The organism is Mesorhizobium sp. B2-3-6 (genome assembly GCF_006442305.1).
In the GTDB taxonomy this organism is placed as follows: Bacteria; Pseudomonadota; Alphaproteobacteria; order Rhizobiales; family Rhizobiaceae; genus Mesorhizobium.
In genome coordinates this window covers 1-55630 of sequence record NZ_VFVW01000014.1, presented here as the reverse complement: position 1 = coordinate 55630, position 55630 = coordinate 1, and the positions used below count along the sequence as shown (strand labels likewise).

Sequence of the window (55630 nt, the reverse complement as noted above, 5' to 3'; positions counted from 1 at the left end):
TCACCGTCAACGACTATCTCGCCACCCGCGACTCCGAATGGATGGGCCGCGTCTATAAGTTCCTCGGCCTCTCGGTCGGCGTCATCGTCCATGGCCTGTCCGACGAGGAGCGCCGCGTCGCCTACGCCGCCGACGTCACCTATGCCACCAACAACGAACTCGGCTTCGACTATCTGCGCGACAACATGAAGTACGAGCGCGCCCAGATGGTACAGCGTGGTCACAACTACGCGATCGTCGACGAAGTCGATTCCATCCTGGTCGATGAAGCGCGCACGCCGCTGATCATTTCCGGTCCGCTCGAGGACCGTTCGGAAATGTACAACACCATCGACACTTTCATCATCCAGCTGCAGCCGCAGGATTATGAGATCGACGAGAAGCAGAAGACCTCCATCTTCACCGAGGAAGGCACCGAGAAGCTCGAGAACCTGCTGCGCGACGCCGGCCTGCTCAAGGGCGAGTCGCTTTATGACGTCGAGAACGTCGCCATCGTCCATCACGTCAACAATGCGCTGAAGGCGCACCGCCTGTTCCAGCGCGACAAGGACTATATCGTGCGCAACGGCGAGATCGTCATCATCGACGAGTTCACCGGCCGCATGATGCCCGGCCGCCGCTACTCGGAAGGCCTGCACCAGGCGCTTGAAGCCAAGGAGCATGTGGCAATCCAGCCGGAGAACCAGACGCTCGCCTCCGTTACCTTCCAGAACTATTTCCGCCTCTACAAGAAGCTTTCCGGCATGACCGGCACCGCGCTGACCGAGGCCGAGGAATTCGGCAACATCTACGGCCTCGAAGTCACCGAGATCCCGACCAACCTGCCGGTCATCCGCAAGGATGAGGACGACGAGGTCTACCGGACGGTCGAGGAGAAATACAAGGCGATCGTCAAGGAGATCCGCGAAGCCAGCGCCAAGGGCCAGCCGACGCTGGTCGGCACCACCTCGATCGAGAAGTCCGAGCAACTGGCCGAGCGGCTGCGCAAGGAAGGTTTTAAGGATTTCGAGGTGCTGAACGCCCGCCATCACGAGCGCGAGGCGGCGATCGTCGCCCAGGCGGGCAAGCCCGGCGCCATCACCATCGCCACCAACATGGCCGGCCGCGGCACCGACATCAAGCTCGGCGGCAATGCCGAGATGCGCATCGCCGAGGAACTGGGCGACATGCCCGAAGGGCCCGAGCGCGAGGCGCGGGAAAAGGAAATCTATGCCGACGTCGAGCGCCTGAAGGAAAAGGCGCTGGCTGCCGGCGGCCTCTACGTGCTCGCCACCGAACGCCACGAGTCACGCCGCATCGACAACCAGCTTCGTGGCCGCTCCGGCCGCCAGGGCGACCCCGGCCGCTCGAAATTCTTCCTGTCGCTGCAGGACGATCTGATGCGCATCTTCGGCTCCGAGCGCATGGACGGCATGTTGCAGAAGCTCGGCCTCAAGGAAGACGAGGCCATCATCCATCCCTGGATCAACAAGGCGCTGGAAAAGGCGCAGAAGAAGGTCGAGGCGCGCAACTTCGACATCCGCAAGAATCTTCTGAAATATGACGACGTTTCCAACGACCAGCGCAAGGTCGTGTTCGAACAGCGCATCGAGCTGATGGACGGCGAAGGCCTGTCGGAGACCATTGCCGAGATGCGCGAAGGCGTTATCGACGAGATCGTCGCCAAGGCCATTCCCGAGAACGCCTATGCCGAGCAGTGGGATGTCGCCGGGTTGAAGGCCGAGGTCGCCGAGTTCCTCAATCTCGACCTGCCGATTGAGGAATGGGTCAAGGAAGAAGGCATCGCCGAGGACGACATTCGCGAGCGCATCACGCAAGCCGCCGACGCCGCCGCCAAGGAGCGCGCCGAGCGCTTCGGGCCCGAGGTGATGACCTATGTCGAGCGCTCCGTGGTGCTGCAGACGCTCGACCATCTGTGGCGCGAGCACATCGTTAATCTCGACCATCTGCGTTCGGTTGTCGGCTTCCGCGGCTACGCCCAGCGCGATCCTTTGCAGGAATACAAGAGCGAGGCGTTCGAGCTGTTCCAGGCGATGCTGGGCAATCTGCGCCAGGCCGTCACCGCGCAGCTGATGCGCGTCGAACTGGTCCGCCAGGCTGCCGAGGCCCCGCCGCCGGAAGCCCCCGACATGTTCGGCACGCATATTGACGGTACCACCGGCGAGAACGATTTCGAAGGCGGCGAAACCGCCCTTCTGGTGCGCCAGGAAAGCAACGCCATCGTCGCCCCCGAAGACCGCGACCCCAACAACCCCGCCACCTGGGGCAAGGTCGGCCGCAACGAAGCGTGCCCCTGCGGCTCCGGCAAGAAATACAAGCACTGCCACGGCGCTTTCGCGTAAGGAAAACCTGCAGGGCTCACATTCCCGGATTTCTGATCCGGGCGAGATTCCTACGTGCTCAGATCAGCCCGGAATCGCGCGCGGCGGCGGTCGCCTCGCCACGCGAAATGGCGTCCAGCTTGCCCAGCACCGCCGAGACATGATGATCGACGGTCTTCGGTGAGATGGTCAGGTGCTCGGCTATTCTCTTGTTGGAAAAACCGCGTTCGATCAGTTGCAGGACCTGCATCTGGCGCAGCGTCAGGCCAGCTTGATTGGCGCGCGTGCTCTGCCGCGGTCCCCTTGCAATGTTATTGACGCCATTCTGCCGCATGACGGCGCGGACGTGCTGGGCGACCGGCCGGGCACCGAGCCCCTCGAATATATCCAGGGCCAGGCGCAGGGCCGGCTCGTCGCCGCGCAGCAGGGCGAGCGCCTGCTCGAACGGAGCACCCAGCCGGGCCCACAGCGTCGCGGCACCGTGCCAATCGCCGGCGAGCAGCAGGCGATAGGGCTCCGCCATGCCGGTCGTATCGCCAGGGTCGCTTTCAGGCGACAAGAGCAGCCGCCAGACGGCCAGTTCGGCGAACATCGCCCTCGTCGGCGACAGGCTTTCTGCCAGCTCGATCAGGCGAAGCGCCTCACTGGCGTCGCCTTGCCCAAGCCATGCCAGTTCGGCCATCGACGCCGTGTAAGGCACCAGCCGCTGCAGCTCCATTCCCCTGTCCAGGAACCGCTTCATTTCCTCCAGCACCGGCCCAGCCGGATCGCCTCGCCTTATGCGCAGTTTCGCCAGCGCGACCAGGGATGGGTAACGCACCAGGGCTGTCGTTGCAGCATCGTCGATGACGTCGAGAGCCATGGCCGCCGCATCGTCCCAAAGGCCGCGTCGCAAAAGCAGCTGCGCCTGCACGCCCCGCATATAGTCGCGCCAGGTCGCGAGGTCGTTCTCAACGCAATAGGCAATGCCGCGGTCGAGAAAGGATTGCGCGCGCACAAGATCGAGCTGGTTCATTTCGGCGCAGGCGCAATTGGTGAAGCCGCGTGCCGCGTGCTCCTGGAAATTCTGCACGAGTGCGATTTCAAGGCTGCGGGCGAGGTGCAGCCGGCCCTTGGCCAGGTCAAGCCACTGCTCGGCCGAACCAAGATTGTTGAGCGCGTGGCAGATTATCTCCGGCTTGTTCAACCGTTCGGCCAGAGCGACTGCCTTGCCGCCAAGCAGCAGCGTCTCATCGAGCTTCTCGGCCAGCATCGCCAGCTGCGAGAGATTGGAATAGGCCATGGCAAGCTCCGGACTGGCAGGCGCCTGTTCCAGCAGTTCCACTGCCTGGGCCCCGAACAGGTCCGCCTGTTCGCGGTCACCCACCAGATAGGCGAAGCGCGACAGGCATCTGAGGCTGTCGCCCTCCCTGAGCGTGTCGCCCAGCGCCTGCTGTAGCCGGCGCGCCTGGCTCTGCGCCTCGATGGCCGCATCGATGCGGCCGATCAGATGGCATTCAAACGCATATCCTTCGTAAAGCCTCGCCCGGTCGCTCATCGGCAGGCTGTCGGCATGCCGCAAGGCGACCTCGTAGTAGCCGGCGGCATCGCGATGCGCGCCGACGCGGGAAGCCTCGCGCGCTGCGAGCGGGGCAAGCTCGCGCACCGCCTCAAGATTCTGGGCCTCCACCGCATGGTGCACAAGCCTTGCGGTAGTCACCTCGGCGTTTTCCTGCAGTGCGGAAAGCGCGCGTTGGTTGAATTCGCGCCGACGGCTCGAGGTCAGCGCCATCTCGATGGCGCGACGGGCGATCTCGTGCCGGAAGGCGTAGCCATCGCCGAGATCGTCGAGCAAGCCATTCGAGACACATTCCGCCAGCTGGCCGGCGCTGGCGACGCCACAGAGGCCGCGCAGCGCCCAGGCATCGGCGCGGCGTGGAAACACAGACACCGCGTCGAGCATCGAGCGCGCTCCCTGCGACAGGCGCTCGGCACGCGCCAGCACGGCGTCGCGGACGCTGGCCGGCGGGATCATCTCGCTTTCGGCAGCCAGCAATTCGGTGACGAAGAAGGCGTTGCCCGCGGTGGCGCGATAGATTGCGCTGCCGTCGCGGTTGGCTGCTTCGGCAAGCGACAACACCGCCGCCTCGCTGAGCAGTGGCACTTCGATGCGCTGGACGTTGCCGGCTGGAATTTCGCCGAGCACCCGGCGCGCACGCATCTGCCCTTCGCTGCGGTCGGTGCGTGCCGTGAACAGCACCAGCATATGCGTGTTGGTGATGCGCCGGCCCAGGAAACGGACGAAATCCAGGGTCGCGTCGTCGGCCCAGTGCATATCCTCGATGACCAGCAAACCCGGCCGAGACCTCGCCTCGAAAACCTCGAGAGCGTCTGAAAACAGGGGCAGCCGCTGACCTTGGCGGTCGTCGATTGCCCGGGGCAGTGCCCACTGCGCGTCCCGGGCCAGATCATAGAGCGGTCCCAGCGGATCGGGAATCGACAGGTCCTCGCAAGCGCTGCGGAATATGGAAACGTGCTGCCCGGCACGGGTTACGAACGCCTCGACGAGTGCCGTCTTGCCGGCGCCGGCCTCGCCCAGCAATGCCGCCACGCGGCCGCGACCGCGCGCGGCCTCCGCGAGCAGTTCCTCCAACTGATCGAGTTGTGCCTGCCGTTCCAGAAGCATCGTCACTGGCCCATAAGTATCGTCGTCCCTCGACCCTTCTCCAAAATACCCCCGCTTCGGTATCCGCAGTGTGGCTCCCAGACCAAACGTCGAAAACATAGGGAATCGTCCCGCGCAATATGGGGAAAGGCTCCGATGTGCGCTTTCGACGATCGTGATTTTTCTCCAACCGCGCTCATTTCGAGCGTGAATCAGTCACAAAAGGAAGCCACTCCATGCCTCGCTATCTGATCGAACGGACATTCCCCGACGGGCTCAACGTGCCGACGAACGACGTCGGCGCGACGGCGCTCGGCGGCATCATCATGCGCAACGCCGAGAAGGGGGTCACCTGGCTGCACTCCTTCGTGTCGCCCGACAGGAACAAGAGTTTCTGCATCTACGACGCCCCCTCGCCGGAGGCGATCCGCAGCACGGCGCAGAAGAATTCGCTACCGGTGGACAAGATCACGGAGGTGAGGGTCCTGGACCCTTACTTTTATCGCTGACCCTATGGACCAAGGATGGAACAATGAGCGTGAGATCGTCCTGGGCAGCGATGGGTGTCGGCTTTCCGTGCTGTTTCCTCCCGAAACGGCAGCCGCCGTCGTGGCGTTCGACCATGCACCCTCCCGGCGTGGTCTCGCATCGCGGATTGTCTCCGCGCTGCTCGCGCCATTGCGAAGCCGGCGCAGGCGCCTGCCACCGCAAGACGATTATTTAAGGCGGGACGTCGGCCTGCCGGAGCACGAGATGCGGCGGGACTACTGGGAATATTGGTGGTGGCATCAATGAGACCGCCGCCCGGCTAGAGAGGAACGGATCGGACCCGTCCCGCAACTGACGATCCAACGCGCAGGCATGGCAGCAGCAGGGCCTTACAGGCCGGTCCTGCCGCCTGCGCGTCACCAACAACCAATGGAGAATAAAATGAACGTCAATTTCTGGCGCCTTGCCGCGCTGTCCATCATGGCGATCGCCGCCACTGCCGCATCTGCGGAGAGTGGCAATCGGCTGGCCGCCGAGGTGCGGGCGGCCAACGGCCGCTTCGTGAATGTCGCGGCGGCCACCGCCGAGGGCTATGCGCCGATTCCCTGCGCCAGCGGCATCACCGGCGGCGCCATGGGCATTCACTACGTCAATGGCGCCTATCTCAAGGACGATGCCGTCGACCTCGCCAAGCCGGAGGCCGTGATGTACGAGCCGATGGCCGATGGCAAGCTGAAGCTGGTGGCCGTCGAATATATCACCGCGAAGGGTCCTGCGTCGCTCGAAGGCCAGCTGTTCAACTTCGACAGCGCTCCCAACCGCTACGGCCTCGGCCCCTTCTACGAACTTCATGTCTGGGCCTGGAAGCAGAACCCGACCGGCGCCTTCGCCGACATGAACCCGAATGTCTCATGCGACGCCATGAAAAAGGCCGACTGACGGCACCGGCCTGCCGGAACAGTGCCGGCAGGCCTTTTACGCGTCGCGAGGAGAAACCATGCCCGAGATAGCTATCTTCCTGGCAAGGCTGCGCGCCCCACCATGGCGGCTGATGGCCATCCTCGCTTGGCTGGCGCGCGGACGGCGCCTCCGACATGAGCGGCGTCACCTGGAGGCGATGCCCGATTTCATGCTGAAAGACATCGGCATCAGCCGTTCCGAGATCGACTATGTCGCAACTCACGGCGAAGCGCGCCGCTCTTAGGCTTGGCTGGGAGTTGGACCGACAGAGCGCCTGTCTCCTGCTTGCGGCATGGAACCCACACCGGTCGTCCTCGCTGGCCTCTCTGCCATTGTGTATGCCTCTTCCACCCACCCTTTCTTAAGGTGTCTCCGCTACACCAAAGCCTGAAAAGAAGCGGAAAACGGAGAACAATCGGGGTGCGCTTTTCCGCGGCCACGACAGCCGGGCGGTTCTTGCCGCAGCGTTTGGCGCTGCGCGTGGAGCCGTTGCTTGGCCGCGTCGACGCCGTGCTGTTCACCGCCGACGAGCGCGGCGAGGCCGGCCGCATGTCGGTCATTGCCTTTTCCATCCGCATCGTCAGCGCCGTCATCGCCTTCGTCAGCCAGGTGTTGATGGCACGCTGGATGGGCTCGTTCGAATACGGCATCTTCGTCCTTGTCTGGGTGACCATGGTCATCGTCGGCAATCTCGCCTGCCTCGGCTTCCACACCTCGGTTATCCGCTTCATTCCCGAATACCGCGAGCGCGGCCTCATCGACGAGTTGCGCGGTATCGTCGTGGCCAGCCGCCTGTTCGTCCTGATCGCTTCGACGGTCATCGCCGGGCTCGGCGCGCTCGGCGTGTGGCTCGCTTCGTCATGGACTGAAAACTACTATGTCCTGCCGTTCATCCTCGGCGTCATCTGCCTGCCGATGATAGCGCTGTCGGACCTGCTGCAGGGCCAAGCCAGGGCGAACAGCTGGGCGCTGTTCGCCCTGGCGCCGACCTATCTGATACGGCCCGTGCTGATCCTGCTGTTCATGGCGCTGATGCTTTTCGCCGGCTACGCGCCCGACGCGAAGACCGCGATCTTCGCCTCGATCGCCGCCACTTACGTCACCACGCTCGCCCAGCTTATCGGCGTCACCCGGCGCATGGAAAAGCAGATTCCGGCCGGGCCGATGAAGGTGCATTTCGCACAATGGTTCATTGTCTCGCTGCCGATCTTCTTGGTCGAAAGCTTCTTTTTCCTGCTCACCAATGCCGACGTGCTGATGGTCGGCGCCTATATGGACCCCAACGACGTCGCCGTCTATTTCGCCACGGTCAAGACACTGGCGCTGGTGCATTTCGTCTACTTCGCCGTCAAGGCAGGCGTCGCTCAGCGCTATGCCCAGTTCACCCATGGCGAGCCGGAAAAGCTCGCCGCCTTCGCCCGCGAGACGGTGTCGTGGACCTTCTGGCCATCGCTCGCCATGGCGCTGCTGGTGCTGGCGCTTGGCAAACCGATGCTGATGCTGTTCGGTCCCGAATTCACATCGGGTTATCCGCTTCTGTTCCTGCTCGTCTTCGGCGTCGTGGCGCGCGCCGCCGTGGGCCCGTGCGAAAGCCTGCTCACCATGAGCGGCAACCAGAATGTCTGCGCCGCCGTCTATGCCATGACGCTGGCCTTCAACATTGGCCTGAACGTGGTGCTGATCCCGCTCTTCGGCCTGTGGGGCGCCGCAATGGCCACCGCCTTCGCCATGATCTTCGAGGCCGGCGCGCTGTCCTTCACGGTCTGGCGCAAGCTCGGCATCGTCATGGCGATCTTCGTGCCAGCCAAAGGAGCCGCGTGATGGCCGCCATCCCCTTGCTCGAGGAAACCAGCGGCGGCCCCGCCGGCGCCATGGTGTCCGGCCTTGCCGGACTGGGGCGCGACACCGACCCGGCCCATATCGAGATCCTCGCCAACAACCGGCCCGAGCGGAAACTGGCCATCTATCCGGCGTCGGCCGGGTTCGACCTCGTCGAGGAGCTGGATTATCTGTGCGCCCGCACCATCGAGCCCAACGTCTTCTTCAACCCGCGTTTCCTCGCGCCCGCAATGCCCCGGCTGGAAGACCGCGAGGTGCGTCTGGCCGTCATCCGTGACGGCGATGAATACCGCAACCGGCTACGCCTTCTGGTGCCGTTCTCGGTGGAGCGGCCGGTGGTGCCGCTCGGGGTTCCGGTCATGCGCACATGGTCGAGCCCGTTCGGCCCGCTCGGCACCCCGCTGGTCGACCGCGACGATCCGGTCGGTGTCCTCGAGGATTTCTTCTCCATGCTGTCGCGCCCGCATCTGAAGCTGCCGAAAGTGTTCGTCCTGCCCGACATCAGGCTCGACGGCGCGGTGGCGAGCCTGGTTGCCACTGTGGCCGAAACGCGTGGCCTGATGTTGGTCACCACCGGTCACGCCCAGCGTCCGCTGCTCGAGAGCGAACGCGACGCCGAGGACTATCTGAAGGCTTCGCTGCGCGCGCACCATTATCGCGAGTTCCGCCGCCTCAAGCGGCGGCTGGGTGACCTCGGTAAGCTTGAACATGTCGTGGCGCGCGGCCCCGACGAGATCCGTCACGCCATCGAGAGCTTCCTGACGCTGGAGGCGGCCGGCTGGAAGGGCCGCGAGCGCACGGCCATGGCGATCGACCGCTACCGCGCCGCCTTCGCCCGCGAGGCCGTGCACAGGCTGGCCGAGCAGGACCTGTGCCGCATCCATTCGCTGACGCTGGACGGCCGCACCATTGCGTGCCTGATCGTCTTCGTCGAAGCCGGCGTTGCCTACACCTGGAAGACGGCCTACGACGAAACTCTGGCCGGCTATTCACCAGGCACGCTGCTGATGATCGAGGTGACCAGGCAGCATCTCGACGACCCCAACATCATGATGACCGATTCCTGTGCCGTGCCCGACCATCCGGTGATGAGCAGGCTGTGGACCGAGCGCAAGCCGATGGGCACGCTGGTGATCGGCCTGACGCCGGACGCCGACCGTCTCGCCCGCCAGGCGGCCTCGCAACTGCATCTCTACCGGGAGACCCGCAACATGGCCCGCCTGCTGCGCAACCGGATGAAGAGCCTGCTCAAGAGACGATAGACGCGCTCGCATCTTCTGGAGCGCGTGGATGCTTGCTTCAAGCCTGAGCATTTGGTTGCTTCATGGGATAAACAGTCACTGTATTGATAGCGTTTATTCGCCAGCGCCTGCTTGAGCAACAGTCACAATCTTTCAACAAAGCGCGACAAAGGTGATACGATTTTGGGTATAATTCATGTCGCTTGCCGGCGGCGCATCCGTTTTTCTTCAGCGCTTTTCCTCGTGGCGGACATCAGAATTAGCTAATTCATTCGAACATATAAAGGACATTCACGGAACTTAAGTGGTAACATAAGACCTTTGGGACCAGGCCCTGGGACTTTGGTCCGCCTTCACGAAATCCGGCAGCGAGCATGAGGCTAATCTTCATTGCTCTTCAGGAACTTGAAACGGCCGACCAGATCCAACTTGAGCCACTCGTCCTCTTTCTTCCACGGCGCTTTCGGCGGTGGCGCGCGGATTGCGAGGAACAGGCGCTGAACGCGAGAAATCCACCTGCCGGAACCAGCGGGGGAGCCGCCAATGGGAAAGCTGCCGGCGCCAGAATCCTGGACGCGTAAAGCCCGCCACGGAGCCCTACGGGGACGGTCTTGGGCGAGCGAGCGCCATGTCGAAAGTGTCCGGCAGGTGAGGATGCGCGCCGGTCCGTCTCACCGAAGCCGTGGTCATCGCGTCGACCGGGAGAATAATCGACATGCGAGCATAGTGGTCCGGCCACAGCGGCTTTCCAAACAGGAAGCACACGATCGCGAGAAAACAAATCAGCAGCAGGACAGCGAAGGTGTTCGCGATGATCTCGCCAAGCTGCATGTCTTTCTCCCCGAAGTCGGACACCCGCCGCTCGCAGCAACGGCGGGCGTCCAAGGACCGTCGATGAAGGGACTTTACTCGACGGCTTCCACGCCAATGAGGAACGGCGGCTTATGTTCAGGGTTTAGGACCAATGCGTCGATGCTTCGGACTTCAGTCCCAATTGCGGGTCCGAGGAGAAGGAGACAGTCTGCCTTTCGCACCGGCTAAGCCCTCCACCAAGGTACCTGACAGCCGGGAGCACAGCCCGGCCTGCTCGCCAAGTGCCGAACCTACCGCCAAAAGCAGGCCGGGCTCCTTCTGTCGATAGTCAAGATCGTCGCCCAACGGGGAAAATGACCAGCTACAAGGTGGAGGAAATCCTGGGCGAGAGAATTATCGGCACGCACGAGGTGGCGGCTTCAAGTCCCGCAGGGGCTGCCAGACGGGCAACCGGTCATCCGATGCAACCCCGCATTCCAGGCGCGCTGTTCGTTCGGGTCACCAGATCGGAGGACGGCACGGTCGCCGAATTCAGCTTCGCGGGATTTCCGTGTTGAACCCAGATGTCGTCGGATGGGACGGCAGGAGTGGCGTTTCTTGCGACTATGGCCGGTGTCTACGCCGACCCATTGGCGCGGTTCGGCATTGATGGAACCGCCGGCTCACCCTAACCGTTTGTTTTCACGTGGATTCCGAAGCTCGTCGATGAAACCGTTTTGACCCGACTTGCACCAGAATTGCGCTAGCGTCCCAGCGGCTGTCTGGATGCCGAAACCAATTCGTCTTCGTCCCTGATCCCGGCCATGTAATTCGCGATTATGCGGGATGAAATCGCTTCGCGTTGCTGGGCCGATCGGGCGTCGAGCTTCAGCCTGTCGAACACGCGGCCAAGCAGGGCCACTTCGGAGGAATCGAAGACGCCAGCCTCCTGAGCTTTCTGACGAATCGGCATGAGTTCCTCCCTTTCAGATAAATAAGCAACAACTGATGCAAGGGGCAATCTCAGGGCCTGATATATCCACACCGAGGAACGGTCAGGCGGCCAACATAGGTCCTGAAGCGTGAAAGCGGCTACCGCATTGGACAGGCCGTCCTGCACCCTGCCGAGCCGCTCCCGGATGTCGCTCTTGCGATATCGGCTTTAAACGGCGCACGACAAACTCGAACACCATATCCGCATTTGCCGAAACGCCGATCGGGAATTAGCGGCAGACGTATCGAAGCGGCGACTGAAATGGTGCCCCTAGCCGGGATCGAACCAGCACTCCTTGCGGAACTCGATTTTGAGTCGAGCGCGTCTACCAATTCCGCCATAGGGGCTCAGGCCGGGCGGCCTGGATGGCGCGGACTATACGGTTGGAGGCCTGTTCGTCAACTGGCCTGTTGCCGATAGCCTGCGGAGCCGCGACCAAACCGCCCCTTTCGGTTTCCTGCGGGCACTGCCATTGTGCGGCGCGGAAAATCTTTCTAGACAGGCGTCGTGTCGAAGCGCCTGGCGTCCGGAAGAAGGAACGCGGCGCGCTTCGGGTCTTGGTTTCACGCATGCACCTGTTTCATCCATGCCCCTGGTTTTCTGCCTGCCCTTATGCCGGCCACGCCGTGCATGTGGGCGCCGTGCGGTAGGCATTTACGACATTAGGAGAGCCGATGCTTCGCGGACTGTACGACTGGACCTTGTCGCTGGCGGCGCGCAAATCCGCCGAATGGTGGCTGGCCTTCATCGCCTTCGTCGAGAGTTCCGTGTTCCTGGTGCCGGCCGACGTGCTCTATCTGCCGATGGCACTGTCGCGGCCTGATCGCGCCTATCGCTATGCGCTGATCGCCACCGTCGCCTCCGTGCTGGGCGGCATCGCCGGCTGGTTCATCGGCCACTACGCCTACGACGCGCTGGCGCGGCCCATCCTCGAATTCTACGGCAAGTATGACGAGTTCGAGGCGCTGCGCGTCTCTTCGGGCATCGGCTTCATCATCTTGATGCTGATCACCTCGGGCGCCGCCCATCTGCCGCCGATCAAGGTGGTGACGATCCTTTCGGGGGTCATCGGCGTCAATCTTTTGCTGTTCATCGCGCTGGCAATCGTGGCGCGCGGCGGGCGCTTCCTGCTCCTGGCCTGGCTGCTGCGCCGCTATGGCGAGCCGATCCGCGAGTTCATCGAAAAGCGCCTCGGCCTGATCGCGGGTGCGGCGGCAGCCGCCCTGATTTTGCTCTATATCCTGGTCAAATACGCCTTCTGATTCATGTCGCCCAAACCGCGCGGCGGCGTGGCGACATGGACCACAAGACCGGGCGAGCGGCGAACATAACGGACGAAAGACCCCATGACTGCGACCATGACTGCCAACACCGGACGCCAGCGGACCATGACGGCCCTGTTCCTTGCCGTAGCCATGGCCGCCACTGTCGGCTCCGCGCTCGCCTTCCAGTACATTGGCGGCTACATCCCTTGCCATCTCTGCCTGGAACAGCGCACGCCCTACTATATCGGCGTGCCGCTGATGCTGCTGGCGCTGCTTGCATCGGCGCTGCACGCGCCGGCATGGGTGGTGCGCGGCTTGCTGGCCATCGGCGGCCTGCTGATGCTCTATGGCCTTTATCTCGGCATCTATCATGCCGGCGTGGAGTGGGCCTGGTGGCAGGGCCCGGCCGATTGCACCGCGGGCGGAGGCCCGGTCGACACCGGCGGCAAAGGCGTCCTCGACGCGCTCGACAAATTCGTGCCCCCGTCCTGCGACAAGGCCGCGCTTCGCATTCTCGGCCTGTCGCTCGCCGGCTGGAACGCCATCGCCAGCCTTGTCCTCGCGGCCATCGCCTTCCGCAGCGCGCTTTCGCGCGACTGAGTCCGTTCAACCGAACGGCACGACAAGAGTTCGAGCAGAAATCCGGCGGGCCGAGTCGGATAGCGCGGCTTTCGACGTCCGAGCCAGGTCGACCCCCACTCCGTCTCGGCTCCGCCGAGCCACCTCTCCCCCGATCGACGGGGGAGAGGAATGGCGCGAACCTATTGCCTCAGGCTCCTTTCCTCTCCCTCCGGAGGGGGGAGAGGTGGCGCTGCGAAGCAGCGACGGAGTGGAGGAAGCCGGTCCTCAAAACGCGAAGCCGCTGATAAGTGAGCGCGGCCGAGCTGGTCCGATATCAGGGTATGTCAGACTATCATGGAGACAATCGCTTCAGACGGCCAGCGTCCCGAATTCTCGGACGATCTCAGGGTTCGAGTTCGACATCCCAGTACAGATAATCCATCCAGCTTTCATGCAGATGGTTGGGCGGGAACAGACGGCCATTATTGTGCAGGTCGTGCACCGTCGGCTGGTAGGGCTTCTGCAACGGCCACATCTTGGCATGGGCCGGCATCATGCCACCTTTCCTGAGATTGCAGGGCGAACAGGCGGCGACGACATTCTCCCACGTCGTAGCACCCCCGCGATGGCGGGGGATGACGTGATCGAAGGTCAGATCGTCGGGCGTGCCGCAATACTGGCACTGGAAGCGGTCGCGCAGGAAGACGTTGAAGCGTGTGAAGGCTGGATGCCGCGACGGCTTCACATAGGCCTTCAGGCTGACGACGCTCGGCAGCTTCATCGAGAAGGTCGGCGAGGACACCGCGTGCTCGTATTCGGCGACGATGTTCACCCGTTCGAGGAACACCGCCTTGATGGCGTCCTGCCACGACCAGAGCGACAGGGGGTAATAGCTGAGCGGACGGTAATCCGCATTCAGCACCAGCGCTGGAAGCCCATCCGGAGATACGGCAACCGTCACGTCGTTGGCCTCCTTGGTTCTCTAACCTGAATGGCGCGGATACTGTAAGCCCGACATGACAGGGATGTGAAGCGGATTGTCACGCGTCCGAAGGCACAAAAAAACGAGATTTTGATGCTTTTTCGCGTTTTCAGGCCGGGGGTGCGGCATCCCTGCCCTTCAATTCGCGATAATAGGACCAGAAAAGCCGCGATGCGACACCTCTCCATGGGCTCCATGATTCGGCGAGTTGGATCAGTGTTTTCTCCTGCGGACGCGGGTCGATGCCGAGCGCATGGCCGACGGCGGTCTGGAGCGCGACATCGCGCGCCGGGAAGATGTCGGGATGGCCTGCGGCGAACAGCAGATACACCTGCGCCGTCCACGGACCGATACCGGGCACCGCCGTCATGGTCGTGATTGCCTCGCCGGCGTCAAGCGAACACAAATGATGAAGATCGAGGCCGTCCGCCACCGCCTGGGCGGCGGCGAGGAGGCCGCGTTGCTTGGGTCGCGACAGGCCCGCCTCGCGAAACATGTCCTCGCCGGCGGCAAGGATCGCCAGCGGCGTCAGCGGGTCGACCAGTTTCGTCAGCCGGCCGAAGATCGCATCGGCGCTGGCGCGCGACACCTGCTGCGAGACGATGATCGAGGCAAGGCTCAAGAATCCCGGTTGGGAAAGCCGTAGCGGCACCTCGCCCGCCATGCCGCGGATCTTTTCCAGCCTTGGGTCGATCGCGCAAAGCGCGTCGAGCCCCCGGGCGATGTCGTCCAATGTGGCGATACGTTGCATGCTTTCTTGTTCCTGAACCGGCCGCACGGTAGCAATTGGCAAAACCGCCGCACAACCCGATTGCCGCTCAAGAGATGACACTCCTGACATTCCGTTTCGCGCCCAGTCCCAATGGCGAACTGCATCTCGGCCATGCCTTTTCGGCGCTGCTCAACCAGAAACTGGCGCGAGCGGTCGGCGGCCGCCTGCTGCTGCGCATCGAGGATATCGACACCACGCGCTGCTCGCCGGAATTCGAGGCGGGCATCTTTGCCGACCTGAAATGGCTCGGTCTTGCCTGGGAACAGCCTGTACGACGGCAATCCGAGCACTTCGCCTGTTATGAGACGGTGCTTGACCGGCTGATCCGGGAGGACCTTGTCTATCCCGCCTTCATGAGCAGAAGCGAGATCCGGGCTTTCATCACCGAGAGCGAAAAGCGCGACTGGCCGCGCGATCCCGACGGCGTGCCGGTCTATCCCGCCGTCGACAAGGCTCTGCCGGCGAAGGAACGCCAGCGCCGCATTGCCGAGGGCGCTCCCTTCGCCTGGCGGCTGGATGTCGATGCGGCGATGGCACGCGTCGGCAAGGATTTGTCATGGAACGAATTTTCAGACGAATCGCTTTCCGCGACGCGCGTCGTCGAGGCCCGCCCGCGCGATTGGGGCGACGTGATCGTGGCGCGCCGCGAAATCCCGACCAGCTATCATCTCGCCGTCGTCGTCGACGATGCGCTGCAGGGCGTCAGCCATGTCGTGCGCGGCGAGGATCTTTATTCCGCCACCGGGGTGCAGCGGCTGCTTCAGGAACTGCTTGGCCTGCCGCAGCCAGCCTATTTCCATCACCGGCTGATCCTGGGACCCGACGGGCGCAAGCTGTCGAAAAGCCTGAAGGACACCGGCCTTGCCGTCTTGCGCGAAGCGGGCGTGTCGGCTCACGATGTCAGGCGGATGGTCGGTCTCTGATGCAGGCGAAGGCCGAAGAGGCAGTTTGCGGAAAAGGCGGCCGGTTGAATTCCGGTGATGCATGGATCAATCGTTTCGTTTTGCGCGCCGGCTTGAACCGGACTAGAGCTTCGCCACGGCTCAATTCTCGTCAAGCGCGGTCCCCGGAAAATGCACAGCGTCAAGCGGCTCATCCCCGCCACTTTCGTCGTCCTGTGGGCGACCGGCTTCATCGGCGCCCGCTATGCCATGCCGTGGGCCGAACCGTTTACGTTCCTGGCTGCGCGCTTCGTCCTGGCGGCGGCGTTGTTCGCCGGCCTGGTGGTCGTGCTTGGCTCCAAGAGAGCCTCCCGCGAAGAGGCATTGCACGCCACCGGGGCCGGCATTCTGATGCATGGCGTCTATCTCGGCGCGGTCTTCTGGGCTATCCACAGGGGCATGCCCGCCGGGCTGTCGGCGCTGATTGTCGGCCTGCAGCCGCTGATCACGGCGGTGCTCGCCGGCAAGTTTCTCGGCGAGGCGATCCTGCCGCGCCATTGGGCCGGCCTCGCGGTCGGCCTGGCCGGCGTCGTCATCGTGCTCTGGCCAAAGCTCGGCGCGCTCGGCGGCGGCGTGACGTCAGCCACGCTGACCGCCTCGCTGGTCTCGGTGCTCGGCATGAGCGCCGGCACGATATGGCAGAAGCGTTTTGCTTCCGGCGGCGACCTCGTCGCCGCGACCATGTGGCAATATGTCGGCGGCGCTTCGGTGATGATCCTGGCTTCACTGGCCTTCGAGACCCACACGGTTGTCATCAACGGCGAATTGATCTTCGCCATGGTCTGGCTGGTGCTGGTGCTGTCGATCGGCGCCATCTTCCTTCTGATGGTGATGATCCGGGACGGCGAGATGTCGAAGGTCGCTTCGCTGTTCTATCTGGTGCCGGCGGTGACGGCCGTCATCGCCTGGGCCTTGTTCGACGAGCAGCTCAACGCGCTTCAGATTGCCGGCATGGCGATCACGACCTTCGGTGTCGGTCTGGCAACGGCGCGGCAGACCAAGGGAAGAATTGTAGAAATGAGGAATTGAGGAATTGAGGAATTGAGGAATTGAGGAAAATGGTGCCATCTGGCGCTGGGGGCTTCTTCTTCAATTCTCCAATTCTCCAATTCTCCAGTTCTTCAATTCAGCCGGTCATCCCACCCGCGCGCGTGCCTCGAGATAGCGGCTGATTGCTGCGTTGAGTTCGCCGCCGAGAATGAAGATCGCGGACACGATGTAGAGAAAGACCACCGCGATCATGATCGAGGCAAGCCCGGCATAGGTCGTCACATAGGACGAGAAATGGTCGAGATAGGTGGCGAAAATGGTCGAGCCGATCAGCCATGCGGCGAGCGTGAAGACGATGCCGGGGATCAGCGAGACGAAACGGCGCTTGCCGGCCGGCAGCCAGTAATGCACTGAAAACAGACCGCCGACGATGACGGTCGAGGCGATGACGTAGCGCCACAGCGTGATGGTGCCCGTATAGGGTTTTATCCACTCGAAATGCGCCTCGGCCAGCCGCGCCAGCAATGGCGCGAAGACCAGGAGCACGCTGATCGCCAGGAAGCCTGCCGTGGCGATCAGCACGAAGAAGATGCTCTGCACGCGGCGATAGATGATGCCGCGCGTCTCGGTGACGCGATAGGCCCGGTTGAGCGAGGTGCGCAGCGCCTCGATGCCGTTCGAGGCGAAATAGGCGGCCAGCAGCACGCCGTAGGTGAGCAGATCCGATCGTCGCACGGTGAGCACGTTCAGCACCTCTCGCGCGATCGGTTTGGCGATTTGTTCCGGCCAGGTGTCAAAGACCAGGTGCACGGCCGTGTCGGCGAAGGCTTGCGCGCCGAGGAAGCTCGCCAGCGTGGTGGCGAAGATCAGGAACGGAAACAACGCCATCAGCGAGGTGATTGCCAGATGGCTGGCCATCGCCCAGCCGTCATCGGTGTTGAAATGACCGATCGCGTCGTAGAGCACGCGGCGCAGGGCGACGATATTCCGCAACAAGAACCGCGCTCCCCTTCGATTGTCTCGACGCCGCGAATATGGGAAGGGAATGCGGCAAATGGCAACCCTTGGTCATAAGACGAATCCGTCGGCACGCGCGTTGCGCGTCATCATCGTCACCGGCGCGTCGTCCGGCATAGGCGCTTATTGCGCGCGGGCGCTCAAGGCGGAAGGCTGGCGGGTGTTCGCCACGGCGCGCAAGCCCGAAGACATCGCGGCCCTGGAAAAGGAGGGCATCGAGGCGTTCTATCTGGACTATCGCGAACCTGCCTCCATCGAAGCGCTTGCGGCATCAGTGCTGGAGCGGACCGGCGGCAGAATCGATGCTCTGTTCAACAATGGCGCCTATGCACAAGCGGGCGCGGTCGAGGATCTGCCGGTGGCCGCCTTGCGCGAGCAGTTCGAGGCCAATTTCTTCGGCTGGCACGACCTGACCCGCCGGCTCGTGCCGGTGATGCGCCGCCAGGGCCGTGGCCGGATCGTTCATTGCTCGTCGATCCTTGGCCTGGTGCCGGTACGTTTTCGCGGCGCCTATTCGGCATCCAAACATGCTTTGGAGGCGCTGATGCTCTGTCAGCGCCAGGAATTGGCCGGCAGCGGCGTGCATGTCTCGCTGATCGAGCCGGGGCCGGTGAAATCGAAGATCGCCAGCAATGGCCTCGCCTGGTTTCTCAGGAATATCGACCATGAGAATTCCGTGCATCGCGCGGACTATGAGGAGCAGTTGGAACGGATGCGCACCGGCGGCAGCCAATCGGCGCTGAAGCCGGGGCCGGAAGTGGTCCACAAAGCGCTTCGCCATGCACTTCTGTCGCGGCGCCCGCGCCCGCACTATGTGGTAACAGTGCCGGCCAAGGTCGGCGCCACGCTCAAACGCATCCTTCCGGCATCGATGCTTCACCGCCTGCTCGCCAAACGCGCCTGAACAAGAAAAGGACTGGAAACGCAAAATGGCATCCGTCTTCAACATCCTTGCCATCCTGGTCATGGTCGCCGTGGTGATCGTGCTGGTCCGGGGCCTGATCAACATGATGCGCGGCGGTTCCGGCATGACCTCCAACAAGCTGATGCAGACGCGCGTCGTGCTGCAGGCCGTGGCGCTGGCGCTGATCCTGCTGGCCGTGTATTTCACCCGCAAATGAGGACACCGGCCGTTCGGGAGGCGACGTGGTCAAGCTCAACAAGATCTACACCCGCACCGGCGACAACGGCACCACCGGGCTCGGCACGGGTGAGCGGCGGCTGAAGTCCGATCTCAGGGTGGACGCCTACGGCACTGTCGACGAAGCCAACGCCTGCATTGGCATGGCTCGTGTTCACACCGCCCCAAGCCACCCGGCGATTGACGCCATGCTTGCCCGCATCCAGAACGATCTCTTCGACCTCGGCGCCGATCTGGCCGTGCCCGACGACGGCAAGCCGCTCGGCTACGAACCGCTGCGCATCATTGCCGCGCAGACCGAGCGCGTCGAACACGACATCGACCTCCTCAACAACGACCTCCAGCCGCTCAAATCCTTCGTGCTGAACGGCGGCACGCCGGCCGCCGCTGCGCTCCATCTCGCCCGAACGGTGGCGCGGCGGGCCGAGCGGCTGATGGTGGCGCTCGCACAGCATCCTGGTGAGCACGTCAACCGCGACGGGCTGAAATACATCAACCGCGTCTCCGATTTCCTGTTCGTCGCCGCCAGGGCGGTCAATGACAATGGAAATGCCGACGTGTTATGGGTTCCTGGCAAGAACCGCTGAACTATGCCAAGGCGGGAGAGGCCAGGCACCTATGTTCATCCCGCTCTACGACACCAACAGGCTGCGGCACATCAGGCTGCAATATGTGACGATCGCCCTGATCCTGGCCAACGCGCTGGTCTATTGCGCCACCGCGCTCGGGGGCGAGAATTTCACCAATGCCGCCGTGCTCGGCCTCGGCTTCATCCCCTCCGTGGTGCATGACACGGCAGAGCTCGACCCGCGCTTTATCGTCATTCCCGAAAGCCTGAGCTATCTCACTTACTCATTCCTGCATGCCGACATTTTCCACCTTGGCGGCAACATGCTGTTCCTGTGGGTGTTCGGCGACAATGTCGAGGACGCGCTCGGCCATATCCGCTATCTCATCTTCTACCTCCTGTGCGCCATCGCCGGAGCCGCCTTCCAGGGCCTCATCGCGTGGGACTCGCAGGTGCCGCTGATCGGCGCCTCCGGCGCCATCGCCGGCGTGGTCGTCGCCTACCTGATCCTCTATCCCAGGGTGAAGGTCTGGGTGCTGGCCTTTGCCCGCATTCCGCTGCGCATCCCGGCCTTCATCCCGCTCCTCCTGTGGGTGCTGTTCCAGATCGTCATGTTCGCCGCCGGTGGCGAGGACCAGATTTCCTGGGCCTGCCACATAGGCGGCATCATCGCCGGCGCCGTGCTGGTGCTCGTGCTGCGTAGCCGCGGCGTGCCGCTTTTTGCGGGCGCGGACGAAGAGGCCGCACCCGCCGACCAGCCCGCCATCGCCGTAGATCCGGCCGTAAACGAGCCGATTGCCGCGCAGCCCGTGCCACGCTGGGGTCGAGGAAGTGCCCCCGGCCCCGACTGAACCGATTGAGTGAATTGCCCGACGCCGTGGCATATTGACGTGCGGGTTCGCCGCAACTACGGAAGCGTTTCCGCCCGCCTTTGGCGGTTGAAGAGCAGAATTTCCATCCGGAATGTCGGCTTTCGACAACTCTGACAGGGTTCACGCTGGTATAGCGCGCTCCAACTATCTCAAGAGAGGTGACAGGAAAATGAAGATCCTTGTGCCCGTGAAGCGGGTTGTGGATGCGAATGTGAAGGTTCGCGTCAAGGCTGACGGTTCGGCGGTGGAATTGGCCAACGTCAAGATGGCGATGAACCCATTCGACGAGATCGCGGTGGAAGAGGCGATCCGGCTCAAGGAAGCCGGTAAGGCCGAAGAGATCATCGTCGTGTCGATCGGCCCGCAGCAGGCGCAGGAGACGCTTCGCACCGCGCTCGCGATGGGCGCCGACCGCGCCATCCTGGTCAAGACCGACGAGCAGACAGAGCCACTGGGCGTCGCCAAGGTGCTGAAGGGCGTGGTCGAGGCCGAGCAGCCCGGCCTTGTCATCCTCGGCAAGCAGGCGATCGACGATGATTCCAACCAGACCGGCCAGATGCTCGCAGCCCTTCTCGGCTGGGCGCAGGGCACGTTTGCTTCCAAGGTGGTGCTGGAGGGCGACAAGGCCAGGGTGACGCGCGAGGTCGACGGCGGCTTGCAGACGGTTGAGCTGAAGATGCCCGCGATCGTCACTGCCGACCTTCGCCTCAACCAGCCGCGCTATGCATCGCTGCCCAACATCATGAAGGCCAAGAAGAAGCCGCTCGACGAGAAGAGCCCGGCCGACTACGGCGCCGACGTCAAGCCGCGGCTGAAGGTCATCAAGACCGAAGAGCCGGGCGGCCGCAAGGCGGGCGTCAAGGTCAAGAGCGTCGCCGAGCTCATCGACAAGCTGAAGAACGAAGCCGGCGTGCTCTGAGATCGGAAGGAACAGATAAAATGACCATTCTCCTCATCGCCGAACACGACAACGCTACCCTTTCCGACCAGACCGCCAAGGCGCTGTCGGCCGCGCTGCAGATCGGCTCGGACGTGCATGTGCTGGTGGCCGGCAAGGGCGCCAAGGGCGCAGCCGACGCCGCCGCCAAGCTGAAGGGCGTGAGCAAGGTGCTGCTCGCCGAAGCCGACGAGCTTGCCGAGCGTCTCGCCGAGCCGACCGCGGCGCTCGTCGTGTCGCTGGCCGGCTCCTATGACACCATCGTCGCGCCGGCAACCTCGTCGGGCAAGAACGTCGCGCCGCGCGTGGCCGCTTTGCTCGACGTGGCGCAGGTCTCCGAGATCATCGAAGTGGTCTCGCCGGACACCTTCAAGCGGCCGATCTATGCCGGCAACGCCATCCAGACGGTACAGTCGACCGATGCCAAGAAGGTCATTACCGTGCGCACCGCCTCCTTCCAGGCGGCGCCCGAGGGCGGTTCGGCCGCTGTCGAAACCGTCAGCGCTGCGGCCAATCCGGGCCTCTCCTCCTTTGTCGAGAACAAGCTGTCGGAGACCGACCGTCCGGAACTGACCTCGGCCAAGATCATCATCTCGGGCGGCCGCGCGCTCGGCTCCTCGGAGAAGTTCCAGGAGGTCATCCTGCCGGTCGCCGACAAACTCGGCGCTGCCGTCGGCGCATCCCGCGCCGCCGTCGATGCCGGTTATGCGCCGAATGACTGGCAGGTCGGCCAGACCGGCAAGGTCGTCGCCCCCGACCTCTACATCGCCGTCGGCATCTCCGGCGCCATCCAGCACCTCGCCGGCATGAAGGATTCGAAGGTCATCGTCGCCATCAACAAGGACGAGGAAGCGCCGATCTTCCAGGTTGCCGACTATGGCCTCGTCGGCGATCTGTTCGTTGTCCTGCCGGAGTTGCAGAAGGCGCTTTGACGCCCTGCCGCAAAGCGTATTAAATTGTGAGGGGTGGGGTAGACGAAGTCGCCCCACCCTTTTAGTTTGCACCGCACAAAAAGCAGGCCGCAAAGGCCTTTTTCGACGGGATCGGTGTAATGAGCAAGATCGAAACGATCGGCATCATCGGCGCGGGCCAGATGGGCGGCGGCATCGCCCATGTCTCCGCGCTTTCGGGCTACAAGGTGCTGATCTACGATATATCGCCCGACCGTATCGAGAAGGGCATCGCCACTGTCAGCGGCAACATGGCCCGCCAGGTGGGGTCCGGCAAGCTCGACGAGAAGCTCCGCAATCAGGCGATGGCGCGCATCGCGGCGGCGCCATCCATGGCCGATCTCGCCGGTGCCGACCTGGTCATCGAGGCAGCGACCGAGGACGAGACGGTCAAGCGCAAGATCTACGCCCAGCTTTGTCCGCAGCTCAATCCCGAGGCCATACTGGCGACCAATACCTCGTCGATCTCGATCACGCGGCTAGCCGCGCAGACCGACCGCCCCGAGCGCTTTATCGGCATCCACTTCATGAATCCGGTTCCCCTGATGAAGCTGGTCGAACTGGTGCGCGGCATCGCCACCGAGGACCAGACCTTCGAGGCGGCGAAGACCTATGTGAAGCAGCTCGACAAGACGATCACGGTCTCGGAGGATTTTCCGGCCTTCATCGTGAACCGCATCCTTTTGCCGATGATCAACGAAGCGATTTACACGCTTTATGAAGGCGTCGGCACGGTCGATGCGATCGACACCGCCATGCGGCTCGGCGCCAACCATCCGATGGGGCCGCTGCAGCTGGCCGATTTCATCGGCCTGGACACCTGCCTGTCAATCATGCAGGTGCTGCATGACGGCCTGTCGGATTCGAAGTACCGCCCCTGCCCGTTGCTGGTCAAATATGTCGAGGCCGGCTGGCTCGGCCGCAAGACCGGCCGCGGCTTCTACGATTATCGCGGCGAGCATCCGGTTCCGACACGCTGACCCGCCAGACTGATCACGGCCTGGCCGCGCGGGTTTACGACGCGGCGGCCAGGGGCGTGGGCGTCTCGATTTCGACTCTGTCGTCCTTCGCATCGGTCTCCGGCGCCATGGACACGCATCCGCGACCGGCAGCCTTGGCCACGTAGCAGGCGGCGTCTGCCCTGGCGATGATCTCGTCGACCGCGCCGCAATCTGCGTTGATAGGAGCCAGTCCGATGCTGGCGCCGATCGAATGAGGACGGCCTTCCCAGGTGAAGTCGAGGCCCTGTATCGCATCGATGATGGATCGCGCCGCGATTCTGGCCCCGGCAGCCGAGCCCGACTTCAGAATGACCGCGAATTCGTCGCCGCCCAGACGCGCGACCATGTCCTGCGGACCAAGCACGCCACGCACGGCCTCGGCAACGCGCTTGAGCAATGCGTCTCCCGCCGCGTGGCCGCCTGTGTCGTTGACCAGTTTGAAATGATCGAGGTCGATGAACATGAACTGATGTCCGATCCCCTCCTTGCGGGCCTGATCGACCAGTTCTTCCATGGCGCGGATGAAACTCGCGCGGTTGGCAAGGCCGGTCAGCGCATCATGCGCGGCGGCGTGGGCAAGCTGGCGCTGCAGCGCCCGCGCATCGGTGAAGTCCTGAAAGACGATGACCAGTCCGCAGAATTCGTTGCGTTCGTTCATGATCGGCGACACGACCTGCCGGATGCTGCAGCGCGTCTCGTCGCGCCGGATGAGGACGGCGCGGCTGTTCTGGTCATCGGCTCCCTGGCCGCCGATCGCAGGCCGCGCCACGCCGATCCTGTGGCCGGTCTCCTCGTCGACCGCCCAATAGACATGGCCGAGCGTCTTGCCGAGGGCATCATTGCAAGAGACACCGGTCAGCTTTTCGGCGACAGGATTCATGAAGGTGACGCGGTTGGCGGCATCGGTGCAGATGACGGCATCGCCGATCGACTGGAGCGTCACTTTGAGGCGCTCCTTTTCGTCGGCCAGCATGGCCGCCGACACGGCGAGGCGCTCCTCCGCCTGCTTGCGCCGGGTGATGTCGGTCAGGCTGCCTATCGCCCTGATCAGCCGCCCCTCTTCGTCGCGCTCGATCGCCTTGCCGCGGTCGAGGAACCAGAGCCAGCGGCCATCCTTGTGGCGCATCCTGAATTCGGCCTCGAAGAACGGCGTGCGGCCTTCGAGATGGGCGCGGTCCGCCTCGGCCACGGCTTCGCGATCGTCGGGATGTATCATCGCCAGCCAGTGATCGGGGTCACCGTCGAGTTCCCCGTCGGCATAACCCAGCATCTTGACCCAGGTCGAGGAATAGTTGGTGCCGCCCCTGCGCTTGTCGAAGTCCCAGACGCCCTGGCCGGCGCCGGCCAACGCAAAGTTCCAGCGCGTTTCGGCCTCGGCGATCCGCGCCTCGGCCTGTTTGCGCGCATCGATGTCCTCTATCTGCGAGACGAGATACAGCGGCCGGCCGCTATTCCCGTCGCGAATGACGGAGCCGGCCAGCCGGGCCCAGACGGGCGTGCCGTCCTTCTTGAGATAGCGCTTCTCGAAATGAAAGGAATCGATCTTGCCGGCCTTCAGGTCTTCCATCGTCTCCCGCCCGATCTCCAGATCGTCGGCATGCGTGAGCTGGAAGAAGGTCAACGCCTCGATCTCGTCGCGGCGGTAGTCGAGCATGGCAGCGAAAGCCGGGTTGGCCTCAAGAATGCGCCCGTCGAGGCCGACGATGGCGACGCCGATGGAGGAATCCTCCATGGCACGGCGGAAGCGCTGCTCGCTCTCGGCGATCTGGCGGCGGTCCTTGCGGATGACGCGCGCGAACATGCAGGCCAGGAGAAGTGCGCCGGCTGCCACACCGACCGACGCCTGCACACATAATTCGAGCGTCTCGGCGCCGGGATCCAGCCGCGACAGCAGGATCGATGCCGTCATCGCCGCTGTCCCGCCCACGAGCAGAGCCAACCCCGCACGTCTGTGCGGCGCCGGCCCGATGATCCTTCGCATTGCCACGATTTGTACCACCCCGTGGGCAATCGCATTTCCCGTGAAAATCCTGACGGATCGATTTTAAGGAAAGGTTGCGTCGGGTATCGGCGATGCCGCCGGCCGGCAAACATTTGCCGGCATGATTAAGGATCGGTATGCGCGCGGGATGCAGCAGCGGGCGTCGCGCTACCAGCGCACGAAAAACCGGCCGCCGAGCGCGCCGAGCAGCGCCAGCGCGGCGATCGCGATCGTATACCAGGTGGCGACGAAAAGCGGCGAATCATCAAAGCAATGCGCGGCATAGAAGGTTGCCGCCAGCCCGCCGGCGAGCAGGCCCGCGGCCGCGCCGGCCAGCACCGGCCGTGTCGGCGCGCCATAGCGCAGCATCCACAGGAAGATGGCAAGCGGGCCGATGCCGATCAGCGGGATGAGCCCCATGCAGACCATCATGTTGGAACCGACGAGACGCCTGCCCCAGTCGGCCTCGGGCACGGCGTAAAGCTCCAGCACCACGGCCACTGCCACGAGCACGGGCGCAGCCGCCATCCAGGCCGCCGCCTTGCCTGTCGATGCTCCCGGTGTCGACAATGTCCTGACGAAGGCGAAGGCGCTGGCGGCGAGCACGATGGTGAACAGGAACTTCGAAAGAAAGCGCATCGTATGTGCGGCAGCCATGAAGTCGGGGCGCGGACCGATCGTCATCATGAAAACCGCGCCCGCGATCACGGCGGCCACACCGGCAGCCAGCCACCAGGCCGAGCGCAGCGGCATCGCCTTGCTGCGGGCGTCGGCATCAAGCGCCTTGATGAGATCCTCGGTCCTCATGTCATTCCCGCCCAAACCGCCCCTGCCCGAACCGCTTGGCAATGGCTGCAAGTCCGCGATGCAAAGAAACCCGCACCGCTGTTTCGCTGATGCCGAACTTGGCTGCCGTGTCGCCGATCGAGCGCCCCTCCACCGACACGGACGACACCACGGAGCGCTGTGCCGGCGGCAGGCCGTCGAGCGCCCGGCTGATGTCGCGTTCGCTGACGGTTTCCGTTTCCGGCTCGGCGAAGGTTTCGGCGATATCGTCGACATCGATCTCGATGCGCCGTCCGCGCCGCCGGAACGCGTCGATCAACTTGAAGCGCGCGATGGCATAGACCCAGGGCAGCACAGGTGCGTCCTGGCGCCAGGTGTGCCGTTTCACATGAATGGCCAGCAAGGTTTCCTGCACGACATCCTCGGGATCGACCCCGCCTTTGACGATCTTGCGCCTGGCAAAACCGCGAACCAGAGCGGCCGTCCGGTGCAGAAAGTCGGCATAGGCCCTTTCATCTCCCGCGATCGCGGCTCGCATCAGCCGGGAAAGCTCGGCCTCGTCCTTGCCGCTCACAAGAGTTCACTCCCCGATCTTCGCGCCTCGGCGCTGATTTGTTACGTGGCCGGCGAAATAATGTCCAAGGCAAACTACCGGCAAGTCACGAAAGATTGCGGGCGAACGCGAACTTGGGCTCGTCGACGGCGACTGTGTCCTGGACCGTCGGTCGCGCGCGGCCATCACGCGGAATTGTCCGCCTGGCATGGGCCTATGCCGCCAGCGGCCGATTGAAGCAGGCCAAAAATGTTGACTACACCTGTCATGTATCGATAGGTGCTGCGTGCCAGTTCAACGAGATCGAGGACGACGCCCATGAAATACGCTCTTTCCACCCTTGCCGGCGCCGCGGTGGTGGCGGTCAGCCTGATGGCTGGCCAGGCGATGGCTGAGGATACAGGCATCATCGTCTACAATGCCCAGCACGAGAGCCTCGCCAAGGAATGGGCCGACGGCTTCACCAAGGAAACCGGCATCAAGGTCACGCTGCGCAATGGCGGCGACAGCGATTTCTCCAACCAGATCGTCGCGGAGGGCACCGCCTCGCCCGCCGACGTGTTCCTGACCGAGAATTCGCCGGCCATGGTGCTGGTCGAGAATGCCGGCCTGTTCGCGCCGGTCGACGCCGACACACTGGCGCAGGTTCCGCAGGATTATCAGGCAGCGAGCGGCAAATGGGTCGGCGTTGCCGCCCGCAGCACCGTCTTTGCCTACAATACCACCAAGCTCAAGGCCGACCAGTTGCCCAAGTCGCTGCTCGACCTTGCCGATCCGAGCTGGAAAGGCCGCTGGGCCGCCTCGCCGTCGGGCGCCGATTTCCAGGCTATCGTCAGCGCGCTGCTGCAGCTCAAGGGCGAAGCCGCGACAGCGGACTGGCTGAAGGCGATGAAGCAGAATTTCACCGCCTATAAGGGCAACAGCACCGTGATGAAGGCGGTCAACGCCGGCGAGATCGAAGGCGGCGTGATCTATCACTACTACTACTTCGGCGATCAGGCCAAGACCGGCGAGAACAGCAAGAACGTAGCGCTGCATTATTTCAAGAACCAGGATCCGGGCGCCTTCGTCTCGACCTCCGGCGGTGGCGTGCTGGCTTCGAGCAAGCATCCCAAGGAAGCCCAGGCTTTCCTGAAGTGGGTGACCGGCAGGGGCGGCCAGGACGTGCTGAAGAACGGAACGTCCTTCGAATACGCGGTCGGCAAGGGCGCAGAGTCCAATCCGAAGCTGGTGCCGCTGGCCGACCTGCAGGCGCCGAAGATCGATGCCGCGACGCTGAACTCCAAGAAAGCCACCGACCTGATGACGGCGGCCGGCTTGCTTTAGTTGCCGTTCGTCCTAATAAGGACACCGGCCGTGCTCCCGCGGGAATTCCGCGGGAGCGTTTTGTTTTTTCGAGATGGCATTCGTCGATGACGACACGCTGTATTCCCGACCATGATCGTGGTCTTTCGATTGCCGCCGCCGGGCGGCAAGGGCGCGAAGTCTGAGCCGATGCAGTTCGCGGCCGACATTGCAAGCCCGGGCCTGCCGCCGAGGACGCGCCGCAGGGCGCGCCGGCGCGCTGCGTCATGGATCGTTGCCGCCGCTATCTTCGTTTCGCTGCTGGCCCTGCTGCCGCTTGCCTTCATCGTCTGGGTCGCCGTGCAGACCGGTTGGGAAACCGTCTCGGCGCTGGTTTTCCGGCCGCGTGTCGGCGAGCTTCTGGCCAACACCGTCCTGCTTGTCGCGCTCGCCGTGCCGATCGCCATCATCCTGTCGGTGGCGCTGGCCTGGCTGACCGAACGCAGCGACCTGCCCGGCGCCCGGCTGTGGGCCTGGCTATGCGTGGCGCCACTCGCCATTCCCGCCTTCGTGCACAGCTATGCCTGGATCACCATGGTGCCCGGGCTGCATGGCTTGTGGGCCGGCGTGCTTGTCTCTGTCATAGCGTATTTCCCGTTCCTTTATCTGCCGGTATCGGCGGCCCTGCGCCGGCTCGATCCGGCGCTCGAAGACGCCGCGGCCGCACTCGGCCTTGGTCCCTGGCGTGTGTTCTGGCGCGTCGTGCTGCCGCAGCTCAGGCTTGCCATCTGTGGCGGCGCATTGCTGGTCGGCCTGCACCTGTTGGCCGAATACGGCCTTTACGTCTTCATCCGCTTCGACACCTTCACCACGGCGATCGTCGACCAGTTCCAATCGACCTTCAACGGGCCGGCCGCGAATATGCTGGCCGGCGTGCTGGTGAGCTGCTGCTTCGTGCTGCTCGGGCTGGAGGTGCTGGTGCGCGGGGAAGAGCGCTATGCCCGCGTCGGTTCGGGCGCCGCGCGCCACCAACAGCGCGCGCCGCTCGGCCGGGCGACCGTGCCTTGCCTGCTGCTGCTTGCCGCCACCACGCTTCTGGCGCTCGGCGTACCGTTCGTCACCATCGGACGCTGGCTTGCCGCCGGCGGCGCCGAGGTCTGGCGGCTCGACGAGATCGGCCTGGCGCTCGGCCAGACGTTGTTCCTGGCGCTCGCCGGCGCGCTGCTCGCCACCGTCGCCGCCATGCCGATGGCCTGGATCTCGATCCGCGCGCCGGGGCCTCTGCAGCGCTTGCTGGAGGGCTGCAACTACATCGTCGGACCGCTGCCCGGGGTCGTGATCGCACTGGCGCTGGTCACCATCACCGTGCGCATCGCCCTGCCGCTCTATCAGACCCTGTTCACCATCCTGGTTGCCTATGCCTTGATGTTCCTGCCCCGCGCCCTGATCAGCCTGCGGGCGTCGATCGCGCAGGCGCCGGTCGAGCTCGAGCGCGCCGCGTCCAGCCTCGGGCGGTCGCCGCTCCATGCATTGTGGTCGACGACGATCCGCCTGTCGGCGCCGGGTGCCGCCGCCGGCATGGCGCTGGTGGCGCTCGGCATCATGAACGAGCTGACCGCGACCCAGATGCTGGCGCCGAACGGCACCCGCACGCTCGCGATGGCATTCTGGTCCTACAGCGGCGAGATCGACTACGCTTCGGCAGCACCTTACGCCTTCATCATGGTGGCGATGTCGCTGCCCCTGACCTGGCTGCTCTATGTCCAGTCAAAACGGATGGCAGGACGATGAGCTTTCTCGAACTCAGGGGCTTGCACAAGCATTACGGCCCGGTCGCGGCGCTTGCCGGCATCGATCTCGACGTCGCCGGCGGCAGCCGCACGGCCATCGTCGGGCCGTCCGGCTGCGGCAAGACCACCTTGCTGCGGCTGATCGCCGGTTTCGAGGCGCCCGACCAGGGCAGCATTGTGCTTGACGGAAAGATGCTGGCCGACAGCGGCGGCGCCGTTCCGGCGCACCGCCGCGGTATCGGCCTGGTTGCACAGGACGGCGCCCTGTTTCCGCACCTGACGATTGGCGACAATATCGGTTTCGGGATGGACCGCAGGCTGGACAAACGCTCCGAACGCATCGTCGAACTGGCCTATATAGTAGGGCTGGACAAGGCGATCCTGAAGCGCCGCCCGCACGAACTCTCCGGCGGTCAGCAGCAACGCGTGGCGCTCGCCCGCGCCATGGCGATGAAGCCGCGGCTGATGCTGCTCGACGAACCGTTCTCGGCGCTCGACACCGGCCTGCGCGCCTCCATGCGCAAGGCCGTGGCGGAACTGCTCGAAGCCGCCGGCATCACCACCATCCTGGTGACGCACGATCAGGCCGAGGCGTTGTCCTTCGCCAGCCAGGTCGCGGTGATGCGCGAGGGCCGGTTCTCGCAGGTCGGCACGCCGCGCGAACTTTATCTCAAGCCGAAGGACAGGATGATTGCCGAGTTCCTTGGCGACGCCATCATCCTGCCGGCGAAGATAGCGGGCGGTTTCGCCACGTCGCCGCTTGGCCGCATCGCCGTCGATACGTCGGACAGCCGCGATGTCGCCCGCATCATGTTGCGGCCGGAGCAGATCGGACTGAAGCGGACATCGCGCGAGGGCATGTCGGGCACGCCGGACATGCTTTTTGGCGAGGTAACGGAATCCGAATTCGCCGGCTCGACCTGCACGGTCGCGGTGCGGTTGCTCAACAGCCCCGACCCGCCGGACGCCGCCGCCATCGGCAGCACGCCGCTGATCCTGCGCAAGTCCGGCATGGACGCGCCGGCGGTCGGTGAGATCGTCCGGCTCACCGTGTCGGGACAGGCGCATGTATTCGCCTGACCGGCCGACGGTTCGCGGCTCGCTGATCAGCATGCAAGATTGGCGTCAGTCGACCCTCTTTGCAGCCTGATCGAACCAGTGAAGTTTCTCGGCCTTGGCCACGACGCGCAACTGGTCGCCGGGCTTGGCTGTTGCGCGCGCGGCCACACGCACGACGATGCGGTCGCCTCCTGCCGCACAGTGAAGAAAGCTGTCCGCTCCCACCGGCTCGACCGCCTCCACCATTGTCGGCAGCACGAGCGCGCCGGACGGTGCCTCGGCCGCGAAAGTGACATCGGCATCCTCGGGGCGGAAGCCAAGCGTGACGGCATTCGCAGGCGCAAAGTCGCTCGTCTTGCTGCCGGTCAGCGCCGGACCCGAAAGGGACAGAAGATTCATCGGCGGTGCGCCGATGAAAGAGGCGACGAACGTCGAGGCCGGCTTTTCGTAAATGTCGAGTGGCGCGCCCGCCTGCTCGACCAATCCGCCATTCATGACGACAAGGATGTCGGCCAACGTCATCGCTTCCAACTGGTCATGGGTGACGTAGACCGAGGTGACACCGAGCGAGCGCTGCAAGTTCTTGATTTCGACCCGCATCTGGCCGCGCAGCTTGGCATCGAGATTGGAGAGTGGCTCGTCGAACAGGAAGACTTTCGGATTGCGCACGATGGCGCGGCCCATGGCGACGCGCTGGCGTTGACCGCCTGAAAGCTCGCGCGGGCGCCGGTCAAGCAGCGCTGAAAGCTCCAGCACCTTGGCGGTCGAACGAACCCTGCTGTCGATCTCGTCCTTGGGCGTACCGCGATTGCGTAGCCCGTAAGCCATGTTGTCGTAGACTTTCATATGCGGATAGAGCGCATAGTTTTGGAACACCATGGCGATGTCGCGCTCGGTCGGGCCGATCGTGTTGACGATCTTGCCGTCGATAGCGACCGTGCCGGAAGAAATGGTCTCCAGCCCGGCGATCATCCTCAAAAGCGTGGACTTGCCGCAGCCGGACGGCCCGACCAGCACACAGAGTTCCTTGTCGGGAATGGCAATGGAGACGCCCTTCACGGCTTCGACGCCGCCGGCATATACTTTCTTCACGTCCCTCAGATCGACCGTCGCCATCGGCTTCTCACTTTTCGGTGTCGACCAGTCCGCGCACGAACCAGCGCTGCATCAGCACCACAACCAGGATTGGCGGCAAGATTGCCAGGATCGCCGTGACCATGACCAAATGCCATTGGGTGTCGGCATCGGCGAAGGAGACCATCTTCTTCAGTGCGATGACGATGGTGTTCATATCGTTGCTGTTGGTGACCAGCAGCGGCCACAGATACTGCGTCCAGCCGTAGATGAAAAGAATGACGAACAGCGCCGCGATATTGGTGCGCGACAATGGCAACAGGATATCGAAAAAGAACCGCCATGGACCGGCGCCGTCGACGCGCGCCGCCTCGACCAACTCGCCCGGGATGGTCATGAAGAACTGGCGGAACAACAACGTTGCGGTGGCCGAGGCGATCAGCGGGATGATCAGTCCGGCATAAGTGTCGATCATACCGAGGTCGACCATTACCTTGTAGGTCGGCAGGATGCGCACCTCGACGGGAAGCATCAGGGTGATGAAGATCAGCCAGAAGAAAGTCATGCGCAGCGGAAAACGGAAGAAGACGATCGCATAGGCCGACAGGATCGAGATGAATATCTTTCCGACCGCGACGCCGAGCGCCATGATCGTGGAGTTGAGGAGCAGCCGGCCGACGCCGAGCCCGCCGATGCGGCCGACGCCGCCGAACAGCGCCTCGCCGTAATTGTTCCAGAACTCGCTGCCCGGCCGGAAAGGCAGTGGCGGCCTAAGGATGGTTTGCAGCGTGTGCGTCGAGGCAACGAAAGTGTAGTAGATCGGAAAGGCCACGATCAGTATGCCGAGGATGAGCACGGCATGTGCAAGGAAAATGCGAAACGGGGATTGACCGATCATCGCGCTCCTCAGCCGTAATGAACCTTGCGTTCCACGTAGCGGAACTGGATGGCGGTGAGCGCGATGACGATGACCATCAGGATGACCGACTGCGCCGCCGAATCGCCGAGGATCAGATTGACGAAGCCGTCATTGTAGACCTTGTAGACCAGTGTCTCGGTGGCCTTGCCCGGCCCGCCGCCGGTGACGGCGTGAACGATGCCGAACGTGTCGAACAGGGCATAGACGGTGTTGACGACCAAAAGGAAAAACGTCGTCGGCGCCAAAAGCGGGAAGACGATGGTCCAGAAGCGCTTGGTTTCGCCGGCGCCGTCGATCGCCGCCGCCTCGATCAGCGTTTTCGGCACCGCCTGCAGCCCGGCGACGAAGAACAGGAAATTATAGCTGATCTGCTTCCAGGCGGCCGCCGCCACCAGAAGGATCATGGCGTCGGTGCCGTTGAGCAGCGGATCCCAGGCGACACCCAAACGTCTCAGCAGATAAGACAGCGAGCCGATCGATGGATTGAACAGGAACAGCCACAGCATGCCTGCAATCGCCGGCGCCACCGCGTAGGGCCAGATCATCAGCGTGCGGTAGAGGCCTTTGCCGCGCACCACCTTTTCCGTCATCACGGCAAGGAGCAGCGCCACGCCCATGGCAACGATCACGGTCGCGAGCGAAAACACCACTGTGACCTTGATCGAGTTGAGATAGGCCGGGTCGGCAAGCACCTTGCGGAAATTGGCAAACCAGACGAACCTGCTCCTCAGCCCGAACGGATCCTGCCTCAGCATCGACTGGTAGAGCGCCTGCCCGGCCGGCCAGTAGAAGAACACCAGCGTGATGGCAAGTTGCGGCGCCACCAGGAGGTATGGCAAGACTTTGTTGGGAAAGACGACGCGCGGGGTCAATGCGCCGCTCCGGCGTGGAAAGCCGAGCGGCACTCTACGGCGCTCACCGCTGCCCTGCCGGGCATCTCCCCCTCTTGGAGGAAGATTGGCAGTTCCTGCGGCAGCTGCCATTCTCCAGCTTTGACAATCGCCGAAAACGGTCGCGACAGCCAGTCTCCCCCCTTCAGGGGGAGATGCCCGGCAGGGCAGAGGGGGGCCTCGTAGAGCAAGGACTATAACTCGATAGGTTCGGACGCGCCCTAATTCCCCAGCGCTTCCTTGATCGCCGCGTTGCCACGCGTGACCGCATTGTCGAGCGCCTGCTGGACGGTTTCCTGGCCGGCAAGCATCTTTTCGAACTCCTCGTTCTGGATGTCGCGCACCTGCGGCAAGTTCGGCAACCGCACGCCCTTCGAATTGTCGGTCGGCGCCTTGCCCGTCATCTGCAGGATCGGCGTCTCGCGACCGGGATTCTTGTCGTAGAAGCCGGACTTTTTCGTCGCCTCATAGGCGGCGAGCGTCACCGGCAGGTATCCCGATTTCTGGTGCAGATATTCCTGCACATCGGTCTTGGACAGATAGGCGAAGAAAGCCGCGACGCCTTTGTACTCCTCGTCGGACTTGCCGCCGAAGACCCAAAGGCTGGCACCGCCCGGCGTCGTGTTCTGCGGCGCGCCCTTGGCGTCGCTGTCATAGGGCAACTGGCCAATGCCGTAGTTCATGCCCGACTTGACGATGTCGCCTAGGCCGCCCGAGGATTCGGTGAAGATGCCGCATTCGCCGGCGAGGAATATCTGCTTGGCTTCGGAGGTGCGCCCGCCATATTTGAAGGTGCCGTCCTTGGCCAGATCGGCGAGCGCCTGGAAATGTTTGACGAAGATCGGCGAGTTGATCTTGAGTTCGACATCACCGCCGGCCAGGCCATTCTGCTGCGTGGCCCACGGCACATCGTTCCACGCCGCGAAGTTTTCCAGGTGTATCCAGGTCAGCCAGGTCGAGGTGTAGCCGCAAGCGGCGGCGCCGCTCGCCTTGATCTTTTTGGCATCCTCCCACACCTCGTTCCAGGTCTTGGGTGGGTTGTTCACATCGAGCCCCGCCTTCTGGAAGATGTCCTTGTTGTAGTAGAGGATCGGCGAGGAGGAGTTGTAGGGGAAGGACAGCATGGTGCCGTCCGGCGTCGAATAATAACCGACGATGCCTGGCAGATACTGGCTCTTGTCAAAGTCCATCCCGGCGCCGGTCAGCACCTCGGCCACTGGCTTGATCGCGTCCCGGGCCGCCATCATCACGCCGGTGCCGACATCGAACACCTGGATGATGTCAGGCGACTGGCCGGCGCGATAGGCGGCGATGCCGGCATTCAGCGTTTCGGGATAGGTGCCCTTGAAAACCGGAACAATCTGATAGTCGCCCTGGCTGGCGTTGAAATCCTTGGAAATCTTGTCGACGACCTCTGCGTTGGCGCCGGTCATGGCGTGCCACCAGCTGATCTGCGTGACGGCGAAGGCGGAGGTTGTGGAAAGCAGGGTCACGGCGACACCGGCCGCGAAGCCAAAGAACTTCATGTTTCGTCTCCCGTTCTCATTGCTTGTCATTGGCGAAAGGGGCACTCCCGCAATGGCACTATGTGTCGTTCGCGCGCAGCGGACAACGGTTTTGTTGCGGGCAGGCGCACTTCATGTCCGGCTAAAGTAGCGTTCACTTCCGGATGAAAGTGACCCGGAAAAGGATTGCATAGCGGCTTGCTGCTTGAATGATGTACCAGGGACCTGTCTCGAGACGGTCAGCGACCTCACCGACGGACGGCGTCTAACAGCACATGACAACACTGACATGACAACGCTGAAAAAGGCGTCGGTTTAATGCTCGGTCGATGCGTGGAAATTCCCGTCCCGCGCTCAGCCTGACGGATTTGACATCGGCCAATCAGTCTGCTGGCCGGGAATGGGTCTGCCGCCGCTCAGTTCTGCTGCCGCTCGGTTCCAGAAGCGCGCGGCAAGTAGAGATGCAGGCTTGTTCCCTGACCGATTTCGCTATCGATTCGGACATGCCCACCGGATTGCTTGATGAAGCCGTAAACTTGGCTTAGCCCGAGTCCCGTACCCTGCCCTTCCGATTTTGTTGTGAAGAATGGTTCGAAAACGCGCGCCAGGGTGTCCTTGCTCATTCCACAGCCGGTATCGCGTACAGTCACGCGAACAAATGAAGCCGCCGCTGAACGCAAATCCTCCAGATCATTTGGAAAATTGCTGGTCTCAATCGTGAGAGTGCCATTGCCTTTCATTGCATCTCTGGCGTTCACGGCAAGGTTAAGAACGGCGATGTCGAGCTGGTTGGCATCGATAAGGATAGGGTCCAAGGCTGGATCCAGATTGCATTGTACCCGGATGCCGCTCCCCAACGTCCGTTCCAGCAGCGTCGTCAGCCCCTTGATACGTTCATTGAGATCAATCTGTTCCGGGACCAGGGATTGGCGTCGCGAAAAGGCAAGCAGTTGCTGTGTTAGCGCTCCTCCATTTTCGATCCGCCTGAACATCTCCTCGACCAGCAGAGCGACTTTCTCATCCGCAGGATCTTTAGCGATCTGTTTCTCCAGAAGCCGAAGGCCAGACCCGAAAACGGCGAGTAGGTTGTTGAAGTCATGGACAATGCCAGCTGCGAGGCGTCCAATGGCCTCGAGCTTTTGTGACTGGCGTGCGTTTTCTTCTCTTGATCGCTGGGCCGAGACATCGCGCAGGCTGGCAAGCAATGCGGGCCTGCTGTCCCAGGTAACCTCGACCGTACGCATTTCCACTTCTGCCGGCTTGCGGCCGGAACGGTGAACGGTGATCTCGGCGATCTCTCCGGAGACGACCGGACGGCCGAGCGGAACGTGGAGGAGTTCGTCAAGCGGCTGTCCAAAAATTACGGCTGCCGCAGGATTGGCATAGAGCACTGTTCCGTCCAAATCGACCACCAGCATCCCGTCGGCGGTATTTTCGATCAACTGGCGAAAGCTGAGCTGGCTGATGCCAGCCGGAGATGTATCTCCGGGCGATTCCAGCATTTCGGCGGCGTTTTGCGCCGTATTCAAGGCGCTCTTCATGTCGACGTGTTGTCCACGGCGGAGTCGCCGAACACATCAGGCGCGCTGTCAAAGGGCTTTCCAAGATGCATACCGCCACTGTCGATGGTGAAGCGCCGTATCTGTTTGTCGTGTTCGCTGCCGCGCATTTTCAGCACCATCATGCCGCGATGCATGAATTCTTCCTGCTGAATGTAGCGCAACAGAATGATCGAATCGGTGAGTGTGGAAATATGCTGCTCGCTAGCGCTCTGGCCTCCGACAAGCGATTTGTTGGTAGCGGTGCAAAGGCCGGCAATTTCGCGCTTCTTTATGAAGGAGGTGACGCTGATCAAGAACTCACGAAACCCGGTTTCTGGCGCGATGCGTTCCAATGCCGACAAGCTGTCGATTGCCATGCGATCGGGTTTGAACTCCGCCACCAGTTCGCGGATCATCAGAAGGTGATCCGGCAAACTCTGCGCTTCCGGATAAAGGCAGACTACCTTCAGGCGACCATCCGCCTCCATCGCTTCGAAATCGACGCCCCAGCTACGCGCGTTGCGGAAAAGCTGGCCGCGGCTCTCCTCATAGCCGACGAGCAAGGCGCGTTCGCCCGCAGCCACTCCGCCCGCCAGAAAGTTGGTGACAAGTAGAGTCTTTCCGGTGCCTGTGGCTCCACTGACAAGGGTTACGCTGTCGCGAAAGAACCCGCCGCTGCACATTTTGTCGAGTTCGGAATTACCACTGGTGACCCGTTTCGTGCTTGATTGCTGCTCCAGGCGCAACGATGACAGAGGCACAGCTACGATGCCCTGTTCGGCGACCAGCGTTATGGGCACTTCGCCCTCAACGTGACGGCTGCCGCGCATTTTCAGGACTTCTATGGTCCGCCGACGGCGCTCGCGATCAAGGGCATTGCGAAGGATCACGACATTGTCTGCGACGAACTCCTCTATTCGGTGACGGGAGATTTCACCATATTCACTGTTGCGTTCCGCGGTCATAAGGACCGTCAGCCCTTCTTTCTTCAGCGCGGTCGCAATACGTAGAAGTTCGCGGCGCACTGCCGTCTGCTCGGCTACGAAATGATCGAAAAGTTGGGTAACCGAATCGAGCACGATGCGCTTTGCCCCGGCGCTTCGGCTCGCGTGCAGAATGCGGGTCAGAAGACCGGCGAGGTCGAAATCGCCCACAACCACCTGGTCCTGATCGCGCGGGCTCGCATCGACGAAAACAAGCTTGTCCGCCGCTCGCCAGCCGCGGATGTCCCAGCCGAAGCTCGCCATGTTCACCTCGATCTCGGTTGGCGACTCCTCGAAGGTGACGAAGACACCGGCCTCATTGAGACCGGTGATGCCATGCGCCAGGAACTGCGTGGCGAATACGGTCTTGCCGCTACCGGGCGTGCCGCCCACGATGGTGGTGCGTCCGCGCGGCAAGCCACCCATCACCAAGTCGTCAAAAGCTTCGATCCCTGTATTGACGCGTTCAAGAACCGGGTCGATAGAGATCTCATCCGTCGCGGTCATGAATATCATCCTTCTTGCGAAAACCGAAATAGTCCAGAACCTGAGCGATATTGCTGATGTCGCCCACCAGACGGCGCGGGGGATCGGCGGATTCGTCGGAGAGCGTCGGCGTTGCTAGTATCCCTGCTCGCTCCGCCTCATGAGGATGTTCCAGGATATCGAAGATCTGGATTTCAATGGATGCGCTCATCTCCTCGATTATCTTCAGGCGGCTTTCCAGTGCCCGACGAGCACCGGGCGTGTCTCCGGCGATGTAGAGCCGGAGAAGGGGATGGGCCCCTGAAGCGGGCGGTTGTTCCGGGTTCATATCTCACGCTGGTTGCACGGGTTCAGTATCGACGTGCTCTACGCGACACGCCAGCAATTCAACCGCAGGGCTTTGTTGTCCGCCTTGGGCGATCTTCTAGCATTTCGCCTGGAGCCGACGCGCCACAGCTCGCGCTCGATGGGGTCTGGATCAGCACCCCTGTCACTTCTTAGACATTCGCGCTTTGCGCGTCTGCGCACTAGTGGACATTTCTCCGGTTATTGGGATATGGGCCGCAAGCGATCGTTCGGAGGAGTGTAAATGGAAGCCCGCGCCCACATAGACTCCGGCATGATCGGCAACAATCTTCTGCGGGCACTCACCGCGGCAGATTGGGCAATCCTCGAGCCTTGGCTGGATGAGTGGTCGGCCCCCACCGGAACACTGCTTTATGAACCTGGTGACACGGTTCGCCATGCATACTTCCCGAGAGGTCCCAGCCTGATTTCCTATCTCGTCGTGCTGAGCGACGGGCGTGCGATCGAGACGGCTCTGGTCGGGCGAGAAGGGGCAATTGGCGGAGTTGTCAGCCAAGGCAGGCTCCCAGCTTACGCTCGCGCTGAAGTACAATTGGGAGGTTCGTTCTTCCGCATCGACCTGCTTAACCTTGAAGAGGCGAAGTCCAGGTCGTCGACGCTACGGAATCTGTTCGCGCGGTACGCGGACTGCCTGATGGCGCAGATGTTCCAGTCCGTCGCCTGCAATGCCGCGCATTCGATCGAGCAACGGACAGCGAAATGGCTGCTGGCCGCCATTGATCGGACGGGCACTCCCGATCTGGCGCTGACACAAGAACAGCTCGCCGTAATGCTCGGAGTCGGCCGGAGCTATTTGAGCCGCGTCATACGCGATCTGAAAGAACACGGTCTCATTGAGACCCATCGTGCCCGGATCGTCGTTCGCAAGGTCGACGGCCTGCGGTGGCTTGCTTGCGAGTGCAATGCGGCGGTCAGTCATCACTTCGACGAAGTATTGAAGGGCGTCTATCCCCTGCCGACCAACGGCTCGTCTGGCCGATAGCACAAACGGCTCGCCATATATGTCCTTAAGGTGAGTCCCTGGACGCCGAGGCTTGGACTACTATCTCGGCAAGCCGGCGCCGATCCAGGCATTCGACGAATTGACCGGGTCGGCTCAGGCCGCCGCGGATGGGCTGGGCGGAACCGTTGCGTGGTCAAGCCGCGCTTGCGCCCAGCCTTGTCCCAGCCTCTTCAAGACCCGAGCGCGGCCTCGACAAGCCGCTTGGCGTCCGGCCCCGACCACTCGGCCGGGCCGTTCATATGGGCGATCAGGCAGCCTTCGCCGTCGATCAGCATGGTGACGGGCAGGCCGAGCGCCAGGCCGCGCGTCTTGAGCTCGTTGAACAGCGCCATCGTCGAATCCCTGTAATAGCCGAGCGCCTCGACGCCGGTGTCCTTGAGGAACTTCTTCGGCTTCACGTCGTCGCCGGCATCGACGTTGACGGCGACGACCTGGAACGCATCGCTGCCTTTCTCCTTCTGCAAGGCGTCCAGCGCCGGCATTTCGGCGCGGCATGGCGCGCACCATGTCGCCCACAGATTGAGCAGCACCGTCTTGCCGGCATGGTCGGCGATGGTCATCGGCTTGCCGTCCGGGTCGTTGAAGGCGAGGCTCTTCATCGATTGCGGCGGATCGGCTGGCAAGAGCGCCGCGACCTCGCCGGTGGCGGCTGCGGCGATCTTCTTGGCGCGTTCGCTCTTGGCGGCGCAGGCGACATCGTCCTTGCTGTCTCCGACGGCGACTTGCGACGCGGCGTTGTTGCCAGACCGGCTCTCGCTGACATATACCGCGACCGCGCCGGCCAGCGCTCCCGCCACCAGGGCGGCGAGGATCAGGCGCGGGGCCGGGAAAAATCTGTTTCCGTCTGCCATGTTCTCAAAACTGCTCCGAGCACGGGTTTTATAGCCATGAGCGACAACAAGACCAGCAACCAGATGTGGGGCGGACGATTTGCCTCGGGTCCGGCCGCGATCATGGAAGCAATCAACGCATCGATCTCGTTCGACCGCAAACTCTATGCGCAGGACATCAGAGGTTCGATCGCCCATAGCGCGATGCTGGCGCAAACGGGCATTATTTCGGCGGCCGATCAAGAGAAAATCGCTCACGGCCTGAACACGATCCTGAAAGAGATCGAGGCGGGCACGTTTGAATTCTCGACCAGGCTGGAAGACATCCACATGAACGTCGAGGCCCGCCTCGCCGAGCTGATCGGTCCGGCCGCCGGCCGGCTGCACACGGCCCGCTCTCGCAACGACCAGGTTGCAGTGGACCTCCGGCTCTGGGTCAAGGACGAGTGCTTTCGCGTCGCCGAGGCCTTGAAGGGTCTCATCAGTGCGTTGCTGGAGCGGGCCGAGCAGCACGCCGCGACGGTGATGCCGGGCTTCACCCATATGCAGGCGGCGCAGCCGGTGACATTCGGCCACCACTGCATGGCCTATGTCGAGATGTTTTCGCGCGACCTGTCGCGGGTGCGCGACGCCATCGAACGCATGGACGAGAGCCCGCTCGGTGCAGCAGCCCTTGCCGGCACCAGCTTTCCGATCGACCGCCACCAGACCGCCAGTGCGCTCGGCTTCCGCGAGCCCATGCGCAATTCGCTGGACAGCGTCTCGGACCGCGATTTCGCGCTGGAATTCCTGGGACTGGCGGCCATATGCGCCACGCATCTGTCGCGGCTGGCGGAAGAAATCATCATCTGGTCAACGCCGCAATTCGGCTTCATCAGGCTGTCGGACAGCTTCTCCACCGGCTCCTCGATCATGCCGCAGAAGAAGAACCCCGACGCCGCCGAACTGGTGCGCGGCAAGACCGGGCGCGTCACCGGCCATCTGGTCGGCCTGCTGACGGTGATGAAGGGCATGCCTTTGACCTATGGCAAGGACATGCAGGAAGACAAGGAATCGGTGTTCGATGCCGCCGAGACGCTCGACCTGATGCTGGCGGCGATGACCGGCATGGTCTCCGATATGACGGTGAACGCGGCGGCGATGAAGAAGGCTGCCGGCTCCGGCCACGCAACCGCGACCGACCTTGCCGACTGGCTGGTGCGCACACTCGGCCTGCCGTTCCGGGAAGCGCATCATGTCACGGGACGGGCGGTGGCGCTGGCCGAAGAGAAGAAGCTGAGCCTGGAGAAGCTTGCGCTGGAAGACTTGCAGTCGATCCACCCCGGCATCACGAAGGACATTTTTTCGGTGCTGGCCGTGCAGAACTCTGTGAAGAGCCGCACCTCCTTCGGCGGCACCGCACCGTCGGAAGTCAGGAAGCAGATCCGCTACTGGAAAAAGCGGCTGGCCAAGGCGTGATGCCGGACATTGCGGCCAGCCATATCCCGGATATTGCAACCGCCAATATCCACGATATTGCAACGGCAATATCCAGGGTGCAATGCGCCGAGAACTCGGCTAAAAGCAGCGGCGGAAAAAAGTTTCGGACGGATGGATCGATGACCGGAAGCAGGATTTTGGTGACACTGACGCTGCTTGCGGCGGTTGCCGCCGTTACGGCTTGCGGCAGAAGGTCCGGTCTCGACACGCCTTACGAGGCGGCCGTGCAGGCGCGCAAGGACGCCGAGAAGGCACACCAACCCGTGCCGCCGGAACCGGAAAAACCGGTCGCGGACAAGAAGTTCATTCTCGACCCGCTGCTCTAGAGCCGGTCAGAGCGGTTTAGAGTGCTAAACCCGCTCCTACCCTGCTCCAACTTTTCGGAACCACTCTCGTGAACCATTTCGACTACCGCGACGGCGTGCTTCATGCCGAGGACGTGGCGATATCGGACATCGCCGCAACCGTCGGCACGCCATTCTACTGCTATTCGACGGCCACGCTGACCAGGCACTACCACGTCTTCGTCCAGGCATTTGCCGGGCTCGATGCACTGGTCTGCTACGCCATGAAGGCGAATTCCAATCAGGCGGTGCTCAAAACCCTGGCCAGGCTCGGCGCCGGAGCCGACGTGGTGTCGGAAGGCGAGTTGCGGCGCGCGCTGGCAGCCGGCATCCCGGCCAGCAAGATCCTGTTCTCCGGCGTCGGCAAGACCGCGCGTGAGATGGACTTTGCGCTGGCAGCCGGCATCCTGTGCTTCAACGTCGAATCCGAGCCCGAACTCGAACTGCTCTCGTCGCGCGCCGTTGCCCTGGGCAAGGTGGCGCCGGTCTCGCTGCGCATCAATCCGGATGTCGACGCCAGGACGCACAAGAAGATCTCGACAGGCAAAGCCGAGAACAAGTTCGGCATCCCATGGCAGAAGGCGCGTCAGGTCTATGCGCGCGCGGCTGAATTGCCGGGCATCAAGGTCACCGGCATCGACACCCATATCGGCAGCCAGATCACCGAGTTGCAACCCTTCGACGATGCCTTCGCGCTTTTGGTGGAACTGGTCGGCGCGCTGTGCGCCGACGGCCATGCCATCGAGCATGTCGATCTCGGCGGCGGTCTCGGCATTCCCTACCGCGTCGACAACAACCCGCCACCGCTCCCCGACGCCTATGCGCAGATCGTCCGCAAGCACGTCACCAAGCTCGGCTTGAAGGTGATGTTCGAGCCGGGCCGGCTGATCGTTGGCAATGCCGGTATCCTCGTCTCGCAAGTGATCTTCGCCAAAGAAGGCGATGCCAAGAATTTCCTCGTCGTCGACGCCGCCATGAACGACCTGATCCGGCCGACGCTCTACGACGCTTTCCACGACATAAGACCGGTGGTGCTGCCGCCCGCCGACGCGCCGCGCATGACGGTCGATATCGTCGGCCCGGTCTGCGAGACCGGCGACTATCTCGGCCTCGACCGCGACCTGCCAAGGCTCAAGTCCGGCGACCTGATCGCCATCGCCACCGCCGGCGCCTATGGCGCGGTACAGGCGGGCACCTACAACACCCGCCTGCTGGTACCGGAGGTGCTGGTCGACGGCGATCGTTTCCACGTCGTGCGCCCGCGCCAGACTTATGACGAACTGATCGGCCTGGATTCGATCCCCGACTGGCTTGCATAGAAGCCAAACGACGGCGGTCCTACAGTCGGTTCTGGATCAGCGCTCTCGCCTCGGCGATCCTGCCCTCGTCGCGGCGATAGAATGTCCATTGCTTGATGCGCTTGGCCCGTAACAGCCCTGCCTGCGTGAGCACACGCATGTGCTCGCTGAGCGTCGCCTGGGTAATGCCGAGCTTTTCGGCGATCAGCAGCGCACAGACGCCGTCCTCGACCAGATCGCCATCCGCCTGGGCCGGGAAATGCGCGCGCGGATCCTTCAGCCAGTCGAGGATCCGGAGCCTTCGTTCGTTGGCGATCGCCTTGAACACATCAACCTCTTGCATTTAGCCATTTTGCCAAGTTACTAATTGCTGTCAATCCCAAGGAGATGGCCATGACCGAGGGCAGCACCATAACGCGCGAACGCATCGCGGCGATGGAACCGCGCATCCGTCGCTATGTGCGCCACACGCCGGTGCTGCGCGTCGACATGGCCGACTTCAACCGGCCGCCGCTGGCGGTCGATCTCAAACTCGAATGCCTGCAGCATTCCGGTTCGTTCAAGGCGCGCGGCGCGTTCACCAATCTTCTCGAGCGGCAGGTCCCCGGGGCCGGTGTCGTCGCCGCCTCGGGCGGCAATCATGGAGCGGCGGTGGCGTATGCCGCCATGCGTCTCGGCCACAGGGCGACCATCTTCGTTCCGGAGGTGAGCCCGCCGGCCAAGCTGGAGCGCATTCGCAGCTACGGCGCCGAGCTGGTCGTCGGCGGCGCCCGCTATGCCGAGGCGCTGGCCGCCAGCGAACGTTTCGCCGAGCAAACCGGCGCCTTGCAGATCCACGCTTTCAACCAGGAGGAAACGCTTATCGGGCAAGGCACGCTCGGGCTGGAAATCGAGAACGACCTGCCTGAGATCGACACTTTGCTGGTCGCCGTGGGCGGCGGCGGCCTGATCGGCGGCATCGCCGCCTGGTTCGCCGGCCGTATCCGCATCGTCGCCGTAGAACCCGAGGGCGCGCCGACACTCTATCGCGCCCTCGAGGCCGGCCATCCGGTCGATGCGCCGGCCGAGGGCATCGCCGCCGATTCCCTGGCGCCCAAACGCGTCGGCGAGATGATGTTCCCGATCGCCGAGGCCTTCGTGGAACGCTCCATCCTGGTCAGCGACGACGACATCGTCGTCGCCCAGAAGGCGCTGTGGGACCGGGTGCGGATCATCTCGGAACCCGGTGGCGCCGCGGCGTTCGGCGCCATCCTGTCCGGCCGCTATGCGCCGGCACCCGGCGAACGGCTCGCCGTCCTGGTCTGCGGCGCGAACGCAAACCCGGCGAAATTCTGATCGCTGCGCCTTTCTCTCCTTCACGTTTTTCAGGAACTGCCTCGCCTTCGCCGCGTTTGCTGGGTATTCTTCGAGTCGTGAGGTTCGGGCCATCCCGCCCGCTCCCGTGGAAGGGCCGATGACGGAACGACCGATCTTCAGCAGCGATCGCGGTCTCGCCGGGCGCCTGGCGCTCAGCCGGCTGGCGACGCGGGTGTCGATGATGGTCGAACGGGGCTGGCCGCTCCTGCTGCCGCTTCTCGTCGTCGCCAGCCTGTTTCTCAGCATTTCCTGGCTAGGGCTTTTCCCGCGCCTGCCCGATGCCGCGCGCATCGGGCTGGTCGCCGCCTTCGGCGTCGCGACACTGGCCGCGCTCTACCCGCTACGCTTTTTCCGCATGCCGGGCGGCGCCGAGATCGACCGCCGCATCGAGGCGGCCAACCATTTGCTGCACCACCCCGTCCAGACCCAGACGGACCGGCCGAGTGGTCGCGAAAGCAGCTTCTCGCAGGCGCTGTGGCGCGAGCACCAGAAGCGCATGGCCGACAGGCTCGACAGCCTCGGCGCCGACGTGCCGCGCACGCGCGTGCCGGAACGCGATCCCTGGGGGTTGCGTGCCGTGGCGGCGCTTCTGCTGGTCACCGCCTTCGCTTTTTCCTTCGGACCGACCGGTGGCCGGATAGCCGACGCGTTCCGCGCCCAGGACGCGCATGACGCCGTGCCGCCGCGCATCGATGCATGGGTGACGCCGCCCGTTTATACCGGCAAGCCGCCGATCTTCCTGACCGCAGACGCCAACCAGGCGGCGCCGGCTTTCCACGTTCCCGAAGGCAGTGATGTTTCGCTGCGCGTCACCGGCGGCTCGGGCGAGGAGACGCTTGCCTATGCCGACAAGAATGGCAATGCCCGCGCCATCGATCCCGCCGACCCGCAGACGGCCGCGGCCAAGCCGGCGGCAAGCCCGGCAGCGCAGTCCAAAGTGCGCCAGTTCATCGGCAAGCTGACGAGCGATGGCACGCTGACGCTGAAGTCGGGCGAGGACCAACTCGGCCGTTGGGCCTTCGCGGTGATCCCGGACAAGCCGCCGCAGATCCGTTTCGTCGGCGAGCCGAAGCGCGCTGTCAACGGCGCTTTCGAGCTCAACTACCAGATCGACGACGATTATGGCGCCGCCAACGCCAAGGCCGTGTTCGCGCTCGCCGATCCGCAGGCTCCCGATGCGCGTCCGCTCTACGGTCCGCCTGACATGCCGCTGACGCTACCGCGCCGCGGCGGCAAGGCGAATGCCGCCAGGACCTCGAAGGACCTGACCGAACACGTCTGGGCTGGCGCCGAGATCAAGCTGACGCTGGTCGCCACCGACGATGCCGGGCATACGGCGAGCAGCGAAACCAAGACGTTGGTGATGCCGGAGCGGCCGTTCTCCAATCCGCTGGCGCGGGCCGTTATCGAGCAGCGCCGCCTGCTGGCGCTCGACGCCAACGCCAAGCCGCGCGTGCTCGACCTGATGGATGCGATCACGCTGCGGCCCGAGGACACGTTCGACAACATGTCCCACTACCTCGCCATCATGAGCGCGCGCAGCCGGTTGAAGATGGCCGACAGCGACGACCAGTTGCGCAACGAGGTCTCCTATCTCTGGGAAATCGCGCTCGGCATCGAGGAGGGCAATCTCTCGGCTGCCGAGAAGCGGCTGCGCCAGGCGCAGCAGGCGTTGCAGGATGCTATCAAGAACGGCGCCAGCGACGCGGAGATCGAAAAGGCGATGAAGGAACTGCGCGAGGCGATGAACCAGTTCCTGCAGGAATTCGCCGAGCGCGCCAAGCAGAATCCCAACGCCCCGCAGATGCAGCAGAACGGCCAGGAACTACGCCAGAGCGACATCGACCGCATGATGGACCAGATCGAGAACCTGGCGAAGTCCGGCGATCGCGACAAGGCGCAGCAATTGCTGTCGCAGCTGCAGGACATGATGAACAACCTCCAGGCCGGCCGCCAGCAGCAGGCTGGCCAGCAGGACAGCCAGATGCGCCAGCAGATGGACAAGCTCGGCGACATCCTGCGGCGCCAGCAGGAGATGATGAACGACACCTTCCGCATGGACCAGATGCAACGCGGCGAGCGCCAGCGCGGCCAGAACCGCGATGAACAGCTCGGCGAAGGCGGCGGCGAGGATCAGGACAGACCGGGCGCAGGCGAGAACCGCGATCCGCTCGCCGGGCAAAAGCCGATGACGCCGCAGGAATTCGCCGATGCGCTGAAGCAGTTGCAGGAAGGCCAAGGCCAGCTGAAGAACGACCTTGAGCAGTTGAAGAAGGGGCTCGAGGGCATGGGCATGGAGCCCAATGAAGGCTTTGGCGAGGCCGGCAAATCAATGGGCAATGCCGAGCAGGCCCTGGGCGATGGTGAAGGTGATCAGGCCGTTGGCCACCAGGGGCGCGCGCTGGAGGCGCTGCGCAAGGGCGCCAAGGACATGATGAAGCAGATGCAGGCGATGCAGGGCGACGAAGGCGGCAGCCAGGAAGGCGGTCGCCAGCAGAACGCCGATCGCGATCCGCTCGGCCGGCCGCGTGCCAGCCAGGGTCCCGATTTCGGCGATTCGGTGAAGGTGCCGGACGAGATCGACGTGCAGCGCGCCCGCCAGATCCTGGAAGCGATCCGCAAGCGGCTCGGCAATGCGCTCAGCCCCGATATCGAGCGCAGCTATCTGGAACGGCTGCTGGAACTGAAATAGGGATCGCCGCCGCGGCATCCGCTGGGAGCGGCTGCAACATCATGCCCAAACTCGGCACAGTGACGCCCATCCTGCGCATCTTCGACATTGCCAAGGCCCACGAGTTTTACGTCGGCTTCCTCGGCTTCCAGGTGCTGTGGGAGCACCGCTTTGACGACAACGCGCCGCTTTACATGGCGGTCGGCCGTGACGGCTGCATCCTGCATCTGAGCGAACACCATGGCGACGGCGCGCCCGGCATCGCCATGCGCATCAAGGTCGAGGACATCGCCGCCCTGCATCGCGAACTGATCGGCAGAGCATACCGTTTCGCCAGGCCGGGCCTGGAAAAGACGCCGTGGAAGACCCGCGAGGTGTCGGTTGCCGATCCGTTCGGCAACCGGCTGCATTTCTACGAGGATGCGGCCGGCTGAGTCTGCCTGTTGACGAACGCCTCGCGGATCGCCTCTTGCATGCCGTCGATCGCCTCGCCCGACGCATTCGGGTTGCGATGCATCACCACATTCGAGGAATCGATGTCGCCGAAACCGTCGGCGGACGTCAACTCGCGGCAGCCGTCCGGAATGTTGCTGCGCGAAATCGGTGCGATCGCCAGTCCCGAGGTGACGGCAAGCTTCAGGCCGCCGGTCGTGTCGCTGGTGTAGGCGACACGATAGCCGAGCCCGCGCTGCTCGAGCGATTTGATGGCGAAATCCTTGCACCAGCCGGCCCGGTTATAGAGAGCGATCGGCACCGGACGCTCCTCATGCATGTTATGCAGGATCGATGTCACCCACACCGTCGGATCATGCATCAGCACTTCGCCGCCTGAAGGATCCTGCCATTCGAACACCACGCAAAGATCGAGTTCGCCGGCGGCAAGCGCCGCTATCTGCGCCCCCGAATGGGCATAGCGCACGGTGACCTCGACCTTGGTGTGACGCTTCGAGAACGCGCCGAGCGCGCGCGACAGGATGGCATGGCCGTATTCTTCCGGAATGCCGATCCGCACCGGCCCGCCGAGCGGCGCCGCCGCCATCGACGCGGCCGTCTCGTCGAGCAGCGAGACGATGCGGCGGGCATTGACAATCAGCTCGCCGCCGCGCCGCGTCAGCGCCACGCCGCGCGACCCGCGCTCGAACAGGCTGTCGCCGATGACGCTTTCGAGCTTCTTCATCTGCATCGAAACCGCCGATTGGGTGCGGCCGGCCTGCTCGGCCGCCTTGGTGAAATTGCCTGCTTCGACAATGGCCACGAAGGTGCGCAGGAGATCGCTGTCGAGAGTGGGCCGCATCCCGTCCGCCATAAGGAATTTTGATTGCTGGTATCATTCCAATTCGTTTGCAACATGTCAAACACGGGATGATAGTTGGTTCACCCATTGGATATGTGGCTGAGGATTCGGCCACGGACCAATCAACAGTCCTCACTCATGCCCGCTGCCCGAAACGGTGGCGGGTTCTTTTTAGCTTGCTGCAAGCTTGCTTGCGTCCTGGTACGGGAGCTTGGGATCCTTATGCGCAATCGGATGGTGCTCGGCATGCTGAGCCTGTGCCTGGGCGTGTTGGTCTTCTCGTTGCAGGACCCGCTGGTCAAGGCGGTGTCGGGCGGCTACCCCGTGACCGAGGTGATGGCCATCCGCGCGGTCGTCGCCCTGCCGATCCTGATCGTGCTCGTCCATGCCGATGTCGGGCTGCGTGCGATCCTGTCGCGGCGGTTCGGCATGCTGACCATGCGCGCCTTCATTCAGTTCACCTCCTACACCATGTACTACCTCGCCATCGCCGCCTTGCCCCTGGCCGATGCCGTGGCGCTCTATTTCATGGCCCCGCTCTGCATCATGGTGCTGGCCGGGCCCTATCTTGGCGAACGGGTCTCCTGGCAGACGCTGGCGACCGTGTTGATCGGGCTGCTTGGCGTCGTCGTGATGCTGCGCCCGGGTGCGGGACTGTTCGACTGGGCGGCGCTGCTGTCGCTGGGCTCCGCGGTGCTCTACGGCTTCTCGCAACTGATGGCGCGTAAGATCGGCGACACCGAATCTTCGACTGTGATGGCTTTCTACCAGAACGGTGCCTATCTCGCCGGCGCCGCACTGGTCGCAAGCCTGTTCTGGCTTGCCGGCATCAATCATGCCGCCCATCCCAGCCTGGAATTCCTGGTGCGGCCCTGGCTGTGGCCGACGCTGCCGGATTTCCTCAAGATGGCCGCCTGCGGCTTCGTCGCCTCCGCCGGCATGATCTTGCTGTCGCAGGCCTACCGGATGGCGCCGGCAAACCGCGTCGCCACCTTCGAATACACAGGCATCCTGTGGTCGCCGCTGTGGGGTTTTCTGTTCTTCGCCGAAGTGCCGCGGTCGACGACCGTGATCGGCGCCGCCCTTATCATCGGCGCCGGCCTGCTTGCGCTCAACACCGGACGGCGCAAGCTCCCCGTACTCGTCGCTGCCGATCCCGCCTGATCAGGCGAAAATGCTCAGCGCCCGTTCGACGCGTGAACGGATTTCGGCCAGCGTGAACGGCTTCTGCACGACGTCGAGGATGATGCCGTTCAGTTCCTCGGCGCGCTCGCGCTGATCGGCATAGCCGGTCATCAGCAGGATCTTCATCGACGGGAAAAATGCCGAAGCTGCAATCGCCATCTCGATGCCGTCCATCTCGGGCATGCGGATGTCGGAGACGACGAGATCATAGGCGCCCTTCGCGGCGCGTATCAGCGCCAGTCCTTGCGCGCCGTCGGCGGCGATGTCGATTGCGTGTCCGGCGCGTTCGAGCGCCCGGGCTGCGAGGGTGCGGACGGACTCATCGTCCTCAACGATCAGAAGCTTTGCCATGGCCGGCATGTTTGGCGAGCAAACGTTGACTTTTTCTGAAGGGCCCGGCGCTCCGGCATAGGTTATTTTCTTGAAGCCGTTAAGGCCTTTTTCAGTATTTGCCGCTGCCTCACGCATCGCCTTTGACGACGCCGACGAACGGCAGTTCGCGAAAGGCGTGCGCGACATCCATGCCGTAGCCGACGACGAAATAGTCGGGGCAGTCGAATCCGATATAATCGGCATTGAGGGTGGTCTGGCGGCGCATGCGCTTGTCGAGCAGCACCGCGATGGCGCAGCTTCTGGCGCCGCGTGACAGCATCAGGTCGCGGGTGAAGCTCAGCGTCTTGCCCGACTCCAGAATGTCGTCGATCAGAAGCACGTCGCGGCCGGCAACCTCGTTGTCGATGTCGCGCAGCACCCTCACCTCGCCGCTTGTGGTGCCAGCGCCGTAGCTGGAGATGAAGATGAACTCGACCTCCGGCGACAGGCCGACATCATGCATGGCGCGGATAAGGTCTGCGGCGAAGATGAACGAGCCCTTCAGCACCGAGATCACCAGAAGATCGTGATAGTCGTGCCCGGCGATCTCCTTGGCGAGTTCGAGATTGCGCCGGGCGATGGCCGACGCCGAAAACAGGACCTCGATGTCCTTGCCGCGCACAACTGGCATTCTTCGTCCCTTCAAGATTTTCAAAGGCCTTCGCGCACAGGAAGCGCTGACATCAGCCGTTTGCGGGCCGGCCTCACCTGTCGCACATGCTATTCCGCGAAGGTGACCGACACCGTCCTTACGCCGTTTCTAGGCACGTCAAGCCGGCTGGCAAAGCCGAATCTTTCACTTGGCGCCAATGAGCGGCTGGATGTCCCCAAAGTATAGCGCGTTGTGCGCCCGTCATTGCCGGTGACGCGGATCTCGAGCGGCGGCAGCGTCGCCGGACTTGCACCGTCATTGGCGGCCTCGCCGTCGACGAACAGCACGGGGTTCGCCCCAGACGCGTCCACACGTGACGTCACCCCTGAAATGCTCAACGCCGAGCCCGGTCCGCCCGCGGCGGGCGGCGCCTGGCGCACCAGTGCATGCCCGCCGGAGACCCAGAAGGCGGCAAAGGCGGCGCCGACACCGGCGATCCAGAAGATCGGACCGCCGCGCGGCGCCGGCGGCCGCACTGGCGGCGGCTCGGGCTTGCGCAGCATGTCCATGCCTTCGAGGGATGGCATGGACATCACGCGCCGCGGTGAAATGGCTTCGGCATGGGGCGCGGCCCGCGGCACCACCACATAGTCGGCATCGACGATATCCGCCGCGCCAGCGCGCAGGATACGCTCCGGCGCGGCATTTGCCGGCGGATCGGTCATGATTTCGCCGGAAACCGGGCGCGCGGTTCGATCCTCAGCCATCATGGCCCCAGCATTGCAGCACGTTCGCTTTTCGTTTCTTTTGCGTAAAGGCAAATGGTTAACGCTTCCCCACCGGAGCCCTTGTGACGAGCCGAAACAACCCGCTAATTAACCGCCGGTTAACCATGCCGGCCGATGGTCTTTTCCCAGAACAGGCCGGCTTGCCGCCGACGGATTCCGATTTCAGGTCAAATCGACCTGAAATCTGAATCCGCCTCTGAATTAGAGTGATAGAGCATGATGTCGCCCGAAAACCGCCTCACACTTTTCGGCATCACGCTCTAGGAATTTCAGGTCGCCGAAAGTGATTCGCTTCGAAAATGTCGGCCTCCGCTATGGCATGGGTCCGGAAATCCTCCGCGACATTTCCCTGCACATACCGGAGCGCTCGTTCCAGTTCCTGAGCGGGCCTTCGGGCGCCGGCAAGACGACGTTGCTGCGGCTTCTCTTCATGTCGCTGAAGCCGACGCGTGGGCTGATCACCATCTTCGGCAAGGACCGCTCGCGCATCTCGCGCGCCGAACTGCCGCATCTCAGGCGCCGCATCGGCGTGGTGTTCCAGGATTTCCGCCTGCTCGACCACATGACCACCTATGAGAATGTCGCGTTGCCCTTGCGCGTGCGCGGGCGCGAGGAAGCGAGCTACCGCACCGACGTCACCGAGCTGTTGAAATGGGTCGGGCTCGGCGAACGCATGCATGTGCTGCCGCCGGTCCTGTCGGGCGGCGAGAAGCAGCGGGCCGCGATCGCGCGCGCCCTGATCGAGCAGCCGGAGATCCTGCTGGCCGACGAGCCGACCGGCAATGTCGATCCGCCGCTGGCGCGACGCCTGCTCAGGCTCTTCATCGAACTCAACCGCCTGGGCACCGCCGTGGTGATCGCGACCCACGATCTCGGCCTGATGGAGCAGGTCGATGCGCGCCGCATGATCCTGGCCGGCGGGAGGCTTGATATCTATGACTGAGCTTTCCGCCGAACACCTCGACGCACAGGCCGACGAAGCGGCCGCGCCAAGGCCGCGCGTCCAGCGCAAGATGGCGCCCATCGTGCCGGCGCAGAACATCGCCGGCCGCGCCCTGGTGCTGGTCATCGCCATCATGACCTTCCTGTCCTGCCTGACCTTCGGCGCGGTTACCCTGGTGCGCGACACCGCCTCGGTCTGGGAAAACCAGATCTCGCGCGAGGCGACGATCCAGATCAAGCCGGTCGACGGCCTCGACATGGAGGCAGCCCTTGCCCAGGCCTCGCAGATCGCCGGCGAATTCCCCGGCGTGAAGGCGACCAGGATCATCGACCGCGAGGCCACCGCCAGATTGCTGGAGCCCTGGCTGGGTTCGGGCCTCAACATCGACGAGCTGCCGGTCCCGCGGCTGATCATCGTCACCATCGACGAGAACAACCCGCCCGATTTCGCCGCCATGCGCGCCGCGATCACGCCGAAGCTGCCAAGCGCATCGCTTGACGATCACCGCACCTGGGTCGACCGGCTGGTGGCCATGGCCCGCACCACGGTGACCATCGGTATCGCGGTGCTGGCGCTGATGCTCTCGGCGACGGTGCTGACCGTGGTGTTCGCCACGCGCGGCGCCATGGCCGGCAACGGCCACATCATCGAGGTGCTGCATTTCGTCGGCGCCGAAGCGCGTTTCATCGCCCGCGAGTTCCGCCGCCATTTCCTGATCACCGGCATGAAGGGCGCGGCCGCCGGCGGAGCCGCCGCGGTCGCCGTCTTCATCGTCTTTTCCTGGTGGTCCTCGCGCAACATGGCGACCCCGCAGGCCGACCAGGCGACTGCGCTATTCGGCAACTTCGCCATCGGCTCGGCCGGCTATCTCGGTGTCGTGCTGATGGTGCTGATTATCGGCGCGCTGACGGCTGCAACCTCGCACGCCACCGTCGTCGCCTATCTCAGCGACATCGACGTGCGCCAGCCTGAAGCATGACGACGTCGAATGACCAGGATCGATCACGCATGAAGAACCGCCGTAACGCAAATTGCGATTTTTACCTACCAAAGGCCGCATTTCGGGATTAACCATGCCATGATGGAGGTGCGGGACTCGACCAGTACCGTTGGACCGATGCCGGCGTTGGCGGCGCGTCCGCATGGACGCGGCCGGGTTTCGGCCGTGCTGCGCGTTTCTTCTTTCGCCTTGCTTGCCCTGGTCGCCCTGTTTGCCGGCGGCTTCGGCTGGTTCGCCAACACCGTCAGCCATCTGACCACCCCTGCCAACCCGGCCAGGGCCGACGCGATCATCGTGTTGACCGGCGGCCAATCGCGCCTCGATGCGGCGATGGAACTGCTGGCGTCCGGCAAGGGCGCGCGGCTTTTGATCAGCGGTGTGCATCCCTCCGCCAGCCGGCGTCAGCTTCAGGCCGCGACCGGCGGTGACATCAGGCTGTTTTCCTGCTGCGTCGACATCGATCGCGCCGCGCTCGACACGATCGGCAATGCCGAGGAAAGCGCCAAATGGGTCGAGAGCCATGCCTATGGCACGGTGATCCTCGTCACCAACAATTACCACATGCCGCGCAGCCTGCTGGAAATGGGCCGGCTGCTGCACAAGGCCAAGCTCGAACCCTATCCGGTGGTCAACAGCAATCTCGACAATGGCGGCTGGCTGACCAAGCCGCGGGCGCTGCGCGTGCTGTTCACCGAATACAATAAATATCTGCTGGCATTGGCGCGCGGCATCGTTCCGGTGAAGCCGACGCCGGACGGCATCGCGTTGGCCGAGATCGCCGCCGGCAGCTGAACCATCATTCCCCGGCGGCGCTGGCCGATTTCGGTGGGAGATTAGGTGTCGAGCATGTCCCAATCATCACCCATCACCCATCTAAGGGCCGACAGCTTTCCGTTGAGCATGCCCCACTCAAAATCGTCTTTGTAGTAATTCCGGAGCTTACGTTTACCGTATTTCTTCTCAGTGGCTTTCATGGCCGCGAGCATCCCCTTTTCAATCTCAGGGTCAATTTTCTCGCTGCCGTCTTTCAGATTTTGCTGCAAAACCAGCTTTCGATCGTACCAAACAACGTCGGCGAACTCCTCCAAGGCAGCAAAGATAGATTTGTCGCTACGTCTCAAAATCATGGGCCACTCTTCGCCGGGGTTCTCGTCGTCCGGTAGCCATTCGACCTTATCGCCTTCCTTGGTATAGCCGACGCGATGACCATTTGGCCCAACTTCACCCAGTGGCACCGGGTCAGTCATCTGCCCCTTGGTACGCCGTCTTCCCAAAAATTCATCCCGGTACTGATTGAACATCTCAGGGGTGATGTTGTGCTCCTTATGAGCAACAATGAGATCCGTAAGTTTTTTCGCTTGCTCAATCTTGGAAGGCCTAGCCATCGGCCGTCCAACTTTCATCTCACGCACCTGGCGAAGCAGGTCGCGTAAAAGGATTTGATACAGCGAGTTGAGATCGGCAAAGCTTCCGACAAGCGCGTTTTTGTATGTCTCGGCTTTAAACTCGGTAAGCTTATTGTGCTGCTCGATATCGATTTTGCCTGGGTCAATCGGGCGTTGCGAGAAATAAAGCAAGGTGGGCTTTCCAGCATCGACGAACTGGTTAATTTCCTCGACGGTGCCAGACTCCGCAACGCCCGTGTGCGTGCCGAATTTAGTCCAGAACATTCCAATGAGAACATCCGAGGATTGGACAATCTGCTCATTGATGACTTGCTGCGGCCGCATACCGGCATGAGGTGTCGTGTGGGTTTCCCATTTTACGGGCAGCAGAACTATAGATTCAGCGGCCGCATGCTGAACATTCCACTCATTGATGGCGTCGGTCGCCATCTGCCTTTCTTCGAGCAGATCAGAGGGTGAAGCAATCAGAACCCGCAATGTATGCGCTCGAAACATTCCCCTAGAGCATTTCCTATTTTGGGAGAATCGTAGGATTCCCAAAACCGGATGTTTGTGATTCAAGATGCTGGCTGGAT

The 55630-nt window shown here is 63.2% G+C and carries 55 protein-coding genes and 1 tRNA gene (1 of these 56 cut by a window edge); 32 read left to right on the top strand and 24 right to left on the bottom strand.

Annotated features, from left to right (window positions below; translation table 11 throughout):
* Positions 1-2342: the 3' portion of a preprotein translocase subunit SecA gene (gene secA / locus FJ953_RS28985; RefSeq protein WP_140500910.1), read on the top strand. Its footprint begins 391 nt before the window's first position; 2342 of the gene's 2733 nt are visible here — the last part of the coding sequence; its start codon lies off the left edge, out of view; it ends in the stop codon at positions 2340-2342.
* 58 nt (positions 2343-2400) lie between these two features.
* On the opposite strand, the gene FJ953_RS28980 is transcribed toward secA, so the two are convergent.
* Positions 2401-4986 (bottom strand): AAA family ATPase, encoded by a 2586-nt coding sequence (locus FJ953_RS28980; RefSeq protein WP_140625594.1) that lies wholly within the window; start codon positions 4984-4986, stop codon positions 2401-2403.
* A 215-nt stretch (positions 4987-5201) separates the two neighbouring features.
* Between FJ953_RS28980 and FJ953_RS28975 the strand changes: the two genes are divergently transcribed.
* From FJ953_RS28975 to FJ953_RS28950, 5 genes are all read left to right on the top strand, one after another.
* Positions 5202-5474 (top strand): DUF4242 domain-containing protein, encoded by a 273-nt coding sequence (locus FJ953_RS28975; RefSeq protein WP_140500909.1) that lies wholly within the window; start codon positions 5202-5204, stop codon positions 5472-5474.
* A 421-nt stretch (positions 5475-5895) separates the two neighbouring features.
* Positions 5896-6393 (top strand): hypothetical protein, encoded by a 498-nt coding sequence (locus FJ953_RS28965; protein WP_140584055.1) that lies wholly within the window; start codon positions 5896-5898, stop codon positions 6391-6393.
* A 58-nt stretch (positions 6394-6451) separates the two neighbouring features.
* Entirely contained in the window at positions 6452-6658 is a 207-nt protein-coding gene (locus FJ953_RS28960; RefSeq protein WP_140525446.1) for a DUF1127 domain-containing protein, read from the top strand.
* Between the two features lie 176 nt (positions 6659-6834).
* Positions 6835-8235, top strand: coding sequence for a lipopolysaccharide biosynthesis protein (locus FJ953_RS28955; protein ID WP_140513849.1), 1401 nt, complete (start codon positions 6835-6837; stop codon positions 8233-8235).
* Positions 8235-9515, top strand: coding sequence for a GNAT family N-acetyltransferase (locus FJ953_RS28950; RefSeq protein ID WP_140525444.1), 1281 nt, complete (start codon positions 8235-8237; stop codon positions 9513-9515). The genes FJ953_RS28955 and FJ953_RS28950 overlap by 1 nt, the downstream gene beginning before the upstream one ends.
* Positions 9516-10091: 576 nt before the next feature.
* Here the strand turns inward: FJ953_RS28950 and FJ953_RS28945 are convergent.
* Positions 10092-10325, bottom strand: a complete 234-nt coding sequence (locus FJ953_RS28945) for a polymerase (protein WP_140625584.1) — start codon at positions 10323-10325, stop codon at positions 10092-10094.
* A gap of 335 nt (positions 10326-10660) precedes the next feature.
* Between FJ953_RS28945 and FJ953_RS28940 the strand changes: the two genes are divergently transcribed.
* Positions 10661-10864, top strand: coding sequence for a hypothetical protein (locus FJ953_RS28940; RefSeq protein ID WP_140500899.1), 204 nt, complete (start codon positions 10661-10663; stop codon positions 10862-10864).
* A gap of 185 nt (positions 10865-11049) precedes the next feature.
* Here the strand turns inward: FJ953_RS28940 and FJ953_RS28935 are convergent, their stop codons facing one another.
* Both FJ953_RS28935 and FJ953_RS28930 read right to left on the bottom strand, forming a co-directional pair.
* A complete protein-coding gene (locus FJ953_RS28935; RefSeq protein WP_140500898.1) occupies positions 11050-11259 on the bottom strand; it encodes a hypothetical protein in 210 nt (69 codons plus the stop codon).
* A 283-nt stretch (positions 11260-11542) separates the two neighbouring features.
* Positions 11543-11627: transfer RNA gene (locus FJ953_RS28930), tRNA-Leu, on the bottom strand.
* A gap of 327 nt (positions 11628-11954) precedes the next feature.
* On the opposite strand from FJ953_RS28930, the gene FJ953_RS28925 reads away from it, so the two are divergent.
* Positions 11955-12542, top strand: coding sequence for a YqaA family protein (locus tag FJ953_RS28925; protein ID WP_140500881.1), 588 nt, complete (start codon positions 11955-11957; stop codon positions 12540-12542).
* A gap of 84 nt (positions 12543-12626) precedes the next feature.
* Positions 12627-13145, top strand: coding sequence for a disulfide bond formation protein B (locus FJ953_RS28920; RefSeq protein WP_140500880.1), 519 nt, complete (start codon positions 12627-12629; stop codon positions 13143-13145).
* A 364-nt stretch (positions 13146-13509) separates the two neighbouring features.
* Here the strand turns inward: FJ953_RS28920 and FJ953_RS28910 are convergent, their stop codons facing one another.
* On the bottom strand, positions 13510-14067 hold the full coding sequence (locus FJ953_RS28910; protein ID WP_023677956.1) for an HNH endonuclease: 558 nt from the start codon (positions 14065-14067) through the stop codon (positions 13510-13512).
* Positions 14068-14197: 130 nt separating this feature from the next.
* On the bottom strand, positions 14198-14839 hold the full coding sequence (locus FJ953_RS28905) for a DNA-3-methyladenine glycosylase (RefSeq protein WP_140500879.1): 642 nt from the start codon (positions 14837-14839) through the stop codon (positions 14198-14200).
* Between the two features lie 74 nt (positions 14840-14913).
* Between FJ953_RS28905 and gluQRS the strand changes: the two genes are divergently transcribed.
* Positions 14914-15783 (top strand): tRNA glutamyl-Q(34) synthetase GluQRS, encoded by an 870-nt coding sequence (gene gluQRS / locus FJ953_RS28900; RefSeq protein WP_140625583.1) that lies wholly within the window; start codon positions 14914-14916, stop codon positions 15781-15783.
* A gap of 150 nt (positions 15784-15933) precedes the next feature.
* Entirely contained in the window at positions 15934-16830 is an 897-nt protein-coding gene (locus FJ953_RS28895; RefSeq protein WP_140560188.1) for a DMT family transporter, read from the top strand.
* 105 nt (positions 16831-16935) lie between these two features.
* Here FJ953_RS28895 and FJ953_RS28890 read toward each other — a convergent pair whose 3' ends face one another.
* Entirely contained in the window at positions 16936-17787 is an 852-nt protein-coding gene (locus FJ953_RS28890) for a YihY/virulence factor BrkB family protein (RefSeq protein WP_140500876.1), read from the bottom strand.
* A 58-nt stretch (positions 17788-17845) separates the two neighbouring features.
* Here FJ953_RS28890 and FJ953_RS28885 point away from each other — a divergent pair, with 58 nt between their 5' ends.
* The 7 genes from FJ953_RS28885 to FJ953_RS28855 all read left to right on the top strand — a co-directional run bounded on the left by FJ953_RS28885 (position 17846) and on the right by FJ953_RS28855 (position 23256).
* On the top strand, positions 17846-18712 hold the full coding sequence (locus tag FJ953_RS28885) for an SDR family oxidoreductase (protein WP_140625582.1): 867 nt from the start codon (positions 17846-17848) through the stop codon (positions 18710-18712).
* 25 nt (positions 18713-18737) lie between these two features.
* Positions 18738-18929 (top strand): twin transmembrane helix small protein, encoded by a 192-nt coding sequence (locus FJ953_RS28880; RefSeq protein ID WP_140500874.1) that lies wholly within the window; start codon positions 18738-18740, stop codon positions 18927-18929.
* 25 nt (positions 18930-18954) lie between these two features.
* Positions 18955-19536, top strand: a complete 582-nt coding sequence (locus FJ953_RS28875) for a cob(I)yrinic acid a,c-diamide adenosyltransferase (protein ID WP_140500873.1) — start codon at positions 18955-18957, stop codon at positions 19534-19536.
* 31 nt (positions 19537-19567) lie between these two features.
* Positions 19568-20368, top strand: a complete 801-nt coding sequence (locus tag FJ953_RS28870) for a rhomboid family intramembrane serine protease (protein ID WP_140500872.1) — start codon at positions 19568-19570, stop codon at positions 20366-20368.
* Between the two features lie 190 nt (positions 20369-20558).
* A complete protein-coding gene (locus FJ953_RS28865; protein WP_140525441.1) occupies positions 20559-21308 on the top strand; it encodes an electron transfer flavoprotein subunit beta/FixA family protein in 750 nt (249 codons plus the stop codon).
* 20 nt (positions 21309-21328) lie between these two features.
* Positions 21329-22258 (top strand): electron transfer flavoprotein subunit alpha/FixB family protein, encoded by a 930-nt coding sequence (locus tag FJ953_RS28860; protein WP_140558136.1) that lies wholly within the window; start codon positions 21329-21331, stop codon positions 22256-22258.
* A 119-nt stretch (positions 22259-22377) separates the two neighbouring features.
* Positions 22378-23256, top strand: coding sequence for a 3-hydroxybutyryl-CoA dehydrogenase (locus tag FJ953_RS28855; protein WP_140500869.1), 879 nt, complete (start codon positions 22378-22380; stop codon positions 23254-23256).
* 34 nt (positions 23257-23290) lie between these two features.
* On the opposite strand, the gene FJ953_RS28850 is transcribed toward FJ953_RS28855, so the two are convergent.
* From FJ953_RS28850 to FJ953_RS28840, 3 genes are all read right to left on the bottom strand, one after another.
* Complete coding sequence (locus tag FJ953_RS28850) at positions 23291-25186, bottom strand: PAS domain S-box protein (protein WP_224655978.1); 1896 nt, start codon at positions 25184-25186, stop codon at positions 23291-23293.
* Between the two features lie 240 nt (positions 25187-25426).
* Positions 25427-26065, bottom strand: coding sequence for an NrsF family protein (locus tag FJ953_RS28845; RefSeq protein WP_140625581.1), 639 nt, complete (start codon positions 26063-26065; stop codon positions 25427-25429).
* 1 nt (position 26066) lies between these two features.
* Positions 26067-26618 carry a sigma-70 family RNA polymerase sigma factor gene (locus FJ953_RS28840; RefSeq protein ID WP_140500812.1) on the bottom strand — a complete coding sequence of 184 codons (552 nt, stop codon included), beginning with the start codon at positions 26616-26618 and terminating at the stop codon, positions 26067-26069.
* Between the two features lie 297 nt (positions 26619-26915).
* Between FJ953_RS28840 and FJ953_RS28835 the strand changes: the two genes are divergently transcribed.
* From FJ953_RS28835 to FJ953_RS28825, 3 genes are all read left to right on the top strand, one after another.
* A complete protein-coding gene (locus FJ953_RS28835; RefSeq protein ID WP_140625580.1) occupies positions 26916-27923 on the top strand; it encodes an iron ABC transporter substrate-binding protein in 1008 nt (335 codons plus the stop codon).
* A 168-nt stretch (positions 27924-28091) separates the two neighbouring features.
* Positions 28092-29672, top strand: coding sequence for an iron ABC transporter permease (locus FJ953_RS28830; protein WP_181175051.1), 1581 nt, complete (start codon positions 28092-28094; stop codon positions 29670-29672).
* On the top strand, positions 29669-30751 hold the full coding sequence (locus tag FJ953_RS28825) for an ABC transporter ATP-binding protein (RefSeq protein ID WP_140525436.1): 1083 nt from the start codon (positions 29669-29671) through the stop codon (positions 30749-30751). Before FJ953_RS28830 ends, FJ953_RS28825 begins: the two co-directional genes overlap by 4 nt.
* 45 nt (positions 30752-30796) lie before the next feature.
* On the opposite strand, the gene FJ953_RS28820 is transcribed toward FJ953_RS28825, so the two are convergent.
* From FJ953_RS28820 to FJ953_RS28785, 7 genes are all read right to left on the bottom strand, one after another.
* Positions 30797-31846, bottom strand: a complete 1050-nt coding sequence (locus FJ953_RS28820) for a sn-glycerol-3-phosphate import ATP-binding protein UgpC (protein ID WP_140500808.1) — start codon at positions 31844-31846, stop codon at positions 30797-30799.
* Between the two features lie 7 nt (positions 31847-31853).
* Positions 31854-32702 (bottom strand): sn-glycerol-3-phosphate ABC transporter permease UgpE, encoded by an 849-nt coding sequence (gene ugpE / locus FJ953_RS28815; protein ID WP_140625578.1) that lies wholly within the window; start codon positions 32700-32702, stop codon positions 31854-31856.
* 8 nt (positions 32703-32710) lie between these two features.
* Positions 32711-33595 (bottom strand): sn-glycerol-3-phosphate ABC transporter permease UgpA, encoded by an 885-nt coding sequence (gene ugpA / locus FJ953_RS28810; RefSeq protein WP_140625577.1) that lies wholly within the window; start codon positions 33593-33595, stop codon positions 32711-32713.
* A gap of 239 nt (positions 33596-33834) precedes the next feature.
* Entirely contained in the window at positions 33835-35139 is a 1305-nt protein-coding gene (gene ugpB, locus FJ953_RS28800) for a sn-glycerol-3-phosphate ABC transporter substrate-binding protein UgpB (protein WP_140625576.1), read from the bottom strand.
* A 395-nt stretch (positions 35140-35534) separates the two neighbouring features.
* A complete protein-coding gene (locus FJ953_RS28795; protein WP_140525435.1) occupies positions 35535-36659 on the bottom strand; it encodes an ATP-binding protein in 1125 nt (374 codons plus the stop codon).
* On the bottom strand, positions 36656-38149 hold the full coding sequence (kaiC, locus tag FJ953_RS28790) for a circadian clock protein KaiC (RefSeq protein WP_140500803.1): 1494 nt from the start codon (positions 38147-38149) through the stop codon (positions 36656-36658). The genes FJ953_RS28795 and kaiC overlap by 4 nt, the downstream gene beginning before the upstream one ends.
* On the bottom strand, positions 38133-38456 hold the full coding sequence (locus FJ953_RS28785; RefSeq protein ID WP_140500802.1) for a circadian clock KaiB family protein: 324 nt from the start codon (positions 38454-38456) through the stop codon (positions 38133-38135). Before FJ953_RS28785 ends, kaiC begins: the two co-directional genes overlap by 17 nt.
* A gap of 261 nt (positions 38457-38717) precedes the next feature.
* On the opposite strand from FJ953_RS28785, the gene FJ953_RS28780 reads away from it, so the two are divergent.
* Positions 38718-39476, top strand: a complete 759-nt coding sequence (locus tag FJ953_RS28780) for a Crp/Fnr family transcriptional regulator (RefSeq protein WP_140513873.1) — start codon at positions 38718-38720, stop codon at positions 39474-39476.
* 191 nt (positions 39477-39667) lie between these two features.
* Here the strand turns inward: FJ953_RS28780 and FJ953_RS28775 are convergent, their stop codons facing one another.
* Positions 39668-40348: a TlpA disulfide reductase family protein gene (locus FJ953_RS28775; RefSeq protein ID WP_140625575.1), complete on the bottom strand. Its 681-nt coding sequence runs from the start codon at positions 40346-40348 to the stop codon at positions 39668-39670.
* A gap of 36 nt (positions 40349-40384) precedes the next feature.
* Here FJ953_RS28775 and argH point away from each other — a divergent pair, with 36 nt between their 5' ends.
* The 3 genes from argH (at position 40385) to lysA (ending at position 43469) form a co-directional block, all read left to right on the top strand.
* Complete coding sequence (gene argH, locus FJ953_RS28770) at positions 40385-41785, top strand: argininosuccinate lyase (protein WP_140625574.1); 1401 nt, start codon at positions 40385-40387, stop codon at positions 41783-41785.
* A gap of 140 nt (positions 41786-41925) precedes the next feature.
* Positions 41926-42132, top strand: coding sequence for a lipoprotein (locus FJ953_RS28765; RefSeq protein WP_140500798.1), 207 nt, complete (start codon positions 41926-41928; stop codon positions 42130-42132).
* Positions 42133-42200: 68 nt separating this feature from the next.
* Entirely contained in the window at positions 42201-43469 is a 1269-nt protein-coding gene (gene lysA, locus FJ953_RS28760; RefSeq protein ID WP_140625573.1) for a diaminopimelate decarboxylase, read from the top strand.
* Positions 43470-43488: 19 nt separating this feature from the next.
* On the opposite strand, the gene FJ953_RS28755 is transcribed toward lysA, so the two are convergent.
* Positions 43489-43791 carry a metalloregulator ArsR/SmtB family transcription factor gene (locus FJ953_RS28755; protein ID WP_140625572.1) on the bottom strand — a complete coding sequence of 101 codons (303 nt, stop codon included), beginning with the start codon at positions 43789-43791 and terminating at the stop codon, positions 43489-43491.
* Positions 43792-43841: 50 nt separating this feature from the next.
* On the opposite strand from FJ953_RS28755, the gene FJ953_RS28750 reads away from it, so the two are divergent.
* The 3 genes from FJ953_RS28750 (at position 43842) to FJ953_RS28740 (ending at position 47909) form a co-directional block, all read left to right on the top strand.
* Complete coding sequence (locus FJ953_RS28750) at positions 43842-44783, top strand: threonine/serine dehydratase (RefSeq protein ID WP_140625571.1); 942 nt, start codon at positions 43842-43844, stop codon at positions 44781-44783.
* 118 nt (positions 44784-44901) lie between these two features.
* On the top strand, positions 44902-47496 hold the full coding sequence (locus FJ953_RS28745) for a TIGR02302 family protein (protein ID WP_140625570.1): 2595 nt from the start codon (positions 44902-44904) through the stop codon (positions 47494-47496).
* A 41-nt stretch (positions 47497-47537) separates the two neighbouring features.
* Positions 47538-47909 carry a glyoxalase superfamily protein gene (locus tag FJ953_RS28740; RefSeq protein ID WP_140625569.1) on the top strand — a complete coding sequence of 124 codons (372 nt, stop codon included), beginning with the start codon at positions 47538-47540 and terminating at the stop codon, positions 47907-47909.
* Here the strand turns inward: FJ953_RS28740 and FJ953_RS28735 are convergent.
* A complete protein-coding gene (locus FJ953_RS28735) occupies positions 47888-48769 on the bottom strand; it encodes a LysR family transcriptional regulator (protein WP_140525428.1) in 882 nt (293 codons plus the stop codon). The genes FJ953_RS28740 and FJ953_RS28735 overlap by 22 nt on opposite strands.
* A 222-nt stretch (positions 48770-48991) precedes the next feature.
* On the opposite strand from FJ953_RS28735, the gene FJ953_RS28730 reads away from it, so the two are divergent.
* Positions 48992-49933 carry a DMT family transporter gene (locus FJ953_RS28730; RefSeq protein ID WP_181165387.1) on the top strand — a complete coding sequence of 314 codons (942 nt, stop codon included), beginning with the start codon at positions 48992-48994 and terminating at the stop codon, positions 49931-49933.
* On the opposite strand, the gene FJ953_RS28725 is transcribed toward FJ953_RS28730, so the two are convergent.
* The 3 genes from FJ953_RS28725 to FJ953_RS28715 all read right to left on the bottom strand — a co-directional run bounded on the left by FJ953_RS28725 (position 49934) and on the right by FJ953_RS28715 (position 51688).
* Positions 49934-50305, bottom strand: a complete 372-nt coding sequence (locus FJ953_RS28725) for a response regulator (RefSeq protein WP_181165388.1) — start codon at positions 50303-50305, stop codon at positions 49934-49936.
* Between the two features lie 109 nt (positions 50306-50414).
* A complete protein-coding gene (gene hpt / locus FJ953_RS28720; protein WP_140525426.1) occupies positions 50415-50957 on the bottom strand; it encodes a hypoxanthine phosphoribosyltransferase in 543 nt (180 codons plus the stop codon).
* An 89-nt stretch (positions 50958-51046) separates the two neighbouring features.
* Positions 51047-51688: a hypothetical protein gene (locus FJ953_RS28715; RefSeq protein WP_140525425.1), complete on the bottom strand. Its 642-nt coding sequence runs from the start codon at positions 51686-51688 to the stop codon at positions 51047-51049.
* A 301-nt stretch (positions 51689-51989) separates the two neighbouring features.
* Here FJ953_RS28715 and ftsE point away from each other — a divergent pair, with 301 nt between their 5' ends.
* The 3 genes from ftsE to FJ953_RS28700 all read left to right on the top strand — a co-directional run bounded on the left by ftsE (position 51990) and on the right by FJ953_RS28700 (position 54441).
* Positions 51990-52649: a cell division ATP-binding protein FtsE gene (gene ftsE / locus FJ953_RS28710; protein WP_027023302.1), complete on the top strand. Its 660-nt coding sequence runs from the start codon at positions 51990-51992 to the stop codon at positions 52647-52649.
* The gene (locus tag FJ953_RS28705) at positions 52642-53628 is read left to right on the top strand and encodes an ABC transporter permease (RefSeq protein ID WP_140513883.1); all 987 of its coding nucleotides are present in this window, start codon (positions 52642-52644) and stop codon (positions 53626-53628) included. The genes ftsE and FJ953_RS28705 overlap by 8 nt, the downstream gene beginning before the upstream one ends.
* A gap of 99 nt (positions 53629-53727) precedes the next feature.
* Complete coding sequence (locus FJ953_RS28700; RefSeq protein WP_140513884.1) at positions 53728-54441, top strand: YdcF family protein; 714 nt, start codon at positions 53728-53730, stop codon at positions 54439-54441.
* 41 nt (positions 54442-54482) lie between these two features.
* Here the strand turns inward: FJ953_RS28700 and FJ953_RS28695 are convergent, their stop codons facing one another.
* Positions 54483-55484, bottom strand: a complete 1002-nt coding sequence (locus tag FJ953_RS28695) for a DUF4062 domain-containing protein (protein WP_246674928.1) — start codon at positions 55482-55484, stop codon at positions 54483-54485.
* Positions 55485-55630 lie beyond the last annotated feature (146 nt).

Excerpts from the sequence above, each read along its gene's own strand:
- FJ953_RS28980 (WP_140625594.1), bottom strand. The coding sequence starts at position 4,986 with ATGCTTCTGGAACGGCAGGCACAACTCGATCAGTTGGAGGAACTGCTC.
- FJ953_RS28975 (WP_140500909.1), top strand. The coding sequence starts at position 5,202 with ATGCCTCGCTATCTGATCGAACGGACATTCCCCGACGGGCTCAACGTG.
- FJ953_RS28965 (WP_140584055.1), top strand. The coding sequence starts at position 5,896 with ATGAACGTCAATTTCTGGCGCCTTGCCGCGCTGTCCATCATGGCGATC.
- FJ953_RS28960 (WP_140525446.1), top strand. The coding sequence starts at position 6,452 with ATGCCCGAGATAGCTATCTTCCTGGCAAGGCTGCGCGCCCCACCATGG.
- FJ953_RS28950 (WP_140525444.1), top strand. The coding sequence starts at position 8,235 with ATGGCCGCCATCCCCTTGCTCGAGGAAACCAGCGGCGGCCCCGCCGGC.
- FJ953_RS28945 (WP_140625584.1), bottom strand. The coding sequence starts at position 10,325 with ATGCAGCTTGGCGAGATCATCGCGAACACCTTCGCTGTCCTGCTGCTG.
- FJ953_RS28940 (WP_140500899.1), top strand. The coding sequence starts at position 10,661 with ATGACCAGCTACAAGGTGGAGGAAATCCTGGGCGAGAGAATTATCGGC.
- FJ953_RS28935 (WP_140500898.1), bottom strand. The coding sequence starts at position 11,259 with ATGCCGATTCGTCAGAAAGCTCAGGAGGCTGGCGTCTTCGATTCCTCC.
- FJ953_RS28925 (WP_140500881.1), top strand. The coding sequence starts at position 11,955 with ATGCTTCGCGGACTGTACGACTGGACCTTGTCGCTGGCGGCGCGCAAA.
- FJ953_RS28920 (WP_140500880.1), top strand. The coding sequence starts at position 12,627 with ATGACTGCGACCATGACTGCCAACACCGGACGCCAGCGGACCATGACG.
- FJ953_RS28905 (WP_140500879.1), bottom strand. The coding sequence starts at position 14,839 with ATGCAACGTATCGCCACATTGGACGACATCGCCCGGGGGCTCGACGCG.
- gluQRS (WP_140625583.1), top strand. The coding sequence starts at position 14,914 with ATGACACTCCTGACATTCCGTTTCGCGCCCAGTCCCAATGGCGAACTG.
- FJ953_RS28895 (WP_140560188.1), top strand. The coding sequence starts at position 15,934 with ATGCACAGCGTCAAGCGGCTCATCCCCGCCACTTTCGTCGTCCTGTGG.
- FJ953_RS28885 (WP_140625582.1), top strand. The coding sequence starts at position 17,846 with ATGGCAACCCTTGGTCATAAGACGAATCCGTCGGCACGCGCGTTGCGC.
- FJ953_RS28880 (WP_140500874.1), top strand. The coding sequence starts at position 18,738 with ATGGCATCCGTCTTCAACATCCTTGCCATCCTGGTCATGGTCGCCGTG.
- FJ953_RS28870 (WP_140500872.1), top strand. The coding sequence starts at position 19,568 with ATGTTCATCCCGCTCTACGACACCAACAGGCTGCGGCACATCAGGCTG.
- FJ953_RS28865 (WP_140525441.1), top strand. The coding sequence starts at position 20,559 with ATGAAGATCCTTGTGCCCGTGAAGCGGGTTGTGGATGCGAATGTGAAG.
- FJ953_RS28860 (WP_140558136.1), top strand. The coding sequence starts at position 21,329 with ATGACCATTCTCCTCATCGCCGAACACGACAACGCTACCCTTTCCGAC.
- FJ953_RS28855 (WP_140500869.1), top strand. The coding sequence starts at position 22,378 with ATGAGCAAGATCGAAACGATCGGCATCATCGGCGCGGGCCAGATGGGC.
- FJ953_RS28850 (WP_224655978.1), bottom strand. The coding sequence starts at position 25,186 with ATGACGGCATCGATCCTGCTGTCGCGGCTGGATCCCGGCGCCGAGACG.
- FJ953_RS28845 (WP_140625581.1), bottom strand. The coding sequence starts at position 26,065 with ATGAGGACCGAGGATCTCATCAAGGCGCTTGATGCCGACGCCCGCAGC.
- FJ953_RS28835 (WP_140625580.1), top strand. The coding sequence starts at position 26,916 with ATGAAATACGCTCTTTCCACCCTTGCCGGCGCCGCGGTGGTGGCGGTC.
- FJ953_RS28830 (WP_181175051.1), top strand. The coding sequence starts at position 28,092 with ATGCAGTTCGCGGCCGACATTGCAAGCCCGGGCCTGCCGCCGAGGACG.
- FJ953_RS28825 (WP_140525436.1), top strand. The coding sequence starts at position 29,669 with ATGAGCTTTCTCGAACTCAGGGGCTTGCACAAGCATTACGGCCCGGTC.
- FJ953_RS28820 (WP_140500808.1), bottom strand. The coding sequence starts at position 31,846 with ATGGCGACGGTCGATCTGAGGGACGTGAAGAAAGTATATGCCGGCGGC.
- ugpE (WP_140625578.1), bottom strand. The coding sequence starts at position 32,702 with ATGATCGGTCAATCCCCGTTTCGCATTTTCCTTGCACATGCCGTGCTC.
- ugpB (WP_140625576.1), bottom strand. The coding sequence starts at position 35,139 with ATGAAGTTCTTTGGCTTCGCGGCCGGTGTCGCCGTGACCCTGCTTTCC.
- FJ953_RS28795 (WP_140525435.1), bottom strand. The coding sequence starts at position 36,659 with ATGAAGAGCGCCTTGAATACGGCGCAAAACGCCGCCGAAATGCTGGAA.
- kaiC (WP_140500803.1), bottom strand. The coding sequence starts at position 38,149 with ATGACCGCGACGGATGAGATCTCTATCGACCCGGTTCTTGAACGCGTC.
- FJ953_RS28785 (WP_140500802.1), bottom strand. The coding sequence starts at position 38,456 with ATGAACCCGGAACAACCGCCCGCTTCAGGGGCCCATCCCCTTCTCCGG.
- FJ953_RS28780 (WP_140513873.1), top strand. The coding sequence starts at position 38,718 with ATGGAAGCCCGCGCCCACATAGACTCCGGCATGATCGGCAACAATCTT.
- FJ953_RS28775 (WP_140625575.1), bottom strand. The coding sequence starts at position 40,348 with ATGGCAGACGGAAACAGATTTTTCCCGGCCCCGCGCCTGATCCTCGCC.
- argH (WP_140625574.1), top strand. The coding sequence starts at position 40,385 with ATGAGCGACAACAAGACCAGCAACCAGATGTGGGGCGGACGATTTGCC.
- FJ953_RS28765 (WP_140500798.1), top strand. The coding sequence starts at position 41,926 with ATGACCGGAAGCAGGATTTTGGTGACACTGACGCTGCTTGCGGCGGTT.
- FJ953_RS28755 (WP_140625572.1), bottom strand. The coding sequence starts at position 43,791 with ATGCAAGAGGTTGATGTGTTCAAGGCGATCGCCAACGAACGAAGGCTC.
- FJ953_RS28750 (WP_140625571.1), top strand. The coding sequence starts at position 43,842 with ATGACCGAGGGCAGCACCATAACGCGCGAACGCATCGCGGCGATGGAA.
- FJ953_RS28745 (WP_140625570.1), top strand. The coding sequence starts at position 44,902 with ATGACGGAACGACCGATCTTCAGCAGCGATCGCGGTCTCGCCGGGCGC.
- FJ953_RS28740 (WP_140625569.1), top strand. The coding sequence starts at position 47,538 with ATGCCCAAACTCGGCACAGTGACGCCCATCCTGCGCATCTTCGACATT.
- FJ953_RS28735 (WP_140525428.1), bottom strand. The coding sequence starts at position 48,769 with ATGCGGCCCACTCTCGACAGCGATCTCCTGCGCACCTTCGTGGCCATT.
- FJ953_RS28730 (WP_181165387.1), top strand. The coding sequence starts at position 48,992 with ATGCGCAATCGGATGGTGCTCGGCATGCTGAGCCTGTGCCTGGGCGTG.
- FJ953_RS28725 (WP_181165388.1), bottom strand. The coding sequence starts at position 50,305 with ATGGCAAAGCTTCTGATCGTTGAGGACGATGAGTCCGTCCGCACCCTC.
- hpt (WP_140525426.1), bottom strand. The coding sequence starts at position 50,957 with ATGCCAGTTGTGCGCGGCAAGGACATCGAGGTCCTGTTTTCGGCGTCG.
- FJ953_RS28715 (WP_140525425.1), bottom strand. The coding sequence starts at position 51,688 with ATGATGGCTGAGGATCGAACCGCGCGCCCGGTTTCCGGCGAAATCATG.
- FJ953_RS28705 (WP_140513883.1), top strand. The coding sequence starts at position 52,642 with ATGACTGAGCTTTCCGCCGAACACCTCGACGCACAGGCCGACGAAGCG.
- FJ953_RS28700 (WP_140513884.1), top strand. The coding sequence starts at position 53,728 with ATGATGGAGGTGCGGGACTCGACCAGTACCGTTGGACCGATGCCGGCG.
- FJ953_RS28695 (WP_246674928.1), bottom strand. The coding sequence starts at position 55,484 with ATGGCGACCGACGCCATCAATGAGTGGAATGTTCAGCATGCGGCCGCT.